This window comes from Nostoc sp. DSM 114167 (assembly GCF_052692655.1).
Genome location: NZ_CP195116.1, coordinates 1,551,714 through 1,609,384, shown reverse-complemented (window position 1 = coordinate 1,609,384; position 57,671 = coordinate 1,551,714). Strand labels below are relative to the sequence as shown.

Genomic DNA, 57,671 nt, shown 5'->3' with positions numbered 1-57,671 from the left:
TGGTCGGAATTGGCAAGGGTGTTTCTGTGGGAAGTGGCAAAGGTGTCTCTGTGGGAAGTGGCAAAGGTGTTTCTGTGGGAATTGGCAAAGGTGTTTCTGTGGGAATTGGCAAGAGTGTCTCTGTCGGTGTTGGTTTGACTGGTTTTTCTAATGCAACATTGAGATTGTAATTGCTTTCGGCAACTCCTGAAAGCAGAGTTAACTCAATAGTATATCTACCAGTAACCAATAATGTGCCTTGATAAAATGTGACTTGTTGGGCAGTACTATCAACTGGTTGTCCATTGGGGCTTAAGACTGTTAGCAGAATGTTGCTTTCTGGGTCAATAAACGTGTTTAATTTAGTACCTTCTCGCCCAAAAAAGCTGTACTGGATGATTTGATTTGCTTTGAGAGTACCTTCAACCTTGATTGGGTTAGATGCTGTAAGGTTGAGGCGCTTAGTAGATACAACAGGTGGCTCGTTAGTAGGTGTGGGTGTCGGTATCGGTGTCGGTGTTAGTGTCAGTGTCGGTGTCGGTGTGAATGTAGTACCACCAGAAATTACTGGTGAAGGGAAATTTTGTGGAAGCGTCTCGTCTGATGTTTTTGACTGACTGCGGATGGAACTGACTAGTGCCCAAGAACCAAATCCTGCTACGATCGTGACAACAATGGCAATTGCGGCGATCGCTAATGGATTATCCAAAATTGAGTTTGTGGGACTTGGTGGAATTACAGGAGCGGGTTTCTTGGGCGAAGTTACTGGTGCTACTAAGTCAGGACGGCGACTAACTGCCATTGTCTGCAAGTTAGATACATTTACATTCGGAGGACTGACTTCGTGTAAAGGTTGTAGTGCTTGAGATACACTAGTAGCACTTTGATAGCGATCGCTCGGTATATGATTCAACATTCGATTCAACACCATAGCAAATCGCGGGTTCACTTTTACCCACCGCTGCCAATTCCAAGTTAGTTGGTTTTGATCGAATAGATCCTTTGGTTCTTTACCAGTCAGCAAAACAATCGCGCTTACCGCTAATGCATATAAATCACTACTAGGATAGGCTCCTCCTGTTTGCATTTGTTCGCTGGGAGAGTAGCCTAATTTTCCTACGGTGGTTTTTGGCAGGGGATTATTTGGCGATTGTAAACGCGTTGCCAGTTCTTTCACCACCCCAAAGTCAATTAACACGGGTTTCGCATCACTATCTCGCAAAATAATGTTTTCTGGCGAGATATCCCGGTGAATAATTCCTCGACTGTGAATATGCTCTAAAACGGGTAACAACAACTCTATCAGCTGCAATACTTCAGCCTCTGTGAAAGTTTTACCCACAGCTTGACGTTCAGCCAGCAGAGTGCGGTACGTCTGACCTGCAACGTAGTCCTCCACCAAAAATAAGCGTTGGTCTTGCTCAAATCTTTCCCGAAATTTCGGCACTTGTGGGTGTTCGATTTGATATAAAATGGCAGCTTCTCGGTGAAAAAGCTCTTGTGCCCTCTCCCAATCCAAAGCCGACCTTGCTGTTGAATTCAATTCTTTGATCGCGCAAAGTTCGTTAAAGCGCCTCTGGTCTTCTGCCAGATAGGTTCTACCAAATCCTCCTTGTCCGAGAATTTGAATTATGCGGTAACGGTTTTGCAAGACAGTGCCAACTGTAATCGGTGGTTGCATGATCGGTTGATTGAGTGTAGTAGCAACTGAGGAGGAAGTCACCCACAAAGATTAAGTCCAAGAGGCGACGGACAGTTACCTGCGGCAATATTCTACTATACTCAACAAGTAGACTCTACCAGAGGAAGGTTGTTTCCTACTGTATAACTCCTCAATTCAATTTCTCTGCCTGGGAAAACGATAAATTTTGAAATATTCAAAATTAACTTGAGAATCGAAGTTATACAAATCACTCATCTCTTTTTCAATCAATCCTGTAGAAAAAGAAAAAATTGCAATCGGCTAACTGTGCTAGTGTCAGCCAAGCTTCTGCACAATAAAATAGGTAGCAAGCGTCTTTATAAAGAATAGTGTTATCTCACTCAATAATGATTTCTTTAGCACTACAAATCTTGATTTTGTCAATTATTATTTGAGCTATAAGACTCGTATTTGATTGCGTGAAAACAACTCAGTACACATTTATTCCTTCTTCCCTATTCCCTATTCCCTGTTCCCTATGAATCGCAGGGCAGAGGCAGTTCTCGCTGCACCTAAGTAGAGCGATCGCAACCACTCAAAAATCAGGTATACCCTCAAGTAGAATTTTTCCTCAGCAATAATACGGTCACTCACTAGTTCAGATGTGATTGGTAGTTTCTACTTGACAGAATGTTCGCAGACAAATTCAATAGACTTCTTGGCATTTGTAGGGAAAAGGGTAAGGGGGAAAGGGAAAAGGAATAAAAAAACCTTTCCCCTTTGACCTTTCCCCTTTGACCGCAAGAGTGCAAAAGTTACTTTGGCAAGAGGTCTAATATCGATATTGAACAATTTTTCTATATTCAACTACCAACTTTTAAGTAAAAATATTTACAATAACCTATTTAAGTAATATTACTATCATTAAGTAATATTAAGTATCAAAAAAATATCTTTATTTAATCTTTATCTAAAAACTTGCTAGTGCGTGGATAAATTTTGTCCACTGCCAGCTTTTTCTAGGCTTTACAATAATTGTCACTTTTGTCAATGCGTAGATTATAGAGTAATAAGCTACTCTTTGACTACTTAGTGACAAGTGCTATACTGTGTGAGAACAAACTTTTTAATATCACTAAAGTTGTCAATGCTTTACTGTCAGCTATCAATGAGGTAATTATAAAAACTTAGCACACCAATAATGTTTAAGCAATTAGGCTTATTTACCTCAACTAAAAAATTGAACTATAGAGCTAGTGCATGGACTTGATGTCAGTTAAGCTATGAATAGCTTGTTTGCCAAGAAGACTAGATAAGTAGCGAATAATAATTTTATGCAAAAATGTTTAAATTTTGTATGGAAGCTTCAACAAAACTTACAGATGTTTTTTTAGGCTATTTCTTGGTTAAATCTATTAAATCCCTAATGATAATATTACTATGAATGCACATAGAGGATCTGCTGTGCTCAGTTCTGCAACTTTCAAAGTGCAACCATCTGCAACAGGACTGAACGATAATCATCGCCTGCGGCTGTTTTCTGGCTCTGCCAATTTACAACTGTCTCAAGAAGTCGCTCGTTATCTGGGCATGGACTTGGGACCAATGATTCGCAAAAGATTTGCGGATGGAGAACTTTACGTTCAAATCCAAGAATCCATTCGGGGTTGTGATGTCTATTTAATCCAGCCATGTTGTCAACCTGTAAACGATAATTTGATGGAATTATTGATTATGGTTGATGCTTGTCGTCGAGCTTCTGCGCGACAGGTAACGGCAGTAATTCCCTACTATGGTTATGCTCGTGCCGATCGCAAAACGGCAGGACGAGAGTCAATAACCGCCAAACTGGTTGCTAACTTGATCGTGGAAGCAGGTGCCAACCGCGTTCTCGCAATGGATTTACACTCGGCTCAGATTCAAGGCTATTTTGACATCCCCTTTGACCATGTTTACGGTTCACCAGTATTGCTAGATTATCTAGCCAGCAAACAACTCCCCGATCTGGTGGTTGTTTCTCCCGATGTTGGTGGTGTAGCACGAGCTAGGGCATTTGCAAAAAAACTGGATGATGCTCCACTGGCGATTATTGACAAACGTCGTCAGGCACATAATGTCGCAGAAGTGTTAAATGTTATCGGTGATGTTAAAGGCAAAACGGCAGTGTTAGTGGATGACATGATCGACACTGGGGGAACGATCGCAGAAGGAGCGCGATTACTGCGTGAAGAAGGAGCGCGTCAGGTATATGCCTGTGCAACTCATGCAGTATTCTCTCCACCAGCGATGGAGCGGTTGTCTAGTGGCTTGTTTGAGGAAGTTATTGTTACCAATACCATTCCCATACCAGAAAACAATCGTTTTCCACAACTAGTGGTGCTGTCAGTAGCTAATCTGTTGGGAGAAACTATCTGGCGAATTCATGAGGATACTTCAGTTAGTAGTATGTTCCGCTAACTGCATTCCTGTTACAGGGATAAATTACCCACATTGACTCCTTGATTGGGTGCAGTGTGGGTTTTTGCTTTTAATTATTATGCCAACACTAATAGATGGATTCACACCAAATCAGACACATCAAGGCAATTCCCAATCCAAAATCGTTCGACTCAGCGCAGCCGAAGTCTAAAATCCAAAACTTGTACTGAGCGAAGTCGAAGTATCTAAAATCCAAAATGGTATAACGTCCCTTGTGGGCTAAACCCCTAATCGCTGCACAAGAGCTGTAACGGGGATTGGCTCTGCATGGGAACGAGAGACTCCCTACTCTCTACTTGCTTACCGATACAGCCAAACCCTCAGCAGTGAAAGCAGTTGCTCGGTATCTACAGGTTTGGTGATATAGTCAGAGGCTCCAGCTTCGATGCATTTTTCTTTGTCACCTGGCATGGCTTTGGCAGTTAAAGCAATGATTGGTAGTGAGCGAAACTGTTGTTGTTGGCGGATGGCACGGGTGGTTTCGTAACCATCCATTTCCGGCATCATGATATCCATCAATACTATATTAATCTCAGGATTAGCTTGCAGTCTTTCTATGCCATCTCTGCCATTTTCGGCAAATAGCACTTGCATTTGATAGCTTTCTAAAAAGCTGGTCAGGGCAAAAATATTTCTGAGATCATCATCTACAATCAAAATTTTCCGATTAGCCAGCACCGGGTCAGTTTGATGTAGTTGCTCTAGTATTTGCCGCTTTGGTGTGGGCAAATTTGCTTGCACCCGATGCAAAAACAGGGCAGTTTCGTCTAACAACCGCTCTGGCGATCGCACATTTTTAATAATAATTGTTTCTGCTAGTCCCCGCAGCTGGGTTTCTTCTTGTCGGCTGAGTTCTTTACCTGTGTAAACAATTATCGGCAGTTTCAAAAGCTTGGGTTCAAGTTTTATCTGCTCAATTAAGGCAAACCCGCTCATATCGGGCAGACCAAGATCGAGTACCATACAATCAAAGTGATGCGATCGCAAAATCGCGAGAGCTTCTGCTCCTGTACCTACTGCTGTACTCTGGACATCGCCGTTACCAATCAGTTCGATAATACTTTGGGCTTGTACGGGGTCATCTTCTACAATTAAGAGATTTTTTACCTGACGCTCAATAAAGCCTTTAATCTCAGTCAATACCTGAGTTAGCGCTTCTGGAGACACGGGTTTTTGCAGATAAGTAATTGCTCCTAGCTGTAATCCCCGTTGTTGTCTTTCATCAACAGAAAGTATGTGTACTGGTATATGTCTGGTATCTGGTTTATGTTTCAGACGATCCAGCACCGTCCAACCATCCATCTCTGGCATGTGGATATCTAGCATAATTGCATTGGGTTTAAACTGTTCTGCTAGTGCTAGACCTTGTTTGCTTTGCAAAGCAACAATAGTTTTAAAACCCTGCTGACGTGCCATATCTAGTAAGATGCGGGCGAATTTATCGTCATCTTCGATAATTAGCAAAATGCGATCGCCTGGTTGAATTATTTCTCGGTCATCTGGAATATCGTGGGGTAAGCTGGGAAGTACTTTCACTGATGGAGAGATGTCTACAGTGGGTCTGTTTTCCACCATTGGCAGTTCTTTTATGGTCGATGCTGTGAGCATCGGGGTGGTTGGCTCAAGGGGTGGTGTGGTGATATTTTGACTATTCTTTTTCTGTTGTTTGGGCAAGTAAAGGGTGAAGGTGCTTCCCTGTCCTGGCTGGCTGAGTAGTTCAATTCTCCCTCCCAACAGTTGAGCTAATTCACGGCTAATGGACAAGCCCAAGCCAGTTCCGCCGTACTTGCGGCTAGTTGTGCCATCTGCTTGCTGAAATGCCTCGAAAATAATCTTCTGCTTTTCGGGTGGAATGCCTATGCCCGTGTCGCTGACGGCAAAAGCGATCGTGGAATTATCTACTTGGAATATTTGTAACTTTACGCTTCCCTGTTCTGTAAATTTAAAGGCGTTAGCTAAGAGATTTTTCAGCACTTGTTGCAGACGTTTGGAGTCGTTATAAATTGTCGGGGGTAACTTCTCATCCCGTTCAATAGTAAAACTGAGTTCTTTATTGTGGGCAACTTGCCGGAAAGTCTGCTCTAAAGATGTTTCCAAATCTGCAAGAGCAATTTGCTCAATATCGAGCGACATAGTACCCGACTCAATTTTGGCCAAATCGAGGATGTCATTGATTAATTCCAGCAAGTCAGTTCCAGCCGAGTAAATAGTCCGGCTGTACTCTATTTGTTTGTCGGTCAAATTGTTAAGCGAGTTATCTGCCAGTAGCCTTGCTAAAATTAATAAGCTATTTAATGGTGTCCGCAATTCGTGGGACATATTCGCCAGAAATTCTGACTTATATTTGGAAGATAAGGCCAGTTGTGCAGCTTTTTCTTCCAAAGACTTCCTCGCTCGCTCAACTTCCTGGTTCTTGCGGGCCACTTCCCGATTTTGAACTTCTAACAATTCTGCTTTTTCTTCTAGCTCCTCATTTAGTTGTTGCAATTCTTCGTTAGATTGCTTGACAAGAAATTGTGATTCTTCTAACTCATGCGCCTGTTGTTCTAGGCGTTGATTGCTTTGCTGTAGTTCTTCTTGCTGGGTTTGCAGTTCTTCTGTTAAAGCAACAGACTCTTCAAGTAGTTGCTGTGTTTGCAATTGTGAGGCGATGTTATTTAAAAATACACCTAGATTTTCACTCAATTGCTCTAAAAATGTTAGGTGCAACTGGTTAAAAGGCCCAAAAGAGGCAAGTTCAATTACAGCATTTACCTGCCCTTCAAATAGTATGGGCAAGACAATAATATTTAGTGGTGGTGCTTCTCCCAAGCCGGAAGTGATGCGGATATAATCACTGGGAACTTCTGTGAGCAGGATTCTTTGTTTTTCTAGGGCGCATTGTCCCACTAATCCCTCACCCAAACGAAACTGATTTGCTAGGTTTTTTCGCTCTTTATAAGCATAACCACTCAGCAACTTCAGTATAGGCTGGTCGTTTATGGAGTCCATCACATAAAAAACGCCCTGTGATGCCCCAACTAGCGGTGCTAAATTCGACAATATCAGACTAGACACGCTTTCGGGATTTCGCTGCCCTTGGAGCATCTGAGTAAATTCAGCTAAGTTAGATTTGAGCCAGTTTTGCTCCTCATTTTTTTGAGTGGTGTTTCGCAGATTAACGATCATCTGGTTAAAGGTGCGCGTCAACACGCCAATTTCATCTTGGCGATCGCTATCTGGTAAACTTACCGATAAATCCCCATCTGCCATTTTTTCTGCCAAATCAGAAACTTGCTTCAGGGGTACTGAAATATGTCTGGTCAAGGTGAAGCCAATCAAAGCTAAGAGCAAAGAAAAGAAGGGAATACTATAGACAATGCTGGCGAGCGTTTGCCGACCGGCTGCTTGTGCCTTCTCAGAACGCTGTTTGAGCAGTGCATTCTCTTCATTTTTCATCGCCTGGATAACTTTCTGGATATTATCCATCAGTTGCTTACCCTGGTCTGTCAGAACAGCTTTTTGAGAAGCTTCTAAGCCTTGGCTTTGCCGTAGCTCTATGACATCTTTCATTACAGCCATTCTTTGGGTTAGTAGTGGCTGCAAAATATCAAGCCGATTTTGTTGGTTGGGATTATCTGCTGTTAACCTTTGAAGTTCCCTAACTTTTTGATTCAGTACTTGAATGGCAGCGTCATAAGGTTCTAAATAGCGCTGTTCTCCAGTAATAATGTAACCGCGTTGCCCAGTCTCAGCATTTGTCAGTTGCAAGTTGAGGTCTTCAAGCTGACTTAACACCTCGTAAGTATGGCTTTCTTTGCGCGAAGTTTCAATTAGCTCATTGGTGCTTTGGTAGGAGATTAAACCAATGGTGGTCAGAGTTGCCAAACTCAAGGCAAAACTTACTCCAATCTTGGGTCCAATCTTCAAACGGTTTAACATTACTCCACGCAGGTATTCAAATTATTTCTGTTTTTGAGACTATTTAATTATGTTTTGGCTATGCAAAATCAATGGGGGATATTTAGTTTCTCTAGGATATACCTAATTTTTTGCACGCCAACTATTATCATTTGTATCCTAATTTTTGACAAATGTAACGGTACTTAAATAATTATATATCTAAATACTATATTTTTATTTAAGATTTTGACAAGAAATCATTCAGTAGCATAACTTCTTTTAAAAGAAGCAACTACTTGATTATGCTTTTGATTGAATATTGCCGGGGATAAGTAAAATTTTTTGCTCAGATTCTAAATTTCACATTAGCTAAAAAATGGTATTTTAAAGTTTATATAATAATGGTTAAATAATTTTTAAATTAACAAAGAGGCTGGATAGTAAAATTAAACAGCCCAATCAGGAAAATTAAATTAATTAAAACATAATTTATCTAGACATTAGATATAGTGCATTTTGCGGTTAGATATAACATCTATGCCATTGTACATCAATCTACCCAACCATAACCTTAGCGATCGCCAGCAGCATTCATTCCCCAGGAAAGTCAAGATTTTAAAAGACAACCTATACCCATAGAAGTAGATAATTTATAGTACAAAAGTATTGTTAGGAATATGCACAATCATGGCGTGTTGAAAAATATGTTGATATTAACTTGACATTTAACTAGAAGTTGTTAATCACTTGGCGATCGCTTCTAGCTGCATCAAGCTCGGATTGACTATAAATACTAAAATGTTGAACCTTGTTACTCTCTAAAATGGCTCTTGCACCTGCTACATAGATATCAGTGCCTTTTAGTACTAATAAGTAATGACCAAGAGTCAGATGATGCTCATAATATTTAGTTAGCTCGTCAGAAATTCCTAAAGTAGTATATTTATCTTGGGAACTGCTGATATTCACCCCAGAAATATCACCCAGATTGCTTGTATTTTTAACAACTATTGAAATTTGACTCATGGGGAAGTCGGCGGTTTTCAATTCAGTAACCGCTGCTTGTGCGTCTTGATGTCGGTAAAAAATACCGAGTGCATATTTGTAGCGATTATTTGGGGTCGAGTATGGCTCAAAGACTCCCCATTGTTGAACATCGCGGCGATTAAAAATCCTCTTGGCAAGACGAAGTTCTATGTCTATACCGGTTACTATTACCAAATAGTAACCTTTACAGACAAGATCGCTATAACCCTGTGCTTGCCTTTCAGAAATTCCTAAACTTAAGAACAAACTAGATAAACCACCTGCTAAAGTGGTAGCGATCGCTGTTACTTCCGCTCCGGCTAAGATGACTGGGCCTATACCAGGAATTACCAAGAGGACTATATCGACTGATAAACCAGCAATATTTCCTAAAGAATCACTAGCAACGGCTCCAGCAGCATCTTTTAAGGATGTATTGCCAGTGTTTTCGATGATTTCAACACCAGCAATATCACTTTCTTCTGTATTCCGTGCAATAACAGAAACTTTGTCCATTGGAAAATTAGAAGCTTTTAGTTCCTGAAGTACCAATTGTGCATCGGAATACCCAGCGAAAACTCCTATAGTTCTTCGCTCTTTCTCTAATGTCATTTTCTCGGTTTATTGCAGTTAGAAGTGATTCCCAAGATTGTTACCTCAATTTGAGGTATTTGAGGTAATTACACAGCGCGACGAGTCAGTAAACCCCAAAGGAAAATTAGTATCATTGCACCAATAACAGCAAATAAAATACTTCCCAGAGATAAAGCTCCTACAGATGCAGCTGCTGCCGAACTACTTCCTAGTAATACTTGACCCAAATAACCACCGAATACGGCCCCAAGGATTCCTAATATAATGGTAGAGATAATACCGCCACCTTGGGTTCCAGGATAAAATAACTTAGCTAACGCACCTGCGATTAAACCCAAAACCAACCAAGCAATAATGTTAGTCATTGAATTTCTCCTTCACTAAAAATCTGCTTTATTTGCATTTGACTATTTCATATTAAAGTTTGCTTCTAAAAATTTCGATCTATCTAAAGAACTAATATCAGAAATCTTTAGATATCATTTGAATATTTGCCAAGTCACCTTTGAGGATGAATATACAAATTCGTCACATTCTGTACATTCAACTATTTGTATAGCAGTCCTATTTAACATCATACAAGATGTAGATCGGGAAGCTAACCGCATTCTAGATGAGACACGAGGTGTAGCTTGCTTCCCTGTATGGGTAAGCGTAGGACTTCTTACAGAAGTGGGTTAAAGGGTAACGGTATGGAATTTTCCCTTACCTTTAACATGCACCCCAACCAAAAAGCAAAAGTTACTTTTCAAGATGTCTGTAGTATTTCGTAGAGAAAGACAGAAAAGGAAAAAAAAACAAAGAAATATAGACATTTCACATCTAGATTTTTGATTTTCAAAAAAGCGATATCAGCCGTTCAAGGTTCAGGACTGGAGACTATAGAAAGAGCTAGTTGATATAGTTGGCGACGGGGAAGGGAAGTAAATTTTGCTAACTGACGGCTAGCTTGCGATCGCGATATCCCTTGACTAATTAACTGTTTCAATTCGGCTTTCAGTTCTGCTTCTGTCAGTTGGGGCTGACTGGCTGGAATTCCCGCTACTACTAATGTATATTCACCTTGGGGTTCTCGTTGAGTGTAGTAAGCGATCGCTTCGGCAATGGTCCCTCGCCAAAATTCCTCATACAATTTAGTTAACTCCCGTCCTAGCACAATTTGGCGATCGCTTCCCCAAACAAGAGCTAAGTCTTGCAAAGTATCTCGCAAACGGTGCGGCGATTCATAGAAAATCAAGGTGCGAGATTCTGTTTGCAGAGATTCTAAATGTTCTTGTCTGTGTTGGGTTTTCGCCGGTAGAAAGCCTTCAAAGACAAACCGATCTGTTGGTAGTCCGGCTGCACTCAAAGCGGTAATTGCTGCACTAGCGCCAGGAATGGGAACTACAGGAATTCCCGCTTCAATACAGGCTTTCACCAGTTCATATCCAGGATCGGAAATACCTGGCATCCCCGCATCACTCACCAGAGCGATCGCTTTGTTATTAACTAAATGCTCTAATAATTCTGGAATACGGCTGGTACGATTGTGTTCGTGGTAACTCATTTGGGGTGTTTTAACTTGAAAATGCTGTAGCAGTTTCCCCGTATGACGCGTGTCTTCCGCAGCAATGATATCCACAGTTTGCAAAATTCGTACCGCCCGAAAGGTGATATCTTCCAGGTTGCCAATTGGTGTACCGACAACGTAAAGTGTTCCTGGTTTTGGATCGGTTTGCATGAGCAAGAGTTAGGAGTTAGGAGTTAGGGGTTACAAGTTAGGAGTTAGGAGGTCAAAATAATAATTTATGTTTAATACGAATTGAGTATTGGTAACACTCCATACTCAAATTTTGGTTTTTTTGACCCGATGAGAGTTTCTAATTCATCAATTTCAGTGATTTCAGGTATCTATGGTTTTTTAAGACGCGATAAATCGCGTCTCTACTGGGTTTTGTTGCTTATCTTGCGGGCTATCTTATTTCAATAATCTTAGTCCACTGAGGGTAACTAATACTGTGGAACCTTCATGGCCAATGACGCCGATGGGTAGGTTAATATTTCCTAGAAAGTTGCCGACTAAAAGCAACATAATAAAACTCAACGCTACAACTATGTTTTGTTTTACTATGGCTTGCGATCGCCTACCCAAATGCATCGCTACAGCAATTTTTTCTAACCTGTCTGCCATTAGTACGATATCTGCGGTTTCTAATGCCACATCGCTACCAGATACTCCCATCGCTATACCTACAGATGCTTGCGCTAAAGCTGGTGCATCATTAATGCCATCGCCTACCATTGCCACAGTTTGATATTGTTGCTGTAAACGGCGGATAACATTCAGCTTATCCTCTGGTAAAAGTTGGGCATACACCCGATCGATTCCGACTGCTTTGGCGACACTGCGAGCAGTTTCTTCATTATCCCCGGTTAACATGACAATTTGTTCAACTCCCAGTTTCTTTAATCGGGTAATGGTTGCGGCTGCTTCGACTCTTACCCGATCTGCGATCGCAATTACACCCATCACCTCTGCCCCTCTGCTCCCCTGCGCCCCTGCTCCCCTTCCTTCCTGTGCTACCCAAACCACAGTTTTACCTTCTTGCTCCCAAGATTGAACGATTTCTCGCAATTCTTCAGGTAAATTTGTCACATATCTCTGTACAAAAACGGCATTACCCACAATCACTTGTTGTTCTTGAGCAATTCCGACAATTCCCTGTCCCGGTATAGCTTGTACTTGGATTGCAGCAACCCAATCTAAATCGCCAGCCGCCTGTACAATTGCCTTACCGATGGGATGTTCGGAAGAGGATTCTACACTAGCGGCAGTTTTTAATACATCTGCTTGAGTGTATTTACTAACTGAAATTACTTGAAATATCTGCAACTGCCCTGTTGTGAGAGTACCAGTTTTATCAAATGCGATCGCTCGGACTTTGCCAATTTTCTCCAACTGCGCCCCATTTTTAAACAAAATCCCTTGTCTTGCACCATTGGCGATTCCCGAAAGCAGCGTAGGCATAATTGCAGCCATCAACGCACAGGGAGAAGCCACTACAAGGAAAGTAAGAGCGCGATAAATTGTTGTTTCCCAATCCCAACCCCAAAGAAATGGGGGTAAAGTTGCCAGTAATATCCCAGCTACTACAATGACTTTGGCATATCCTTTCTCAAAGCGATCGATAAACTCTTGGGAAGGTGGTGCTTGTGTTTGCGCTTGTTCTACCAAACGAATCACCCGCTGAATCAAGCTGCTTTGGGCTGGTTTGTGTACTTTAATCTGCAATGCACCATAGCCGTTGAGCGTACCAGCAAATACTTCTGCGCCCACTGTTTTCTCTACAGGTAAAGACTCGCCTGTAATTGCAGCTTGATTGAGGGTGCTGTAACCAGATAAAATTATCCCATCAGTCGGAATTAGCTCTCCAGGTTTGACAACAATTTCATCACCCACTTTTAACTGACCGATCGGAATTTCCTCTTCTCTTCCCTGAAGCAAAACCCTTGCTGTATCTGGTGTCAAACTCATCAAACTCCTGATACTGCGCTCAGTTCGCTGCATGGCATAGCCTTCTAATGCGCCACTGATGGCAAAAATCAGAATCAAAATTGCCCCATCAATAATTAGATGATATTCTCTTCGCCATAAGCCAAGACTAGCAGCACCAATGGCGGCGACAATCATCAGCAAATCTACATCGAGTTCTTTTTCTTTAAAAAGGGTAGTCAATCCTTCCCGCGCACTTTCATAACCGCCAATTATATAAGCAGCGGGTAGCAACAGGAATGCCAATCCTAGCCAACCGAGATGCAAGGCGAACCATCCGAGAAATAATAGGAATCCACACAAAAGGGCGGCTACGGTATCTGTGTGTTCTCTGGTGAATTGGCTAAAACGTTGGGGGTAGAGCATGAGAGGTGAATTAACAGGGACTCCCTCAGGCTAAACCTTGACATTAATGTTAATGTCAAGGTTTATAATGATTTTGAAACGCAAAGGGGCGCTGAGGGAAGCGCAAAGGTACGCAGAGTAAATCTTTATCTGTGTTTTTTGAGTGTTTTTCAAAAGCGGAAAGAAGGTAAATGCGACGATTTAACTGTTACGTTTAAAATTGCATTTAGGTTATTGGTTTGAGCGTCAAAGTAATGCACCTATACGAGTGAAAAAAATTAGTAATGAAGTTGCTGAAAATACTGGATTACCCATTTCAGAACTGATTGCACGGGGTTGGCTTTATGAATTGGCGTAGAGTAGAGATTGCAAGCCTTATGTAGAAAACTTGGTCAATCAGTGTTACCAAGGTTTAGATGAAAATGCGCCGCTGTCTCTTCAGGCGGCTTGTGGAGAATTACAAAGAATTTTGCCGTTATTAGAGTAAATTTATGAATGCTGGTTGCTTAACTATTAAAGAACTCACTGATGCAGTCGGTGGAGGTTTAACTCCGCGGATGGTGCGCCATTATCATCAATTGGGGCTGCTACCGCAACCAGTGCGATCGCGCAGCAATTACCGTCTCTACACCCAAAAAGATGTCCTCCGGTTGCAACGGATTGTCGCACTCAAACAGCAAGGGTTTCAGCTAAACCATATCCGCAATATTTTGGAGGTGGAACCAGAAGCCGATACAACGGTTAATCTGATGGGACAACTCCAGCAGCAATATCGCGCGGTGATGCAACAAATCTCCCAACTGCGACAAACTGCATCAGCATTAGAAGGATTATTGGGACGCGATCGCCATTGTCAAATTATCCAAGCGGAAGTTTTGGCGCAACTGAAGTTACTTGATGTTGAAACTCAAGCGGGATTGGGAGGATTGGAACATCTTTGGAGTGGTTTGGATGCCGAAATTCATAGCCACTCGGAAGCTTTTACCGAATCGCTACAACGCTTACTACCCGATTTGTCTCATCGTTCGGAAATTGAACAGCACTTAATTTCTCAGTTGGTTTTGACTTGTGGCGATGTCAGTTTGGTGTCCTTTGTGAAATTGAGTCGAGATGCGATCGCAGCTAGTCGAAAAGCTTTATCTGCAAGTTGTCAAATTGTTGTCGATACTCAAACGGTTGCTGCTACTTTAGATCAAACCCGATTGCTTCACTTAGGATGCCGCACCGAAACCTTGATTGATAACCCCCATATTACCACCGCTACAGAAGCAGAAGTTGCTTTTTGGCAACATCGAGAATGGCGAGAAAAATTGCAGCAAGTAAGTAATGGTTGTGTGCTGGTAGTTGGTTATGCTCCCTCAGTACTTCTCGAAACTTGTAAAGCGATTGCTAACCAAAAAATTCAGCCTGCATTAGTAATTGGAATGCCCATTGGCTTTAGCCATGCTCCCGCAGCCAAGCGACAACTGATGCAACAAGGGATACCTTATATTACAGTTGAAGGGACTTTGGGAGGTGGCGCATTAGCTGCAACTGCCCTAAATGCTTTGGTTGAGTCACTAATAGATAAGCCAGATTGTCATTGTTATCTCAAATGAGTGCTGAACAATAAGTATTCATTTAAGACAGTCTCTGTGAAACGAGTTTCAAATGCCTTGCATGAAAATGTTCTAGGAACTAGGATTTTTACTCAACACTCAACACTCATAACTTATAACTCAGCACTCATAACTCATAACTCAGCACTCAGACTCCGCACTCAGACTCCGCACTACTGAAAATAATATTGTTAAATAATATTGAATTTGCTACACTTTACCAGTTTTAGTAATTCAATAATTCATAATCGCGGTCATCAACTACCAACTTGCTATAAGTTGCAATATAACTTAGAAGAATTTATAGTAAACAGACTTTGACAATTAGAGTATAAATTATTATGCTATCCAAGCTAGAGCGAAGTATAAATCAGCATAAGTGCTTTGAAGTAATTAGAACTAAAGATAACTCAGATGTATAATTAGCCCGTCTCCTCCATTATCTTTATAAAGATCGCGATTTAGGACTGGCAGGCTTTCTATTTTTTACTTTAATTAAGGGGCTTATGTGGCAACAAGAAAAAAAAGATACTTCGATAGTCAGGCTGTTATTATGGGTTGCCTTAGCTACAACCCCGATGGCAGCATCTCTGGTGGTATCAGCACCGATGCTGGCACAATCCACACCTGAAGCTACCTCTTCGCCACTGCCACAAACAGTGCAGAATGAACCGATAGTGCGGATTGACGGTTCCAGTAGCTTAAGTGCAATCAACCAAAGCCTGAAAGAAAGTTTTGAAAAACAGTTTATCGGTAAAAAGGTTGAAGTTGCTGCTAACGGCACTGAGAAAGCGCTGAAAGATTTGCTAGATGGCAAAATCGATATAGTCGCAATGGGGCGCGGGTTGACGCCAGCAGAAAAAGCTCAAGGACTAGAGCAAGTTCGTTTGCAGCGTGAGAAGATTGCGATCGTGGTTGGTGCAGAAAATCCTTTCAAAGGAAGCTTGACTAGTAAGCAATTTGCCCGGATTTTTCGGGGACAAATTACAAATTGGTCACAACTGGGAGGGCCTTCAGCCAAGATTCGATTCATCGATCGCCCGAACACCAGTGAAACTCGCAATACTTTTCGTACTTATCCAGCCTTCAAAACTGCTGAATTTGCTACAGGGGCTAATGCTACCCAAGTAAGTGACGATAATACCGCAGAAATCATCAAACAACTGGGCAAAGACGGCATCAGCTATGTATTAGCTAATCAGGTGTCGAAGTTGAAAGATGTGCGAGTTCTGCAATTACATCAAGCCTTGCCATCTGATGCGAGATATCCCTTCTCGCAACCTTTAGTTTACGTTTACAAAAAAGATCAGAGTTTAACCGCAGTAGATTTTCTTGGCTTTACCCTAGCACCCGCAGGACAGCAAGCTATAGAAAAAGGTAGAGCTGCCGAAGCCGAGGCGATCGCAGCCAGCGTCTTACAACCTGCTGTTGCAGCTTCTCCAGGTGTCCAAACAACACCAGCGCCTACGCCTTCCCCTAGTGCCACTAGTTCTGCATTTGGCGAACAGCCCTTTGTGGCTGCACCTACACAAAGCGCTCCAATTGTAAATAAAGAAACACCATTGTGGTTGCTGCTACCTGTCTTTTTTATAACTGTAGCTGCATCTCTACTAGTGTGGATTCTAAAAAAACGCCCATCGCCCACCGAGGAAACAGATAATTTACCAGAATCAAATCCTCATCCACCTAATGGAGAAACGGCGGCGCTCAATGCCAGCACAGTTTCCTCCCTGAATGGAACGACGCTGGAGGAGCAGGCAGTACCGCACTTTCAAGAGCAAGAAACCCCCGATCGCACTCCTTTCAACATTTACGCTCAAACACAATCCGATCTGAACCAAAATGTTACTCAGGAGACAGCAAATTTAGTCCAAGAGACAAGTAATGGTACTTCTAACCTCTATGAAGGCGCGACATCGAGCGTAGCGAATGGCTCAGAAAATAACAATTTGGGAGCCGCAGCTTTAGGTGGTGCAGCTATAGCCACAGGTATCGGGACGGCTACTTGGTCTACCTTTAATAACAAAGAAACAGAAACAGACGCCATTGATGAGACTGTCAATCACAGTAATTATACGGAGACATACACTCCTGAGTCTGATGAAATTGCATGGGATATAGAAGCTCCGGCGGCTGTAGTAAATACTTCATATCCTTATCCAGGTAACATTCCAGAAGAGTTGTCTGATGTGGAACTGCCTTCATCAGAGGTGACAGCCCCACTCCCAGAATTACCAGATGTGCCACAAGCATCATCTGATTTTGGCTACTGGGACACAGCAATTAGTGAAGATCGGGCAGAAGAGGAACTTCAGGCAGAATTGAACTGGCTAGAAAGTATCACCTCAACTGAAGATACAGCCTCAGTCGATGAATTGCCCTTAGTGGAATCTGACGAAACGACAGTTGATGTGGAAGCATCAGAGACAGATACATCTTCACTGCTCGATTTACCGGAATTTCCAGAAGATGTATTGAGTCAAGATGCATTGAATGTGGTAGCGGACGCAGCCGAACCTACTTTAAGTTTGCCAGAGTCAGAACTTCCTGCCGAGCCGACTATTGGGGAAGCTAACTCCACAGATTTGGCCGCAGCCGCAGCTTTAGCAGCAGGCGCGGGCGTTGGCGCTTGGGCTAGCACTTTCGGAGCGGATGCTCCAAATGAGACGATTGCAGTTGATGCTGATGAAGAAAGTAGTATTGTGCTCACACCGCATACTTATACATCGGCTCATGTCTCTTGGGAGATTTCCCCAGCCAAGAAAGCAGAACTGTGGCAACAAGGCGGTACTCAATTGGCAGTGCGGCTGTATGATGTGACTGGCATTGATTTGAGTTATCAAACTCCGCAGCTGGTGAAGCAGTATGAATGTGCAGAGACAGCAGACGATCGCGTTGTAGAAATTCCCCAGACCGATCGCGATTACATTGCTGAAATTGGCTATATCGCTTATGGCGAACACTGGTTATTCATCGCCCGTTCTGCAATCGTTCGTATCTTCAGCCCTGTGAATCCAGATCCGATAGTTGATGATGTGGCAATCGCAGGCGAAACAGCTAATGGTTTGGTAGATACTCAAGAAGAAAGCAGTATTGTCCTCACACCAGATACAGATGGATCGGCTCATGTCGCTTGGAAGATTCCCGAAGCCAAAAAAGCAGCACTGCGGCAACAAGGCGGCTCTCAATTGATCGTGCGGCTGTATGATGTAACTGGCATTGACTTGAGTTATCAAACTCCGCAGCTGGTAAAGCTGTATGAATCTGAGGAAACAGAAAGCGAAGGATTGGTGGACATTCCCCTGAACGATCGCGACTACATAGCTGAAATTGGCTATCTCGCTGATGGCGAACGCTGGTTATTCATCGCCCGTTCTGCAATTGTTCGTGTCTTCGGCCCTGTGAATCCAGATCCCGTAGTTGATGATGTCGCAATTGCGGAGCAAGCGGAGCGAACAGATGTTGATTTGGTAGATGTCCAACAAGAGAGCAGTATTGTCCTCACACCCCGCACTTTCCAATGGGCTGAAGTCTCTTGGGAGATTTCCGAAGCTAAAAAAGCAGCACTGAGACAACAGGGCGGCTCTCAATTGGTAGTGCGACTGTATGATGTAACTGGCATTGATTTGAGTTATCAAACTCCGCAGTTTGCCCAGCAGTATGAATGTGAAGAGACAGCACACGATCGCTTTGTGGAAATTCCCATCAGCGATCGCGATTACATAGCAGAAATTGGCTATGTCGCTGATGGCGATCGCTGGTTATTCATTGCCCGTTCTGCGATCGTTCGTGTCTTTAGTCCAGTGCCTACAGAGCCGACAACAGATTCCACTGTTGAAAATGTACCATTAGTCAGCGAAACCGCTGTTGGCTTGGCAAATGTAGAAGCAGAAACAGCCCCAGAAGAGAGCAGTATTGTCCTCACACCCCGCACTCCCAAATGGGCTTATGTCTCTTGGCACATCTCCAAAGCTCAGTCTGAAGCACTACGCCAACAGGGCGGTTCCCAATTAGCAGTGCGGCTCTATGATGTGACTGGCATTGACTTGAGTTATCAAAGTCCTCAACTTGTCCAGCAGTATGAATCTGAAGAAGTAGCACGCGATCGCTTTGTGGCAATTCCGGTGAGCGATCGCGATTACATGGTTGAAATTGGCTATATTGCTGATGGCGATCGTTGGTTACTCATCGCGCGTTCCGCTAACGTCCGGGTATTCAGTCGTCCCCACGGAGATTTTTGGTTTGTGGCTGATGCTGAGTTAATTATTCACGGAGCAACTCAACCAAATACCAACGTAAACATTGGCGGTCATGCCATCAAAATTAAATCCGATGGTACTTTCCACCTACGTCTCCCCTTTTCAGATGGTCTAATGGACTATCTGATCACGGTAGCTGCTGATGGGGAATCCACCAGAACTATCCATAAGAAGTTCTCTCAGGAAACTTCCGAAAGCTAACATTACCTTGAGTTATCCCCTCTAACCCGAATGGCACTAACAAAAGCCCTAAGGCTTGTGTCGTCTTGTTCCCAGCCTAGAGGCTGGGAATGTATCTAAAGTGGGCTTCTGCCTCTTGTCAAGCTACTGGAGGCGGAGCCTCACAGAATGGGTTAAGAGCCTCTAGGCTCTTAACCAGTTAGAACCAGTTAGAGCAAGGGCTGTATCTTTTGTTAGTGCCATTCCTCTCTAGCCCAATTCTCCCTTTTTAGGGAGTGTAGGAAGGGGGGATTTTATTATGCCAACTTTTGTTTTTATCCCTGTTAGCAGAAGAGATTACAATGCGATTCAATTAAGGTTTTTTGATGAAAATTATAGATCGCAAAAATGTGATAAATCATCACAAAGACACGATTCATCGCGTATTGTAGAGACGGCGATTCATCGCGTCTGTATTGTCAAAACGGCGTCATCGCGTCTGTATGTCAAAACGGCGATTCATCGCGTCTTTTGCTCTGGAAAAATTTCTTGAGCTAGACATTTCCTAAATGCTAACGTCTACAAGGTGACACAGGATTTGGAGCGGTTTTTTTAACTATGAAACATAGACATAAAGTAGCTTTTAGCTTAACATCGCTGATCGGTCTTAATTTAATCTCTAGCTTAGTTGTATTTGATGAGGCGAACGCCGCACCACCGAGAACCCCAGATAAAAGTGTAAATTGCGAGATTTTAGTTGTGGGTGGTGGACTTTCTGGTGTAGCCACAGCTTATGAGGGGTTACTAGCAGGGCGAACAGTTTGTCTGACAGAAATTACAGACTGGCTGGGAGGACAAATTTCTGCTCAAGGGACATCTGCATTAGATGAACGCCCAACTCAACGAGCTTTAAAATTCTATTCTCGCGGTTATCTGGAATTGCGAAACCGCATTGGACGTAAATACGGTAAACTTAACCCCGGTGACTGCTGGGTAAGTGAATCGTGTTTTCTTCCCCGCGATGCTCACGCCATTTTGACCCAGATGCTTAAAGATGCCGAAAAGCAGGGTAAAGGGAAGTTGCAATGGTTTCCCAACACAGTAATTAAGGATTTGGAAATCGCTGCTGATGGCAAAATAATTAATAGTGCGATCGCAATTCAACATCAACCAGCAAAAGGCGCGCCACCTCTCAATACTTTTACGTTATCTCAAAGCATTGAAGATGCTTATCGCTACGAAGACTCGTCTCGGTTTACTAAAACGATTGTTCGTTTTATCCCCAAGCCAGTGAAAGAAGATGCTCCTAAATGGTATGTCGTAGACGCTAGCGAAACCGGAGAAATTATCGCCCTTGCTGATGTTCCTTACCGATTAGGTATTGATGCCCGTTCTTACCTAGAACCTTCTGCTTCCAGTGCTAATAATGACCCCTATTGTCCTCAAGGCTTTACCTACACCTTTGCAATGGAGGCCACCAAGGAACCGCAACCGCAGACAATGCCTGCATTTTATCCAGAATATGCGCCATATTTCAGCTATGAATTAACGCGACTGGCTAACTTTGATTTAGTTTTTACCTATCGTCGCATCTGGAGTCCAAATAAAGGGAAACCAGCAAAATTCGGTGGTGTCAGTTTTGATGCTCCTACACCAGGGGATATCTCCATGCAAAACTGGACTTGGGGTAACGACTACCGCCCCGGAACAGCCCAAGATAACTTAATTTATACCCGCCAACAATTACAAGCTACTGGACAGTTAGAACCAGGGGGTTGGATGGGAGGACTGCGGACAGAAACCCTCCGCAAGGCTGAGGAAAACGCTTTATCTTTTTATTACTGGTTGGTAGCAGGGACTACAGATTCTCAACTAGGGGACGGTGTCAAGCAGCCACAACCTAATAACCGCTTTGTTTCCGGTTTAAATTCCCCAATGGGGACAGCGCATGGTTTATCAAAATATCCTTATATGCGAGAAGGACGGCGCATCATCGGCCGCCCCAGTTGGGGACAAGCTGAAGGCTTTAGTATTGGGGAAATTGATATTTCCCGCCGAGATTATAATGATGAGTATTACTCAAAGACTCTGCCAGCAGATATGTATCGTCGGCTACGAGCAGCAGTTGCAGGTTTAGAAGCAATATCAGTAATTGACGGTAAAGTTCCACCAGAAAAAGCAATGCGACGGACTCGTTCTACCATTTTCCCCGATGCTGTGGGTATTGGTCACTACGCCATAGATTTCCATCCTTGCATGGTGAATAGTCCCCCAGAAGCCCCTGGAAACACAGAACGTCCCGGCGAAAGACGTGGTGCAGGTCAAGCTTATCCCTTCCAAATTGCTTTGAGGGCAATGATTCCCCAAAAAATTGATAATTTGCTCGTAGGTGGCAAAAGTATTGCCACTAGTCATATTGCCGCTGCTGCCTATCGCGTACACTCATTTGAATGGTCGGCTGGCGCAGCTGCGGGAACTATTGCTAGTTTTGCACTCAAAAATGCGATCGCACCTTACCAACTAGTTGATGATTTGCCTAAACAAGAGCCACAACTAGAAGCACTCAAACGGCTTTTGCAACAAAATGGCAACCCTACCGCCTTCCCAGATACATCTATTTTTAACGAAAACTGGGATAATTGGAAATAGATTGTCATTTGTCATTGGTCACTTGTACTGAGTTTCGACTGCGCGGTAATCGAGCGAAGTCGAGATTCAACTACCGCGTAGTCGAAGTATTGGTCATTGGTCATATCAAGTCCGGTTAATCACTTATGATTACCGAATCTGTGCAAAATCCCAAAAACCTCTTCCCCCAGCAAGAACTGCGGTATAAATGATAAGTCCTTAGCCGGACACAATATCATTGGTCATTGATTAAAGACAAATGACAAATGACAACCGACAAAGGACAAAGGACAAATGACAGATGACAAATGACAACAGACTACTAAACAATGAACTAAACTAATTACTTGTAGTGTAGTTTTGTAAAATTATCTTGACCAATTGTTTTATGGTTATGACACTTTCAGCAGATGTTTACGGGATGTCCACAGCACCAACTATAGCTCCTGAACGGTCTAATCAAGTTATCCGTAAGACTTATCCAAATTACAAAGTGATTGTATTAAACGATGATTTTAATACATTCCAACATGTGTCTGAATGTTTGATGAAATATATTCCGGGAATGACTGGCGATCGCGCGTGGGATCTGACTAATCAGGTACACTATGAAGGTCAAGCGATCGTCTGGGTCGGGCCCCAAGAACCTGCAGAACTCTATCACCAGCAGCTGCGCCGAGCAGGTTTGACAATGGCACCTCTAGAAGCAGCTTAATTATTATGGGCAAACCCTCTGTAGATCCCCTCCGCACGGCTTCTCTACGAGACGCTACGCGAACACAAAAAGCCGCCAGACTGGTTTGGAATCACTCAACACACCTTTCTGGTCTTATCCCCATTTTAGAACGTCTTTGTCAGCAGGATGGTATCCAAACTGTGACGCCGGGTGTGATTGGACGATCGAAAGGTCACAGTCCAAAAATGCAACTACGCGTCTCAGTACCGATTCGCGGCGGCTATAAAGTCATTGCGCGACAGGGGAAAACGGTACAAGAGGTGTTTATTTTAACAACTTTGTCCCAAGATCAACTAGAAGCTGCATTAGCGATCGCGATGAAATGTTAATCATACTCAATGCCCCATGCCTTGTTTGGCCCATACCCAATAACTATTCCTCAACCCGATGTACTGCAAATTTATGTAGCGGCAGACTAACAATACAAGAAAAAGTTAAGAAATATGACAAAGCTGTAGTTATTTTCAAAGTCATGACTACAGATTCCCAGCCAGGTAAAACTATTTTTTCGATGCCAAAAGCTACACAGTAAACTAGCCAGTAACTAAAGCTCATTCTAAACAGAATTCGCTCTGTTTCTTCCATCTCATTTGTTTGCTGCTTACCATCCCACAGTAACAACAGTCCAATAATGCAAGCGACAAAGGAAACAGCAACTACAGATTCGTGACAAAATATATTTAACGAATGCATTTGTGTTTATTCCCACATTTTTTCAGTTGAAACTCAGTCTAAAGGAATATTCCTTGCAGATATACAAATTATTTACAAACCTCAATAGAATAAAAACTGCTGACTGAAAAATCTCACTTGCAACTCAGCACTCGTAACTCCATTAACCTGCAAGACAAGACTAGTTGCCAAAATTGAAGCATTTGCAACAATTGTTCTTTCATGTATAAGAAAGGTTTAAGTATTTCCAAAAAACATATAAGCATTTGCTGGAAAGGCTTAATACTTTGCAACAATTGTTCTTTCATGTATAAGAAAGGTTTAAGTCTTTCCCAGAAATATATAAGCAAGTGCTGGAAAGGCTTAATACTTTGCAACAATTGTTCTGTCATGTATAAGAAAGGTTTAAATGATTGCAGCAATTGTTGTAATTAACTTATGAGTTAATCTTACTTAAAAAATCAAAATCTTTTAGGTAAGATTAACTGCCCTCATCCCCCAACCCTTCTCCCAAATTGGGCTATACTCCAGTGATTAAGGCTACCGTGTATACACAAGTCTCAAGTAGTTGATAAATCTTGGTTTTACCCCACCCTAACCCTCCCCCCTTCGACAAGCTCAGGGCATCGCTTATAAAGGGGAGGGCACAACATTTCCTCGTTCCCAGTCGGAGACTGGGAATGCATTCATTGAGTCTCTGACTCAATGCTAGATTAGAGGCAGAGCCTCAACGAGGAGCATTCCCATGCAGAGCATGGGAACGAGATAAACGAGAAAACAATGGAAAATCAAACTTTTTTTGACTTGTGTATACACCGTAGTCGCGTAAAAGGAGAGAGGCTTTGAGGCTTACTCCCCAACGCTAGCAGGGAAGGGGCTGGGGGTTAGGTCTGTATTTCACGCAATTGAAAACCGCTATATAAAAGAGATTTAGGGTAAGGGCTTTTGATAAACATAATTTTGCGCCACTTTCCAATAGCGCGAGAACCGTTTCAAGTCAATATAGCCGTCATAGCTAAAAAATGGTTCTACCTCTAACACTTCCACTGCTATAGAACGCTCCATTTGATTACAAATATCATCAAATCGGGGACTGGGACTATTGGCTGTGACAACTAAATTAGCATCATGTTCTTGAGCAAAAGCTAAAATTTCTTGTGCCACATCGCCACGGCGAATAACAACAGGTAACTCTAGCAAACATTCGTAGATAAAAGTCAGACGTTTAAGACTCAATTGCCATTCCTCTATCAAAGCCTCGTCCCAAACCCAGATAGCTGGGGCATCAGGGTATTTTTGCAATGTGGGATTATTTGGACTGAGGCAATCTCCATGTACCCAAACAATTGGTTTAGTCATTTGTCATTTGTCATTTGTCATAGGTCATTTGTCATTGGTCATTTGTCATTTGTCATTTGGCATTTGTCAAGAGTTATTATTCTCTTCCTTGTCCCCCTTGTCCCCCTTGTCCCCCTTGTCCCCCTTGTCCCCCTTGTCCTCCTTGTCCTCCCCTACTCCCCCTGCTCCCCTTTCCTTTCTTTCCACGCTGCCAACTTTGGCTATTAGGTTGTTTGCTAAATTCGCCTTTGGGAAAAAGTCGCTGTTCTAATTCTTCATAACTGCCTTCAAAATCACAATGACCATAAAGGGGACATTTCTGGCAATAAATGCCTTTGGTGTAGCGTTCTAAGTTTTCACGGTTGAAAAAATACGGTTTCTGACTAAAAGTGCTAGCAACCCACTGCCATGACATATTATTGCTAGCAGGATCGCCATCTAAAAGGTGTTCGAGAAACCATTTGGCTCCAGCTTGCCAACGAATACGCCGCCAATGGACAATATAAGCCGCTAGCCACATTCGGGCATGGTTATGTAAATAGCCAGTTTCTCTCAAATCACGACTGAAACTGTCAATGCAAACTCTGCCTGTAGTTCCTTCTCTGATATCTTGCGGCAATTCGGATGCATATTCGCCCATAGTATAACCAGTTTTGTACTCTTCCTGGTCTTTCCAGATTTCATCCCCCAACTTTATATACAACCGTTGCCAGTAATCGCGCCAACCTAATTCGTTAATTAGTTTCGTAGCATCCTCTTGTTGTTGTACTTGGTTGAGAACATAATCTCGAATTTCTCGCAAACTCAAAACCCCATAGCGGATGTAAGGCGAAAGACGCGTGACTGCACCTGCGAAGAAATTACGTGTTTGGGCGTAGCGAACGGGGTCAATTTTTTGTAGCGCTGTTTCTGCCGCTTTGCGTCCCCCCACAGTTTCGCTGATGTGGCGATCGCGTTCGGCTGCGCCTGGGAATTGTTCGCGGAGGTAGGCTACCAACTCATCGCGGTTGGTAAATTCGCGTTGCATATCTTTAGGCATGTGAACTTTGAAGTGTAAGAATAAATAAATAAAAATACTTGTAGGCTAAGTCATTATTATCGCGAATAAATACAAGCGATCGCTCTCAACCTTATGAAAGAGTTTTTTCAGAAGCAAATATAAATGGGTGCGTAGGTATAGCTTGCTGCAAGCATCGCTTTGATGCCGATTTTCTCCAGCTTATCAGTAAGTAAAGCTAAAATATCAGATAAATCTGTCACTTTTCAAGACGATGAGCCTGTGCATCAATCCTAACTGCCAAAATACTGACAACCCTGATAATCTACTGCGTTGTCAAAGCTGTGGTTCTGAATTACTACTAGAAGGGCGATATCGCGTAACCCGTTTACTGAGTGATAAAGGCGGCTACGGTGACATTTATGAAATTCGAGATCGCAGTGGTATCCCCAAAGTTTTAAAAGTCCTTAAAGAAGAGAAGAAAAATGATGCTAAGGCTGTAGAACAATTCCAGCGAGAAGCTGAAGTTTTAAGTAAGCTTAATCATCCAGGCATTCCACAAGGAGAAGAATACTTCACATTTTCTCCTATAAATAATCAACAGTTAGTGCATTGCTTAGTAATGGAGAAAATTGAGGGAGAGAATTTACATGAGTGGCTAGAAAAAAGAGTCAATCGCCCCATTAGTGAAAAGCTAGCAGTTGATTGGTTAATCCAACTGGTAAATACATTGCATGAAGTACATCAACAGCAGCTGATTCATCGAGATATTAAGCCGTCTAACATAATGCTTAAGCCGAATGGACAATTGGCGTTAATCGACTTTGGTATCGCAAGGGGAATCAGCGAAACATACGAACAAAAAAAAATGGCTGGACAGGGCACAAGAGTAGTTAGTGATGGTTACTCGCCTTTAGAGCAAGCTACTGGAAGTGCCATTCAGCAGTCAGATTTCTTTGCCTTAGGCCGTACTTTTGTCCACCTTATAACAGGAATACATCCTTTTGACCTGTGCGATCAATATAACCATGATATATACACAGATGAGTTAGAGGATTGGCGACAGAAAGCCCCTAAAATTTCTGCATTGCTAGCAGATTTGATAGATAAACTAATGGCACGTCCATTTAACAAGCGCCCAGCCAATACTCAGGTAATTTTACAAAAGTTAGCAGAAATTTCTGAGAGTTTATATTCTCCCAAATTATATCAGTCGAAGTCGTATAGCCAAATATTTACAGTCAATAACCCAATAATTTCTCTAGAATACACTCTTGGAAGTTGGTACTCTGGTCACTCTAGCTGGATTAATTCAATAGCCATTAGTCCAGATGGACAGACTTTAATTAGTGCAGGTAATGACATGAAAATTAAAGTATGGAACCTTAAGAGCAAAGAAGAAATTTTTACAATCACTCTAGATCCAGACATAGTTAAATGTCTGATAATTAGTCCAGATGGACATACTTTATTTAGTGGTAGTACCAAAGGGCTAATACAAGCATGGAATATAACTACAGGCGAAGAAATTCATACTTTTACTGAACATTCGTACCAAGTTTTTGCTCTAGTTATTAGTCCGGATGGCCAAACCTTGTTCAGTGGCAGTAGTGATATCAAAATATGGAATCTAAATAATAACGAGCTAGTTCGCACTCTTAACATACATTCACGTCCAGTATTAACTATAGCAATTAGTCCAGATGGGAAAACCCTTGTTAGCGGCAGTGAAGACAAAAGTATCAAGATATGGTCAATTTGTACTCTAACTGGGCATTTAGCTGATATCAATTCTGTAGTAATTAGTCCAGATGGAAATACTGTGATTAGTGGCAGCAAAGACAAAACTATTAAGGTATGGAATATGAACTCAAAAGAAGAAATTTATACTCTGCGTGGGCATTTAGGTGCTGTCCATTCTGTAGCAATAAGTCAAGATGGACAGACCTTGGCTAGTGGCAGTAGTGACGAAAAGATTAAACTTTGGAATTTAAGCACTGGTGAAGAAATTTATACTCTCACTGGGCATTCAGATGCTGTTACATCTTTGGTATTTAGCCCAGACGGACAAACCCTAGTTAGCGGTAGTCAAGACTCTACAATCAAAGTGTGGCAAATACAATAACTTCAAACTAAGAACACAGACCTATTCACGCCAATCTGAACACTGCCGATAAATTCATCACATAAGTAGATCATATTACTCGTTCAATCTATGTAAAATTCTAAAGCGATCGCTACTGATGAATAAAATGCGATCGCTCAATCTATGTACAATTCTAAAGCGATATCTAAGGGCGGCCTACGCCTACACAATTTCTCACACCTTCATCATGAGCAACATTCCCCAAGTCGGACAACCAGCACCAAATTTCTCCACTCCTGACCAAAATGGCAATTTAGTCACTCTTGACGACCTCAGCAGTCAGTGGGTTGTCCTCTACTTCTACCCCAAAGATGACACACCCGGTTGTACCACTGAAGCGAAAGATTTCAGCGAGTTGTATCAAGACTTCAGCGCACTAGGAGCGAAAATTTTAGGTGTAAGTCCAGATTTGGGTAAATCCCATTGTAAATTTATCAGCAAACATAACTTGGCGATCGCCCTTTTAAGCGACCCAGAACATCTTTTAATCGAAGCCTACGGCGCTTGGCGATTGAAAAAATTTATGGGTAAAGAATATATGGGTGTTGCTCGGTCAACCTTTTTAATTTCACCTGATAGAATTATTGTCTATACTTGGCCCAACGTCAAAACCAAAGGTCATGCTCAAGCAGTTTTAACTAAATTACGGGAATTAGCAGTCACGTAACGCGATCGGATGCTAGAAACTGCTAGGGTGATAATTAAAGTCAGAAACAAACATGATTCAAGTCATCCAAGCCCAAAATGTTACTCTTGCGTACTTAAAGAAAAAATTTGCTCTCTATAAATCTGAAGATGAGCAATTTTTTACAGAGTGGTTTGACTATATCCCGGAAATTCCCGAATTAGAGAAGCAATATTTAGACAGAGTTAAAAATAACTATCTTAACGTACTTGAAAATGCTCCTCTTTTAGAAGAAGCAGTAAAATTGGTAGTATTATCTCCATTATTAGATTTAGCTGGTTTTTATCGTCCTCCTTTTTATATTGCTACTGAAGAAAGTGTAGAAATTAGTGAAACTTTTATCATTGATAATGAAGTAACTACCGAAGATACTAAAGAAATTATTAAAGGAAAAATTGATGTCTTAGTTCTCCAAGATCGACTATGGTTACTGATAATTGAATCTAAAATGTCTAGTTTTTCCTTGGCAAAAGCAATTCCACAAGCACTAACTTATATGCTGGCAAATCCTCAGCCTGAGCATCCTGCATATTCCTTAGTAATGAATGGAGAAGATTTCCAATTTATTAAGCTAATAAAACAAGATAAACTAATGTATGCTTTATCTGATAGATTCACTTTATATAGACGTGAGAATGAATTATATAAAATTTTGAATATATTAAAAAAAATAGGTCAAGTTTTAAATTAATTATCTTTGCTTTTTATATATAGTCGTATGTCAAATTTAAATTGATATATAAGCAAGTTCTTATTTACTAAGCACTAAAATGCTTACTACAAACTCTCAAAACTATCTGGAACCATTAGGTTAATACTGTAATAATGTCATAATAGTTATATTGCACCTTTAAAATGAATTATGGTTCAATTTATCCAAGCACAAAATGTCGGGCTTGCCTACTTGGAAGAAAGATTTAGCCTACAGCTAGCGGAAGATGAGGCATTTTTCACAGAATGGTTTGAAAATTTACCAGAAATTACAGATTTAGAAAAGCAAGATTTAGACAAAATAAAACTTCATTTTCTCCGTTTAGTCAAGCGTCCTCCTTTGTCAGAAGAAACGGTTAAATTAGTAGTTTTATCTCCTTTACTCAATTTAGCTGGATTTTATGATGAGCCTTTTTATATGAGAGGTGAGGAATCAATCGAAATTTCCGCAGAAGATGAAGGAGAAATAATTAGAGGTAGAATTGATGTTTTAGTTATTCAAGAACAATTCTGGTTATTAGTAATTGAATCTAAAAGGTCTAGCTTTTCTCTTTTAGAAGCCGTACCTCAAGCACTTGTTTATATGTTGGCTAATCCTAATCAAGATAAACCTACTTTTGGATTAGTAACAAATGGTAGTCATTTCATTTTTATAAAACTGACTCAACAAAATATACCAAAGTATGCATTGTCTGATGAATTTACGCTGTTGAGGAGAAAAAATGAACTGTATCAAGTTCTAAGTGTATTAAAAAATTTGAGTCAAAGTTTGAGTTAATAATTATGTATATTCGTCCTATATACCTTGATTCTCACGCTACTACACCTGTAGATGAACGAGTACTAGCAGCAATGCTTCCCTACTTCACAGAAAAATTTGGCAACCCAGCAAGTATCGGTCATGTTTATGGTTGGGAAGCAGAAGCTGCTGTCAAACAAACGCGAGAAATTTTAGCAGCAGCAATCAACGCCACACCAGAAGAAATTGTGTTTACGAGTGGTGCAACAGAAGCCAATAATTTAGCGATAAAAGGTGTTGCTGAAACTTATTTTAAAAAAGGTCAGCATATTATTACTGTTGCCACTGAACATAGTGCAGTAATCGATCCTTGTAATTATTTAAAAAGTCTCGGTTTTGAAATTACTATTCTCCCTGTCCAAAAAGATGGATTGATTGATTTAACTGAGTTAAAAAAAGCTTTCCGTCCTGAAACGATTTTAGTCTCGGTGATGGCTGCAAATAACGAAATTGGCGTGTTACAGCCTTTGGCAGAAATTGGGGAAATGTGCCATGAACACGATATCATTTTTCACTCCGATGCTGCCCAAGCTATTGGTAAAATTCCCTTGGATGTGCAAGCGATGAAAATTGATTTGATGTCGCTAACAGCACATAAAGTATATGGCCCCAAAGGTATTGGAGCGCTGTACGTCCGCAGACGCAACCCCAGAGTAAAACTGGCTCCCCAGCAGCACGGCGGCGGACATGAGCGGGGGATGCGTTCTGGTACATTGTATACACCGCAAATTGTCGGCTTTGGCAAAGCTGTAGAAATCGCTTTGGCTGAACAAGCAACAGAAACCCAACGTCTCACCCAATTAAGACAAAGATTATGGGAACAGCTATCGCAAGTCGAAGGAATTCATTTCAACGGAAATCTTCAACAGCGATTGGCGGGAAACTTGAGTATCAGTGTTGAGAAAGTGGATGGAGCCGCGCTTTTGCTAGGATTGCAGCCAGTAATGGCAGTTTCTTCTGGTTCAGCTTGTTCGTCAGCAAATACTGCTCCTTCCCATGTTCTCACAGCCTTGGGACACCCCCAACAGCTAGCTTATGCCTCGATCAGGTTTGGCATTGGCAGGTTTAATACAGAAGAGGAGATTGATATTGTAGCGAAACATGCGATCGCTACCATTCAAAGTTTACAAAATAAACGGTAAGCATGAAAGCCAGCAGAGCCTCTTTTTTGGACAATTGTATATTTAAGAAGAGATATTATCTGTGCGATTCCCCATATCAAAAACATGAAATTCAATCCCTTCTAACTTCAGCCTCAAAGCCTCTAATAAGAGGTTTACCCTTTCTTCAATAAAAATACTTAGGGCGTTTTCTGGAAGTGCATCGGCTCTTGACCATTCAAGAATCATCGTTGGTATCAGATGAGAACGTAGCACTGTTTCTAAATCAGGCTCGTCATATTCTTTGAGATAATCTAATGGATTTTTATCGCTAATTTTCAAATTAGTGATTTGAGACAAATAGGCAATATTCATCAAGCTGTCACATTCTATTTGACTAGCAATACCACTTTGTTTAATAAAGTTAACTGGAAATATATGGTGTAAGTTAGGCTTATCTGTTAGCAAATAATAAACATTAGACAAAACATCTCTATGAGGTTTTGCCCAATCTTGCGGCTTGTGGTTTGCATAAAATGATAGTATTGCTCTCGATAAGCGACCTCTATAACTGTAGAAAGATTTTCTCAGTGAATTTTTATCAATATCAAATTGATTGAATGAGTAAGTACTATTAACCTTTTGTTGATTAATAAAGTATATATGTTCCCAGAGGTGAGTAGTGTTTGTTAGTAAATCTGCATTATGAAAACTATAATACCAAAAATACTTATTTAAAAAACTATAATCTGGTTTCTCATTTCGATAAAAGTATGCTGTAATAGTCAGGTAAAAATATCGGTAAGGGATTAATCTTCCACCTTTAATATGTAAAATATTATCAAAACAATCAAAAGTTTTTGCAACGGCTATTTTAAAATTAGACCATACAGCTTCAATATGTTCTGTTTTTAGCTTATTAAGATACATATCAGTAATATTTTGTATCCCAGCTTCGGGAAATTCAAGTTTTACCACTACAGCTAGTATTTGGAGCAATGTCCAATTATCAATATTGGCATATTGACTGCTAGAAATAGTTTGTTTAAATTTATCAAATAATTCACGCAGATAAAATCCAGAGATATTATTTGTCTGATTTTCAGAACGAAAGGTCTTAGCAACCACAATATCAAAGATATCCAAGGGTTTACCCGCTTGATTAATCCGCTCAAATATTTGACACACTTCTGCAACTTCAATACCTCTTAACTCAATAAAGGAAATTTTGTAATTAGCAAAAACCTCCTGAATTCTCCTCAATTGTTGTATGTAAGGATGATCGTATTCTCCATTAACACTTGTATAAAGATGTTTTTCTATTTCTCTATAGTTTTTTATAATATCTATTAAACTTACAATCAGTTTATCTTGATAACGTTTTTTTCTCCCAATATTTGCTCTTAGTTGACCATCTTTATCATCGATTTCGTCCCAAAATAAGAATCTTTTTGCATAGCTTGTATCATCAGTTGCATCAGTAAGTTCAATAGTTAAATCTATATATAGTGTTGGATCAAAATTTTCGTTATTAGCAATCTTACCCCCATAGATTGATGTTAAAAGAGAAGTTGTTCTTTGTTGTCCATCTAAAATGTATTGGTACTCATTAGAGTAAAAATTATCAGCAAATTTTATGCCACCTATTTCTCTATGACTTTCTAGCTTTGTATTAGTTTTCCAAATTAGAATACTTCCTAAAGGATAAAACTTATAAATACTATCCCAAAGTTTTTTAACATTCTCTTTTTCCCAGACAACATCTCGTTGAAAGGTTGGAATTTGATACTTATGTGATAAAAGACTTTCCAAATAGAGAACAATACTCTGAGCATCCGGCTTTATGCGTTCAGTAGATGTAAACATTGAATTAACCTTACCTAACGTTGAGTAAATATCAAGATTGATGTGTGAATTTCACTTGTTTCAGTAAAATTCCATACAAAGGTAACTGATATTTAATTAAGTGGCAACTCAGATTTTAGAAAACCTCTGCAACTTTTCTTCCATACCCACATTGCCCTGTAAGCCGCCTGTGTGTACCAGCAACAAGGAGTCGCCTCTACAAAAAAATCCCTGCTGTAGTAAATCCATTACTCCGTAAAACATTTTGGCGGTATATACGTAATCGAGAGGTACGCCATGTTCCTGTGTAAACTGTTGACTGAACAGTAGTAACTCGTCGTTCACCTTTGCATAGCCGCCAAAGTGGTAATCACATATTAATTCCCAAGAAGCGGGAGAACTATATGGCGAGGGTAAATCAGAGGCGAGGTAATTTGTCAACAAACTTTCGATTTCTTGTGCAAGAAATGCGCCATTCTTCAATACGGGAAAAGCGATCGCTCTTTGTCTTTCATGCAACGAAAGCGCAATCCCCGCTAGCGTGGTGCCTGTACCGCAGGCTACGCATATATGATTAAATGCGGCAGGATCAATTATCTCTGTACAGCCGCGCACACCATTTAAATTACTCCCACCTTCGGGAATGATAAATACCTCGCCGAAACTTTGTCGCAGATATTCCTCTAACGCTGGTGTGTTGCGCTGTCGATACATTTCGCGGTTCAGATACACAAGCTGCATACCTTGTTGGACAGCAAAACTCAGCGTCAGGTTTAATGGTAGCCTCTCCTCTCCACGAATTACGCCGATGGTACGAAAACCGAAAAGATTACCAGCTGCCGCAGTTGCATAGATGTGATTAGAATAAGCGCCGCCAAAGGTTAGCAGCGTTGTGAAATTTTTCTCCTTGGCTTCCAAAAGATTGTATTTCAGCTTAAACCATTTATTGCCGTTAACCCACGGGTGCATAAGATCCAGGCGCAGTACATATAGTTCAACACCAGCTTGGCGAGCGATTTCGCTGTTGATTTGTTGTAGAGGAGGAGTAATAAAGGTTAACGACATCTGTCAAGATTCTAACTTAGAATTTGCATTTTCTCACGTTCATTATCGAATATAAAAGTAATGATAAACATTGAGTAATTCAATGGTAAGTCAAGCTAAATGATGAATAAATCTTTCTAATGATTAGCTTTAGAAATTGGCATTTTACTAATTGAGTGTTTCAGGTAAATATAAGAAACATAACACTCGCTCCAGATAATATTCTTTTGGAGAAAAGAAATGGTTGCACTCACACAGCTTACTCAAGTTATTTCCAATCCTGGACGTTTGACGATTGAAACTGTTGAAATTGCTCCTGAAACGACTGCTATACGTTGTCTTGACTGGGATAGAGAACGTTTTGATATCGAGTTTGGTTTACGAAATGGTACAACCTATAATTCTTTCTTAATTCAAGGAGAAAAAGTTGCCTTAGTTGACACATCTCACCGCAAGTTTGAGCAATTATATCTTGAGGTAGTGACGGGATTAATCGATCCAACTAAGATAGATTACTTGATTATTAGCCATACAGAACCAGACCACAGTGGCTTAGTGAAAGATATTTTGGAATTAGCTCCTTCCATTACTGTTGTTGGTGCAAAGGTAGCTATTCAATTTTTAGAAAATATGGTTCACCAGCCTTTTAAATCAATACAGGTGAAAAGTGGAGAGCGCTTAGATTTAGGCAACGGACACGAATTAGAATTTATCTCTGCACCTAACTTACACTGGCCTGATACAATCTTTACTTATGACCACGAAACTAGCACTCTCTACACCTGTGATGTGTTTGGGATGCATTACTGTGATGACCACACTTATGATGAAAATATCACCTTACTTGAGGAAGATTTTAAATATTACTATGATTGTCTCATGGGGCCTAATGCCCGGTCTGTCTTGGCAGCTCTAAAGCGGATTGAAAAGTTAGAAATAGCAACTGTTGCTACAGGACATGGCCCTTTATTACAAAACTATATCTCCGAATGGCTGGGACGATATCAAAACTGGAGTTTAGAACAAGCAAAAACAGAGACTTTAGTAGCTCTATTTTATGTTGAAGATTATGGGCATAGCGAACATTTAGTCCGTAACATTGCACATGGATGCGTGAAAACAGGCGCGGCGATAGAATTAGTTCCTCTCAATAGTGCCGAGCCTCAAGAAGTTCGAGAATTAGTGGCACAATCTTCTGGTTTAGTAATTGCAATGCCACCTCAATCTTCAGTAATCGTTCAAGCTGCATTAAGCACTATTTTAGCTGCTGTTCACAAGAAACAGGCAATTGGTTTATTAGAGTCGGGAGGTGGAGAAGATGAACCAATTTACCCGTTACGCAATAAGTTTCAAGAATTGGGATTAACTGAAGCTTTTCCACCTATTTTAGTTAAGGAAATTCCTACCCAAGCAACGGAACAACTTTGTGATGAAGCGGGGACAGATATGGGTCAATGGTTAACCCGCGATCGCACCATAAAACAAATCAAATCTATCAATACCGAGCTAGAAAAAGCTCTAGGGCGGATTAGCACAGGATTGTACATTATCACCGCCAAAAAAGGAGAAATTCAGAGTGCGATGTTGGCTTCGTGGGTGACACAAGCCAGTCTTGAGCCATTGGGAGTTGCGATCGCAGTATCCAAAGATCGGGCAATTGAATCCTTGATGCACGTTGGCGATCGCTTTGTTTTAAATGTTTTAGAAGAAGGCAAATATCAAGGATTAATGAAACATTTCCTCAAGCGTTTTGCTCCTGGTGCAGATAGATTTGCGGGAGTGAAAACATATCCAGCTAAAAATGAATCGCCAGTTTTAGCTGAAGCTCTAGCTTACATGGAATGTGAAATTACTAGCCGCATGGATTGTGGAGATCATTGGGTAATTTATAGCACAGTCCAAACTGGAAGAGTTGCCAACTTACATGCACTTACTGCTGCCCATCACCGCAAAATTGGCAATCATTACTAATTAGTCATTGGTCATTTGTCATTCGTCATTCTCTTTGTCCCTTTGCCTCCCTTATTTGCCTGCTTACCACAGACGCGATGAATCGCGTCTCTACCCACTCTTGTACAGACGCGATGAATCGCGTCTCCCAAAAAACTATGTATAAATCTGTTGAAAACACCCCGATTACCATGTACGAAATCAATCGTGGGCGCGTTGTCCGAAGCTTGGAATTTATCCAAGATGTAATTGTAATTTCTTTGTGTATCGGTTTATTTAGCTTCATGGTGCTTCAGGTGAGAGATATGTTTCTCTCGTTACTTCCACCTTTAGATTTTCATGCTGTTACTGCCGATATTCTCTTTTTACTTATCTTAGTTGAGCTGTTCCGATTGCTGATTATTTATCTGCAAGAACATCGAGTATCTATTGGAGTAGCTGTTGAAGTTTCCATCGTTTCCGCCTTGCGGGAAGTCATTGTTAAAGGTGTTCTAGAAACAAGTTGGAGTCAAGTTTTAGCAACTTGTGCTTTTTTATTAGTCCTGGGAGTACTACTATTTCTCCGAGTTTGGCTACCCCCTACTTTTGAAGGTATTGACCCGGAACAAGAAGTCTCTAAACGCTATAGAAGCCGAGCAAAGTCCGAATTAATACAAAACAATGGTCATTAAAAATAGGCAGTAGGGAGTGGGTAGAGATGCGATTAATCGTGTCTGTAGAGAAGATAATCTTCTGCCATGTCCAATGCCCAATGCCTAATATTTCTCTACGAGACGCTGTGCGTTAGCGGAGCTTTGGCTTTAGCGACTTCCAGAAAATAAATTATCCAATTTACTCAGATCGTATTTTTCTTTCTCCCCCTGCCTACACCAAGATCGGATATTTTTTTAGTTGGAAGTCCCTTAGCGATACGCTCAGTACAAGTGCCCAATTCCCCATTATTAACAGAGGTTATTATGTCTGCTGCCACATTAATGCCCAACCATAGCAGAGATGTACAAGTTGCTGAAATTGGTAAAAATACTCTGATTTTACGGTCGCGGACTTGGGACAGATTAAAATTTGAGGTTGAATATTCCCGCCAACGGGGAACTACAGCGAATTCTTATCTGATTCAAGCTGATAAAAAGGCTTTAATTGACCCTCCCGGCGAATCTTTTACCGAAATTTACCTTGAGCAACTAGCACAACATCTAGATTTCATCTCCCTCGATTACATTGTTCTCAGTCATGTCAATCCGAACCGCAGAGCAACCTTGCAAGTATTACTCTCTCTGGTTCCTCAAGCCACTCTCATTTGTTCTCGTCCCGCCGCCAATGCTCTTAGAACTGCCTTTCCCGAATTGGAATCACCTATTCAAGCGATGCGATCGCAAGATACTCTAAATTTAGGACAAGGACATCTTCTATCATTTATTACTGTACCAACTCCTCGGTGGGCGGATGGACTTTGTACCTACGATGCCGCGACAAAAATACTCTACACAGATAAACTTTTCGGCGCTCATATTTGCGAAGATACTTTGTTTGATGAAGATTGGAAGGGTTTAGATGCGGAACGTCGTTACTATTTTGAATGTCTCCATGCACCCCAAGCCAAACAAGTCGAAGTAGCCTTAGATAAAATATCGGTTTTGGGAGCCAGATGTTATGCCCCAGCACACGGGCCAGTTGTTCGTTACAGCCTGAGTCGTTTTACTTATGATTACCGTCAATGGTGTCAAGGACAAAAATCTCAAGAATTGAGTGTCGCTTTACTTTATGCTTCTGCTTATGGAAATACAGCAATTCTGGCGAATGCGATCGCTCAAGGTTTGATCCAAAATGGAGTTAATGTAGAATCAATCAACTGCGAACTAGCCGATTCTGCGGAGATTAACCGCATTGTAGAAAGTTGCGATGGCTTGATTATTGGCTCACCCACTTTAGGCGGCCATGCACCGACTCAAATTCAAACTGCTTTAGGAATAGTTCTCTCGGTGGCAGCCAAAACTAAGTTGGCAGGGGTGTTTGGTTCTTATGGCTGGAGTGGCGAGGCAATAGATTTAATCGAAAGCAAGCTCAAAGATGCTAATTATCAACTAGGATTTGAAACAATTCGGGTGCGTTTCAGTCCGACTCCTGAAATTCTTCAGCAATGTCAAGAAGCTGGTGCTTTTTTTGCCCAAAACTTGAAGAAAACTAAAAAACTGCGGACTTCCCGCCATATTGTGACAGAAACCCATGTAGATCGTACCGAACAAGCGGTGGGGCGGATCGTTGGTTCTCTGTGTGTTGTGACAACTCGTGATGAAGAAACTCACAAAGGGGTTTTAACTTCTTGGGTATCTCAGGCAACTTTTAACCCGCCAGGAATTATGATTGCGATCGCTAACGAGCAAAATGCAGAGTTAATGCATCATCCTGGCGATAAATTTGTGCTGAATATCCTTAAAGAAGGAAGAAATGTCCGCCGCTATTTTTCTCGTCACAGCACTTTAGGGGATAATCCTTTTGCAAATCTTGACACAAAAACTGCTCTTAACGGTTGTTTGATTCTGAATGAGGCATTAGCCTATTTAGAATGTACAGTGCAAAATCAGCTGGAATGTGGCGATCGATGGTTAATTTATGCCGTCATCGATCGCGGTGAAGTGTTGGAAAATGATGGTGTTACTGCTTTAGAGTATCGTAAATCTGGCAGCTATTATTAATCTGACTGTTCACTAGACTTCTTGGCATTGTGGGGAAAAGGGGAAGGGTTAAAGGGTAAAGGTATGGAATTTTCCCAAATCCAGTAACCTTTAACATGCACCCCAACATCTTGGCATTTGTTATTTATCAACGTTTGTTTTATAACTATCGGGTAAGGTGGGGAAAGGTAGTACATAAGAACTAGCAAAGTGATGTGGAGCGATCGCTCTGGTAGGTAGGGGTCAGCAATCGGACATTAATGGTAAAGTCATTGTAAAAGGAGAATCAAGCCAAAAAAAGCGTGAAGCCAAAGCCTAAAATCACCATTGCTACTTTCACTCATAAGTTGGCATTTACAGCGCTAAATTCTAATGTCTTCGTAGTCCTCGAAGTACCTCGGCTTGGGTTATATCGCAAAGGACTATGGTATGGCTGCCTAACGGGCCGACGTTCAGCGGCCGGTTAGCCGCAGCAAGTCACGCCACCCGATAGAACTCCTGCGCCTGTCGGAGGGTGCGCCCGACCGAGAAGTCGGCGAAGTCGCAGTCACATTGAGCGATGTACTCCAACGCATCCTGTGCCGGGTCACTGCCGTGGGCGCGGAGGAACTCCTTGGTCTGCTTCAAACCCGCTCCACATAGGAACTGGACATCAATCCCGCAGTGTGTATCGAAGTTGCACGACTTCGCCTTCCAAACTAACAGGCAGTCTTCGACCACACCCAGCGAGAAAAGCTGGGCGCACAGGAGGCGCATCAGGAACTGGTCGTCGACCTCATTGGTTTCAAGTCGGATCTGCTCACGCAGTGCTGCGACAATCGCCGGGCGGTCGGCGTGCTTCGCCGGTAGTCCAAAGCGCCTCAGCGCCTCGTCGACACCTTCCCAACCGTCATCCATCACGCTGCTTAACTATTACTATTTATTATGCGGAAACTGTCTATATAACATTCATATTCGGGTATTATAGGGAATTTTTCCGTATAACTACCTTAAGAGGGTGTTTGAAAAATTATGTGGAGTGTAAAAAAGCTTTCTAGGTTATAAGCTGTGAATGGATAATAATTGTTCGATGAGCTTGGTTAAAGCCGTCCGTCAACGTCACCGACGAACGGCTGCTCGCTCTCTTGACATCTGGGCTGATGCCTTAACTTGACACCAACGGCAGAATGCCTACCCTAATACTCTAACTTGCTACTGCTTCAGCAGGAGCTGCCTCAGCAGCAGTTGTAGGTAAATAAACACTAACTTTTTTACGAGTTTTGCCCTTTCTCTCAAAGGTTACAACACCGTCGATTAAGGCAAACAAAGTGTCATCGCTACCAATACCGACGTTGTTACCAGGGTGGAATTTGGTGCCGCGTTGACGCACGAGAATGTTGCCTGCGCGTACAACTTGACCGCCATAACGTTTGACACCCAGACGTTGGGCATTAGAGTCACGACCGTTGCGTGTACTACCTGTTCCTTTCTTATGAGCCATGATTTCCTCTTGTGTATCTACTTCTTTTATTATTCAGCAGCGGTTTCAACTTCTTCAGCAGCAGTGTTATCTATAACGGGGGTTTCCTTCTCCGGTTCTCCTTGGGCAGCAAACACTGCACCGTTGAGGGTGATAGAATCAATCATAAGTCTGGTAATTTCCTGACGATGCCCCCGTTTTTTGCGGGTTTTCTTTTTCGGCTTCATTTTGTATACCAGGACTTTACGACCTCTGTAATGTCGCAGTACAGTCCCTTCTACAGTCGCACCTGTTACTAATGGCTGTCCAATGGTGACTTCGCCATCGTGCTGCACGAGTAATACGGAATCTATTGTAACTTTTTCATCTGGTTCGACCGCCAGCAGTTCAATGTCGTAAAACCGCCCTGGCTCTACTCGTATTTGTTTGCCGCCAGTTTCAATAATCGCGTAGGTCATGGAATTGTCCTTGAGGTTGCCGTACAGGTAGCTGGTTTTTATCTCTTGTAGAGATGCTTTTGCCAGCCTTTGTAATATGTCTACCTGATCCGAGCAGGAATTAGACAGACAATCTAACATTGTATTTTATTAATAGGCGTCAGGTCAAGCTGTAATAGGATTTTTTGCGTTTGGCATTGCTATTTGGTCAGCCTGAAGATGAAAAATCAGTTAATTACTCTGTGCGATCGCTCATTTTCCAAGGGTGGGGAGAAATTAGCCAACTGTCGTCATCAGTATAGGCGTAGTCCATTGTAGACATTACCCACTCACACTAATGTCAATTGTATTTACAAGAAGTCAAAAATAATACTTTTTCGCAAAAATTGCTACTATCTAAGGACTGAATCTATCAAAAATTAACATTAGTTAGTATTAGTTTAAAAGTTATATTTTGTTATCAAAATCAACACATTTTTCTTCTTTGTTTTAAGATGAAATATACGGTTTCTCATCTAGAAATTATTCACAAAAGTTAGTGAATCTTCAAAAGTTAAACTATTACATTCAAACCTGATATTTCAAACAGGAGATTGATTGTCATGACACAGCAAAATGCTGCCCGACTTTTTCAAGCTGTAAAACAAGATCAAGCGTTACAGGAAAGACTTAAAGCAACAGCCGATCCAGAAGCCTTCATCAAAATTGCTCAAGAGCGTGGCTATGATTTCAACGCTAAAGAACTGGATAGTGAAATCAGCAAATTATCTGAAGAAGATTTAGCCGCCATCGTTAATCCAGGATGGGGGAATAGACGCCACATTAATCCTAGATAATTTCTGTTCTAGGAAACCGAAAGTATAGAAACAACTGATTGACAAGTTTTGCTCCTCAAGGGGATACTGTTGCATCATCTCCTTTAGAGGTATTCCTGTTAAACACAAGGCTCAAATCCCTGATTTCCTAGAGAAGTCGGGGATCTTATTGTTTGCAAATCATTAAATGGAACTGTTATATAGCAATTGTCAGCTTTATTTATGCTGTGACAGTATCTATACAATATCTGAAGAGAGTTAAAAACCCTTTCTCTACTATCCATCTCGCCACCTGCTTAACTCATGAGTTAGGATGACTATATTTTAATCAGGTGATATGAAAAGAATAGAAGTTGAGCAAAGAACTATTTTAATTGGTTTGGCTGGAAGCCACGGCTATGGTTTAAATCGTCCTGATTCCGACTTTGATTATCGGGGAGTATTTATCGCACCCAAAAGGTACTATTTGGGATTCGATCGGATAGAACAAAAAGATACTGGTTGGGATGAACCAGGAATATTTCCATTCGTTGATGGTAACAAAGACACAGTTATATATGAATTAAGAAAAATCCTCCAGTTATTAGCAGGTGCAAATCCCAATGTTTTAGAATTGCTTTGGTTGAATAACTATCCTTTTTTAAGCGCAGTTGGACAGCATTTAATAGATCGTAAACAGTTATTTTTGAGTAAAAAGGTAAAACATACTTACACTGGTTATGCCTTTGCCCAAATCAAAAAGATGGAAACTCATCGGAAGTGGTTGTTAAAGCCACCGCAAAAAAAACCGATACCATCTGACTTCGCTATAGAAGACGAAGCACCTCTGAGCAAAGATGAGCTAAATGCTTTTCTGGAGTATCTTTATAACTTAATCAGAGGACGAATTGAGTTTTTAGAAGAAGCAGAACAATTATATCAATTGCTGACAGCAGATATTGATTTTAAAGGAGTATTAAAACAATATGCTTTACCTGATGAAACTTTGGAATATACTCAAAAGTTAACCAATAGCCGTAAAGATTTTATCCGTCTGCTTCAGAAAAGTCAAAGCTATCAAATAGCATTAAGAGAATGGAAGGCTTACTTATCTTGGCAGGAGAATAGAAATCCGGCTAGAGCAGAAATGGAAAGAAAGTCGGGTTTTGACCTCAAACATGGAATGCACTGCATTAGATTGTTACGCAGTGGAGTAGAAATATTGCGGCGAGGTGAAGTGATTGTAGATAGGAGAATAGCTGGTGATGTTGAAGATTTAAAAGCTATTTTAAAAGGTGAGTATTCTTATGAACAGGTGATGAAAATAGCAGAAGATTTGGTCGCCGAAATGGAAGTTGTTTGCGAACAATCTGCTCTACCTCATAAACCTGATTTAGAGCAAATTAATGAGTTGTGTATGGAATTGGTGGAAATGCAAAAATGGAGTCATTAGTCATTGGTCATTGGTCATTAGTCATTAGTTATTGGTGCTTAAAAAAAACAAATAACAAAGGACAAAGGACAAATGACTAATGACAAAGGACAAATGGCAAATTTTAAAGAGTGTAGATTAAATCAGCAAAGCCATAGAGGCTGATGATGAGTAATAGGGATGCTGTTAGTTGGGTAATTCGTGTTTGGGGTGAGGGTGCGATCGCTTCTCGCACTAAGATGGAAATAGATGCCCCAACTACTAAGCTCAAGCCTAAGATTAAATAGGGTATGTCAGGTAAAATACTGGCAATTGCCAGCATTGCGATCGCTAATAAGAGCATCAATAATTCTACAAACCTGGGCGGGTTGTATTGGCTAGATAAAACAAAGCTGTTGAACCAAAAAGACCAAAATCTCATATTTCAGTACTAAGTTAAGAGTTAGGAGTTAAGAGTTAGGAGTTATATATAGTCAGTGCTGATTGAGGAATTAAAGTTGTGAGATATGAAGCAGCTTTCCATTCAAAACTCTTAACTATTAATTCTTCACCGGAGGCGGAGCGTTTCCGGCTCCGCTCCTAACTTTTAACCCCTAGCTCCTAATTTTTGACCTGTGCCGTTCTTTTGTGCAGTATCACTTTCTGGTAGTTCGACGCCAAAGACGCGGCTAAAAACTTTGGCAACTTTGTAACCAGAATCAATCGATTCTAAAGGGTCTTTCCGTAGTCTGTGACGCAAGCATAGCGTAATTACACGATGGATATCATCAACTGTAACTTCAGTGCGTCCTTCATAAGCTGTTAAGGCTTTGGCAGCGCGGTTACTAACAATGTCACCCCGCAAACCATCTACATCTAGTTCTGAACAGACTTCAGAAATTTTCACCCGCAGATCGTAGTCAATTTTCACTTCTGGCAAAAGCTGTTGAGCATTGACAATTTGCTGTTGTAATGCTTCTTGCTGGGCTTTATAGTTTTCGAGAAATACTGGCGGGTTTTGATCGAAATCCGCCCGTTGTTCTACGATTTGCACCCGCAAAGCTGGTTCTTTGACTGTGTGAATTTCTGCGTGCATCCCAAAGCGATCGAGTAATTGGGGGCGTAGTTCGCCTTCTTCTGGGTTTCCAGAACCCACAAGCACGAAACGCGCTGGGTGACGGATAGAAATACCTTCTCGTTCTACAGTATTCCATCCACTAGCAGCAGAGTCGAGTAACACGTCTACAAGGTGGTCATCTAGTAAGTTGACTTCATCCACATAGAGAATGCCCCGGTTAGCCTTTGCCAGAAGTCCCGGTTCAAAAGCTTTGACACCTTCAGATAAAGCTTTCTCGATGTCGATTGTGCCACAAACTCGGTCTTCTGTAGCTCCTAGCGGCAGGTCTACCATTTGGACTTTTTTGTGAACTACGGGAATTTCCGCCCCTTGTTCTAACAGTTGGCGGACTTCATCGCTCATCAAGTCGGGGTCGCTAGGATCGCTACTGAAGGGGTCATTAGCAACCACAGAAATTTCTGGTAGCAGATCCGCCAGCGCCCGGATAGTTGTGGATTTCCCGGTGCCGCGATCGCCCATAATCATTACACCCCCAATTTTGGGGTCAATCACGTTCAATAGCAGCGCCAGTTTCATTTCTTCCTGGCCCACAATTGCCGTAAAAGGAAATACTACGCGACGCGCACTTGCCGTGGATTGAGCAGTTGGACTCACTAAATTACCTTAACAATATTTTTCTTATTACAGTTCTTTATTGTGACACAGGTAGGGCATGGGGGAATGTGAAGATCGGGAGTAGGGGAGCAGGGGGAGATGAGGGGGACAAGGGGGACAAGGGGGACAAGGGGGACAAGGGGGACAAGGGGGACAAGGGGGACAAGGGGGACAAGGGGGACAAGGGGGACAAGGGGGACAAGGGAGAATTATTGAACCAGTTTCTTCCTTGTCTCCCCCCTCTTCCTTGTCTTCCTTGTCTTTTCCCAATGCCCCATTCCCAATATCAATATCTATTGGGCACAAATACTTATTAGCTGCGTCAACTATCTTAATTTGTCTGTTTTAGTTTTTTGGTGCAAATGTTCCATAAGTAGAGAACGAACAACTACCAACTCATCAATTCTGTACTAAGCATAAATACTTGTAGACTATATGGTTAGTAGATTCAATCGTAAAAGTGAGCAATGGCGTGTGTGGGTAGTTAATGCATCATTCAAATTTATGAAATCATCTTTTATTGTCCAAAGTTGGCGGCGACTACTGAAGTCTTTTTTTCCGATTCTTATTTTAATATCCTTTTTTAGTGTATTGTTGGCGGACAGTTTCACCCCTGCGATCGCACAGATACCTCGTCAGGAAATTCGCGGAGTTTGGATGACCACTAATGATTTTGACACCCTCAAAAATCGAGACAAGGTGCAGGATGCAGTGAGTCAACTGCGGCGGATGAACTTCAACACAATTTATCCTGTGGTGTGGAATTCTGGCTATGTGATGTATCCTAGTGCCTTAGCACAACGTGCAGGTATTCAACCTTTTGTCTACAAAGGTTCAGATGGACATGATATTTTGGCAGACCTGATTAACCAAGCCCATCGCCAAGGATTGCTAGTGATTCCCTGGTTTGAGTTTGGTTTCATGGCTCCCCCAACCTCAGAACTAGCAATGAATTACCCGGATTGGTTCACACAAAAGCAAGATGGTAGCCAAACTTCAAACAGTGCGGCTGGTGAAGTGATGTGGCTCAATCCGTTCCATCCAAAAGTGCAACAGTTCATCACCGATTTAGTGCTAGAAACTGTTACTCAATATGATGCCGATGGCATTCAGTTTGACGATCACATGAGTTTGCCTCACGAGTTTGGCTACGACCAATATACAGTTGCTTTGTACACCAAAGAAACCAAGAATCGTCCCCCAAAAAATTCCCAAGATGCGGCATGGGTAAAGTGGCGGGCAGATAAGATTACGGCATTCATGGGAAAACTTAATCAAGCGGTGAAACAGAGAAAACCCCAGGCGATTTTCTCTGTTTCTCCTAATTACTATGATTTTGCTTACAAGTTTCACTTGCAAGATTGGCTAGGTTGGATGCGACAAAATCTTGTGGACGAGTTAATTGTGCAAATTTATCGTCCGGATCTAAAAAGTTTTGTGGCAAATATTTCCCGCGCAGAAATTCAAGAAGCGCAACAAAGAATTCCAACTGGAGTTGGAATTATGACAGGGTTACGAAATAATCCTGTTCCCATACAGCAAATCAAGTCTCAGGTGCGGGCTGCCCAAGAACGGGGTCTAGGCGTAACCTTCTTTTATTATGAAAGTCTTTGGAACAACAATCTAGAATCTTTAGCTGAACGACAAGCTGGATTTGCAAATCTTTTTCCATCTCCGGCACTCCGCGCCAGAGCTGAATAAATTTTCTGTTTAAGATATGTTAATAAGTTCGTAGTAAGGACTTTTGTCCTTATTTTATAAGCACTAAAGTGCTTACTACAAACTCTTCATTACTAGCTTGATACAACTTCTTGCTTCCCACTACCTACTGCTAACTCAGCATGACAATCTTCTACCGAAGTACGTTGTCGCATAGCATTAACTAAAGTCTCATAGCTAGACCAATTTTCTTGCAGTAGAGTTTTTGCCTGGAGAGCATGAAACCGCATTTTCTGCTGATAAACTGATTCAGAAAAGCCTAACATTGTCAAGACTCCGATCAGCTTACTTTTATCATCAGTTCCACCCTCAGCATTATCAAAAACCAGGGTTTCAGCAGCAATACCCGCCATCCAAACAGTGCAGTAGCGGTCTAGCATTTGGGCGCTGATTTTACCTAGTTCTAATTGAGATGCTAATTCGCCATCATCAAAGCTGACACCGCCTTGGCCGGGTTGCCCCTGTTTCCACGCTTCCCAAGCGCTGAGTGTGTAGCCAGTAACGGGAATGCCCAACAAGTAAGCAACTAAGAAATGTCCTGCTTCGTGGTGGACGATGCGATCGCGGTGTTCTTTTGAAAAACCAGCAATCCAATCTAAAAAGATAGTACCACCCTTGCCTTGCAAGCTGAAACTATCTAATGTTGCGATGCCTAAAATGGTGAAGGTAGCAAGTGCTGGGACTGCCGGAGATAAGTTGAAGAATGGCCCCACCAATACCGATAGGGTCATGAGAAAGATAGATATTGCAACTAAATTTAGGCTAGTTTGGCTCATTGAAAGTTTTCTGAATGCAACTTAATATTTCTTCATTATGTGGGAATTAATGTATATTATAGAGAGACTTCGACATCGTTTTGCTTTGTTTATTGGTATATCTGGGTTTAAACCATTTTTGGCCTTTGGTCTATTTACCTTACTCTGCATGGGTTTGAGGCTTATTTTTTCCTCAAAAATCTTTAAGTCCCGTTAATAAATCACAACTCTCCCTGAATGGCACGGGCAATGCTACTGATATGAGAAAGAATACGGCTCATTGCATTAACCATCTCCAAGAGAATGGAACTGGCATTAAGACTGACAGGATCTCCTGAACTCAGATGCTGGAGATGTCGTAGATAAATTTCCCGCTTAAATTGATTGAGGCACTGCCGTTGAGACAATACTTCATCTGCAATAGTTGAGTCTTGTGCAGCTAGCCCTGTTAGTGTTCGTTGTAGCAGTCCTAGTACCTCGCCGTGGTAAGCAACAATGTCGTTCCACTCTAGCTCAGAGAAAGCAATTTGTTTGCGCCGTTTGCGTCGGGCTAATCGCATAAGTTGTCGGTCGATGATGTCGCCAATTGCCTCTAACTCCGTACTGATAGAAAGTAATGTTAACTCCCGTTGCGACTGTTCTGCCGTTAGCAGTTGATCGTTTATTTGAATCAGATAATGCTTAATAGCAGTTTCCATGTCGTCAAGCTGGTTATCGAGTGCCCCAATCTGTTTAGGTAAATCTTTCACTCCGTCTTCAAACGCTTGAATACTAAGCTGTAACATCTCTGCGGACAAATCTGCCATCCGCATAACCTCACGCATTGCTTGACCGAGTGCAACGGCAGGCAACGTCAATGCATTGGGATCGAGGTAGCGTGCACTTAGTTTCTTTTCTGTCTCAGGCTCTGGTAGAAGTCTGGTCGCTAAGTCTGCAAGTAGACCTGCTAGTGGCACAAAAGCGATCGCCAATATTAAGTTAAATCCCAGGTGTGCTAATGCTACTTGTGTTGAAGGATTGGGGAGTAGACGAGTCAATAACACTGTCAAGGGATTGAGCAATGCCAGCACCAATACTCCCCCAACAAGCCTAGTGCCAACATAGATAAATCCTAGTCGGCGTCCAACAACGCTGCCTCTGTTCAATGCAGTGAGTAAGGGCATGAGTGTTGTGCCAATATTGGCACCTAGCATTACTGCCAAAGCCGCTTCTAGTGGGAGGGCACCTCCTCCAGCCAAAGCCATAACAATTCCGATTGCGGCGATGCTAGAGACAAATGCTGCTGCCAGCAAGATACCCAGTAATATCAGTACTAAAGGAGACTGGGAGAGTGCCTGCATAATTTCATTCGTAATCGGATTATCGGCAATAGGAGCGCTACTCGCGTCAATCATTGCTAAACCCTGCAATACCAATCCAAAACTGAATACACCACGACCAACATCCCGCAGTGCCTTGGGTTGAGTCAACAGCGCAAACGCTGCCGCTAAACCCAGGAACTCTTGTGCATATTCAGTAATGTGGAACGCCAACAGTTGTACGACCAATGTAGAGCCTACAGCAGCTCCCAGTAGCATGATTACTGCTGCTGCTAAGGGTACTAACTGAGCGCTAACCAGTCCCACCATCACCGAGGCAGTTGCTGTGGAGCTTTGGGTCAGCATAGTTACGATAATCCCTGATATAAAAGCTGCCAGAGGATGCCTCGCCAGCCTCATCATCACCAGCCGCAGACGTGAACCTAATGCCCGCTCCATTGCATCAGTAACTAGTCTCACTCCGTACAGAAGTAGCGTTGAACCTCCAATTAACAGTATCAACACTTGTGTGGGATCTTGAGTCTTCAGCATCAGCACACCTTACTTTGCTAACTGACAAAAAATACAGTAAGTTGGTATACATACTGTATTTAAGGATAAGTTAACTTTTGGTTAAATAAATATGGTACAGGTTAATCTTGAGTGCTAAATATGCCGAAGTTCAAGAAAAACAATATTCTTTGAAAAAGATTCAAACTAATACAAGGATCTCCCAGAAAATCTGCGCTCTCTAAATCACAGAGCTTTACGACAGCCGCCTATGTCGAGACTGCGGCGGGCTTGGGGGCGGCTATTGGCTGTGGTTTATGGCAAAAGCGCGCCGGCTGCTGTAGCTTCTGCTGTGTTGTCCACCGCCAGACCTGCCCAAAGTCCAAAAGCACGATCGCTCATGCCGAAGGTATGTCCAATCAGTGGGTAAACAAACAGCCCAAACGCACCTAATGCTAAAATTGCCGCGATCGCAAACGCTGCATCATCGTCTTCAGCTTCGATTGCTCCTTTACCTATATCAAGCCATGTTGCGCTTGATTAGCACTTAACTCTCAAATTGTGTACTAATTATACGGTAAATCTATCTAATTTATGTGTTTTTTTGGAATCCTAGAATGAGTTAAAGCTAGAGGTACGATTTGGTATTAGTTTTCAATGCGATAACGTATTAACTGCTTTATTGCTGTTATTGGTAATCCTAAAGCTTGAGCGATCGCGGCATCAACTTGAGCAAATTCAGTCACAGGAAACTCAAATTCCATTTCCTTTAAAAGCGAATCAGCAGTGTAAACTTTAACTTCAGTTAACTTTTCTTTGCGTTGAATTACAGCTTCAATAGACATGACAGCTAGTGAAACAGAAAACTGAATTTGATGTTTTGAGTCGGAGTGGATTTGGGCAGTTGTGTCATAGGTATAACTCAATACTTGATGCGTTAGCAAACCCGTACTCAACCAAAAAAACAGTCCGATTAAGGGTAGTGGCAGCCAAAACTCTAGTCCTAAGTTAATGAGAAATTGCAACCAACGAGGTCGAGCCATAATACAGAAAAAGTTTGATGATTAATTCATCATAGGAAAGAGAAAAAAGTACAGCGACATGATGAATGAGAATTTTACTTGTAGAGGATGATGTTACTCAGTTACAACCACTACAGGGGGCGCTATCGAAAGTCGGACATATTGTAGACGGTGCTGAAGATGGTGAAACAGCCCAGTGGTTAATACAACAGAGAGACTACGACCTGTTAATTTTAGATTGGATGTTGCCCAAGGTGAGTGGTGTTAGTCTGTGTCAACAGTATCGTCAAGCAGGAAAAACGGCTCCAGTGCTGATTCTCACAGCTAAAGATGCAATTTTGGATAAAGTATCTGCTTTAGATGTTGGTGCAGATGACTATTTGGTTAAACCCTTTAGTTTGCTCGAACTATTGGCACGAGTACGAGCATTGGGACGCAGAGTGCCACTCTGGCAAGGCGACACGCTAGAGTTAGCCGACTTACAACTTCATCTCAACACTCTAACGTTACAACGCCAGGAAGTTACAGTCCAGTTGTCGGGTCGAGAGTTTCAATTGTTGGAATATTTCTTTCGACATCCCAGTCAGGTACTCACTCATGACCAAATCGAACAAGCACTTTGGGAGTGGAATATACACCCAGATAGTAAAGCAATAACGATGTTAGTGCATCGACTGCGGCAACGCTTACAGATAGTCAAAGCAGAAGATTGGCTACAGACTGTTTACGGAATAGGATACCGATTAGTTGCTCCTGAATCATGCGATCGCTAATCCCTAACATGTTCAACCGCAGTCGGCGTAACCTAGCTCGCTGGTTTACGCTCTCTATGGGAAGTATTCTGGCGATCTTTGCAGCAATACTTTACTTTTTAGAAGCAAAAGAGCAATTGCGGGCATTTGACCAAGAACTTTACAAGACAACTCAGTTGATGGCGGCTGGCGTTGAAGATGGACTTTACCAAGAACAGCAACGCATTAGTCTCGAAGATGTCCCTATCTTAGGTGGTGAAGCTTTGCCCTTTGACAATAAAATTATTTATGCCCGTTGGTACACTCCCAAAAAGCAACTACTAGAGTTTTTTGGTGTCACTCCATCAGAGCAATTAAATAATCAATTAGGATTTCAAACAATTGAGTTAAGCAATACTCCAGAGGAGCCGCCCCAAGGGGGTGATTGCAATAAACAGCTGCGTCAATTAACAGTTCCTGTTTTTCAGAATAAACAATTAATTGGCTATCTAGAAATAGCTGCTTCTTTAGCACCTGTTGAAGAAACTTTATGGTCGTTGAGACTGTTTTTAATAGTAGGTGTACCCATTGCTTTAAGCGTAATTGGTTTGACGGGTTGGTTTCTGGGTGGAATGGCCATGCAGCCAATTCGTCAATCCTACGAGCAATTACAGCGCTTCACAGCTGATGCCTCTCACGAGCTAAGGACACCCCTTCAGGCAATTCGGAATCATGCTCAGTTTAGTTTGCTCGAACCAATTGACCCTAATCAACAGCAAAGTTCCCTGGAAAATATTGACCAGATTGCTGAATCAATGGGAATGCTGATTAGTGATTTATTATTCTTAGCTCGAAATGAAGGACAGTTAAAGCCAGAGGCACTTAACCTCGTCAATTTGGTTAGCTGGCTGGGAGCATTAGTAGAGGAATACACTCACTCAGCAAAGATAAAAAACTTAGAATTCACCAGCGAATTTCCTGAACAATTGGTAATGTTGAGAATAAATCCAGATTTAATGCGGCAAGCACTAACAAATCTTCTCAGTAATGCCTGCCGCTACACGCCGTCTGGAGGTAGAGTTTGCTTACGAGTCTTCTTAGAGTCTCGTTGGGTGGTAATTGAAGTACAGGATAGCGGTATTGGGATTCCAGAGGCAGATTTACCCTATATCTTTGAGCGGTTTTATCGAGTAGATAGTGTGCGATCGCGCCATACAGGAGGCTTCGGGTTAGGATTAGCGATCGCACAACAAATTGTCCAAGTACATGGAGGACAAATTATCGCAATCAGCTGTTTGGGTAAAGGCTCTACATTTCAAATCAAGCTACCCTTCGTGCCTAAACCCTTACCATAACAAGCAATTAATATTAGGTAAGCAAAGATTTTAATTGTTAGTGAAGGAATTTCTTGGCTTAAGACCGTGCTGTTACTTTCTAGTTACTTTTATCCGGCAATCTGAAAATAAGCGTGAGTTACACATCAGATTGGAGGACTTAACAAATGAATTTCAATCCTATACCCAGCATCGTCCTAACTGGCTTGTTTGCGTTGCTAATTTCTTTTGAGGTGGGAGCGCAGAAAGCACCAAACCAAATTGAGAATTTGTCAAATGCTCGTGTTACTACTATCTCCGGTCAAGTTAGTAAGCTTTTAGATGACGAGTTCATTCTCAACGATGGTAAGGCACAAATCATCGTTGAGGCAGAACCTCAGTTAGGACAACCCATTAACCTGTCTGTAGGAGAACAAGTCACCGTAGTTGGCAACTATGACGACAATGAGTTCAAAGCAGTTAGTATTACTCGTGCCAACGGTGAAACTATTCAAATTCATGACGATTAAATTCCGATACTTCAGGTTGTTCCCATGAATCTAATTTTGATTGCTGAAGACTAACCGGCGTTGCTGAATCAAGGAATGATTCTTGTAGGGTGGGCGACACGAGCGCCGCGAAATACAAGGGACGGGCAAGATGCCATACGTGTCTAGCTAGAAATGGCTTCACTGTTGGCTTCATCACCCGCCTAGAACTAAAGTTCCAGGCTAACAGCTCAAGTCATCTAAAGAGACTAAAGATTTTCCGGAATATTTAGTCATCTTTTAGATGACTTTTGCTATGAGCAAGGAACTGAAGTTCCTTGCAGGACATCGGTTTTACGTTAAGTTGACACCAATGGCTTTTCGGCCCATCCCACAAAACTAGCAAAATCATCCCGCTTTCTCTGCAACGCTGACTAATCTTGTTTGCTGTTTTTTTCTCTATCACCAGAATGATGGCTGCTTTTCCAGTCGCAGACATAATGTGAATTTAGTAGGTATAAAACATCAAATAGGGGATGAATGTGGCTGAAGAATTTAAAAAAGGCGATCGCGTTGAATGGAACACTTCACAAGGTAAGACAACTGGCAAAGTTGTAAAGAAGCTCACTTCACCTACAGATATTAAAGAACACCATGTTACTGCAAGTGAAGATAATCCCGAATATTTAGTTGAAAGCGATAAGACAGGAAAACAAGCTGCTCACAAGCCTGATGCTCTGAAGAAAGTAGAGGAGTAATGCTGAGTCATGAGTAAAGATGTTAAAGGGGTGATTGACGAGTTTCATCAAGTTGTCAATATGACACCTAAAGAACTAGAGTCTTGGCTAGATACGGATGAGTCACAAACTGTCGGGCAAAAAGATGGCGACGATGAGTCAATCGGTCATAAATCTGGACGGCGTATCATCGAGCTATTGCAGAAAAAGGATGATTACACCAACGACGATCTTTCGCACATGAAGAAAGTTATTAGTTACGTCCATCGTCATCTTGCACAGCAGCCATCGGGTGATTTGGAAGACACACGCTGGTGCTATTCTTTGAAGAATTGGGGACACGATCCAATTAAGTAAAGTACCTCATAGCCCGCCATTGAGGTGGGCAAATTCCTGCGATCGCCCTAAATACAGTTTTGCGTAAAAGCATAGCATTTTTAATGTAGGGGGATGCATTGGCATTGCAAAGGGATACATTGGCATTGCAGAAGGATGCATTGGCATTGCAGAGAGATGCATTGGCATTGCAAAGGGATGCATTGGCATTGCAAAAGGATACATTGGCATTGCAGAGAGATGCATTGGCATCGCAAAGGGATACATTGGCATCGCAAAGGGACGCATTGGCATTGCAAAGGGATACATTGGCATTGCAACGTATTGCCAAATTTGATTAGCTACGAATTTCAAATGTTGTACTAACCCAAGTTGCGGGTTATAAATCCTTCGGCGCATTGCTAAAGCAACGTGAGTTCGATAAGGGACTTCCAGAGAATAAATTAATCAATTTATTTAAATGATATTCTTCTTTCTCCCCCCTGCTCCCTGCTACGCCACTTGCTCCACTTGGGGAGACCCCAAGACCGCAGTGGCTCCCCTGCTCCCCTGCTTACACAGTGATTGCTTATTTTTTTAATTGGAAGTCCCTAAACCTCTCCCTCCCAACCTCCCTCTCCCACGGGGAAAGGGAGGAGCAACAAGAAATTAGGGTTTTGGCTCCCCTCTCCGACACGGAGAGGGGTTGGGGGAGAGGTCAAAAAAAGCTTGTCGAACTCACGTTAAAGCAGCCGATCGTCCCTCGAAAATAGTCGCTGCGATCGCAGACTCACAAAAAATCAAGAGATTAACACCCGCGTGGTGCGCAAAACGAAGCACCAGCGTGAAAAGAAAATTATTCTTGCAGACGAGCAATTACACAGTGCATAATTTTAATTTCATTCACAATTCGATCCAGTTCTGTAGAAAGTGGAGTTTGTTCTCGAACGGCTTGTAATGTGGGAGTTAAAGTGTTGGAATTGGTAGCAATTTCTGATAACCGAGCAGTATGTAGCTGTTGGATTTGGTTGTGAATTGCTTCGAGATCGCTATCTAGCGCTGGTAATGGTTGGGGTGAGTGTCCCTGTCCAAGGGCATCTGCTAAGTTTTCCAAAACTTGGACAATGGTATCGGCAAGTCGCTTGAGTTCAGTAAATTGGTACTCGCCGCTAAATTCCCGCAGATGTTCTGCCAAAGTTGTTACCGAACTGAAAAAGCCGCGAATGTATGCCATCAGCGTCATTACAGGTTCGATTTCTCCCTGAATGTGACGAGGTTCGCTGAACAATCGTTGAGCTGCGGCGTTAGCGTTGACGTTCTCTAGTGCAGCTTGGTGGCGTAGCATGTTGATAGAATCAGCGATCGCATTATGTTCTGGATGAAGATAGTTAGCTATTACTTGCTGAAAGTAAGCAAGATTAGCTCGAATTGTCTTTTCTAGTTGTGCAGGAAGTTGCTGTCGTTCCCAAGTAGGGAAAAGCAAATAACTACCAAGTAGTGCTAAGACACCCCCAGCAAAGCTATCGAAGATCCGCAATACTCCAACCTCCCAGCCACCTGCACTAATCATGTTGAGTAGCAAGATGATGGCGGGAGTGAGCAGTATGATGAATATGCTGTAGCTTAACGATCGCACCGACATCGCCACAAATACTAGCAGCAGGAAACAAACTGCGATCGCCAATTGATTCTTAACTACTAAAATCAGAGCAATGCCAATAATTCCACCCAAAATAGTACCGATGACTCTTTGGACTGTTGTCTGTGACGTTCCGCCAAAGTTGGGTTTGAGTGCAACTAAAGCTGTGAGCGTGATCCAGTAGCCTCTAGGTAGTTGGAATAGCGATGCAATTAATTCAGCAAAAGTTACGATCAGTGCGAGGCGCAACGCATGACGAAAGAGGACTGAATCAAAAGTGAAGTTATTTCGCAGCGTATCAATGATTGTAGAACGTTCTGGTTGGGCTGGAGGGGAAATATCTCGCTGGGCAATGCTGTTACGCAGTTTTCCTTGGCTTAAATCTGTAACAATCTCTGCATCAGTATGAATTTGCTCTACTAGCTTTGTCAAACTGGCTGTAATTTTCCCAAGGTTGAGGAGATCGGAATAATCATCTGTTTGAGCAGTGATGGTTTGATTGAGGACTTGCGATCGCAGAACTTGTCTTTGGTGTTCTAGTGCTTCAAGACTCCGATCGAGATCCCCTAAGTGAGGTGAGTTTTTTCCTTTGGCGATCGCTTCTGATAACATTTGCAGAGCAATTGCTGACTGTTGTATAACTTGTTGAATTTCTGGCTGTAACCGAGAAAATAATTGATGTTCGGATGCGATCGCTAATAGTTCGTTCAGTGCGACAACAGAATTAACAATTTGATTTACATCCTCGATTAATACGAGTAACTGATTTCCTCGTAGGTTAGCTCCTCTTTGCCTAGTCCAGATCGTTGTCCAGACGCTACGGGCAGATATCAAGTTTTGAATAATTGTATCCTGAGCTTGCAAAAATCGCTGTTCCCACTCCTGACGATCCTTTGGATTTAATGCTCTGTGGCCTACCAAGTCCACAAAATTGCTTAATGAGAAATAACAGTTAGCAACTATCTGCATTGCAGGTACATAAGGACGCACCACCCACAGTCCTAATGACAAGATAGTTGTCCATGTTCCACCAGCTAGACATAGCCCACAGTGTTGAATAAGAGTAGGCAAATTAGAAAATGCAGCGAATCTAGCCAGCGCAATCACAAACATGATCGAAGTAATCAAGCTGACAGATGCAGCCACGTTGCCATAGAGATTCGCTAAACCTGCGATAAATATTACCAAGAATGTAGCCGGGACAGCTAACCAGAGATGACTGCTAACCAGACTTGCGATTAAAAACATCACAGTTACCCCAATCGTAGCTGCAATCATCGCAATTGCTCGCTGACGGTAAGCTCCGTCAACATTTACCATCCCAACAAACCAAGCTGCCATAGTGGCGATCGCACTTTCAGCAGTATGACCTGTAATGATGCCAATTCCAATCGGGACACCCAGTACAAAAAGGCTACGCAATCCAGTGGAAAGGGCGGGCTTACCTGGCTGGAGTTGAAACTGCTGCAACAACCAACTAAGAGGACGTTTATCTGTAAATGACATTATCAGACTGGCGATTATAACAAAGCGCGATCGCTTCTTAAAGCATTTTAGCCAGATATAACAGCGTGGCGGATGTCTGTAATATGTCTTTTGAGGTGATTGAGTTGCTTAATTTTTACTATGACTAGTTTAAAACATTAGAGATAATGACTTAAACCATCTAGTAAACCTTCGGCAGTATACTGCAATCCGGTTGAATGGGGTGAATGAGAATTATTCAATGCCCATGCCAATTTACTTTCTATAAAAGCTGTAGGATTTATTTCAGAAACAATGTTTCTTTTTTCTTCATTAGATAATCCATAATTATTCCAGAACAATATCCTCTCTAAAGAAACTAAAGCTTGATAGGACTCATTTGGATTAAATTCAGAAGAGGAATTTTGAATAATATCTAGTAGTGCTAAAAGTCCGGTTCTTGATGAAGATTTACCTATAGTAAATAATAAACTACTCTTCGATCTATTTGAATCAATAATCTCTCTTTTTAGGAATTCTACAATTTCTGCCTCTTCGCTCTCAGTTAAATTTATAGTTATTAACTCCTTTTTGATTAAACTATCATATCTACTCAGTCTTTCATCTAGTGGTAACTGCCAAGAATTAATTTCTAGGATGAATGATATATCAGTAATTGCATTACTGCGTACACGTTCGTCGTCTGATTTTATATTTACAAAAAGTTCGTTAATTAAATGATTCATAGCTTTAAGCTGATTAATCCCAATTTTTCCCATTCCCGCTTCAGGAAGGGGGTTAGGGGGTTAGGTCTATTAACCGATAAAAAACCAGTCAAACTAAATTAACCCTTGAAGAGTGAAAGTAAAATAAAATTATCCTCCACTTAAACCCCATCATGGCTATCCCAGAACTCGAACAACAACTCCTTCAGCTTTCCCCCAACGATAAACTGTATATTATCCAATTCCTTGCCCAAAACCTGATCGCACATAATACCCACCCAGACCAACCCACCAAACTTCCACGA

At 41.8% G+C, this 57,671-nt stretch carries 48 protein-coding genes (2 of these 48 cut by a window edge); 24 read left to right on the top strand and 24 right to left on the bottom strand.

Going from position 1 to position 57,671, the window contains the following annotated elements; translation table 11 throughout:
• Nucleotides 1-1,660 carry the 5' portion of a protein kinase domain-containing protein gene (locus NSTC731_RS06795; RefSeq protein ID WP_445632037.1) on the bottom strand. 65 nt of this gene lie to the left of the window's left edge, so 1,660 of the gene's 1,725 nt are visible here — the first part of the coding sequence; its start codon is at nt 1,658-1,660; the stop codon falls past the left edge of the window.
• A gap of 1,401 nt (nt 1,661-3,061) precedes the next feature.
• Here NSTC731_RS06795 and NSTC731_RS06790 point away from each other — a divergent pair.
• The gene (locus NSTC731_RS06790) at nt 3,062-4,078 is read left to right on the top strand and encodes a ribose-phosphate pyrophosphokinase (protein WP_445630140.1); all 1,017 of its coding nucleotides are present in this window, start codon (nt 3,062-3,064) and stop codon (nt 4,076-4,078) included.
• A 321-nt stretch (nt 4,079-4,399) separates the two neighbouring features.
• Here NSTC731_RS06790 and NSTC731_RS06785 read toward each other — a convergent pair whose 3' ends face one another.
• From NSTC731_RS06785 to NSTC731_RS06765, 5 genes are all read right to left on the bottom strand, one after another.
• Complete coding sequence (locus NSTC731_RS06785; protein WP_445630139.1) at nt 4,400-8,020, bottom strand: response regulator; 3,621 nt, start codon at nt 8,018-8,020, stop codon at nt 4,400-4,402.
• A gap of 690 nt (nt 8,021-8,710) precedes the next feature.
• A complete protein-coding gene (locus NSTC731_RS06780) occupies nt 8,711-9,619 on the bottom strand; it encodes a hypothetical protein (protein ID WP_445630138.1) in 909 nt (302 codons plus the stop codon).
• Nucleotides 9,620-9,687: 68 nt separating this feature from the next.
• Nucleotides 9,688-9,966, bottom strand: a complete 279-nt coding sequence (locus tag NSTC731_RS06775) for a GlsB/YeaQ/YmgE family stress response membrane protein (protein ID WP_289796500.1) — start codon at nt 9,964-9,966, stop codon at nt 9,688-9,690.
• A 494-nt stretch (nt 9,967-10,460) separates the two neighbouring features.
• Nucleotides 10,461-11,321, bottom strand: a complete 861-nt coding sequence (rsmI, locus tag NSTC731_RS06770; protein WP_445630137.1) for a 16S rRNA (cytidine(1402)-2'-O)-methyltransferase — start codon at nt 11,319-11,321, stop codon at nt 10,461-10,463.
• 237 nt (nt 11,322-11,558) lie between these two features.
• A complete protein-coding gene (locus NSTC731_RS06765; RefSeq protein ID WP_445630136.1) occupies nt 11,559-13,499 on the bottom strand; it encodes a heavy metal translocating P-type ATPase in 1,941 nt (646 codons plus the stop codon).
• 470 nt (nt 13,500-13,969) lie between these two features.
• On the opposite strand from NSTC731_RS06765, the gene NSTC731_RS06760 reads away from it, so the two are divergent.
• The 6 genes from NSTC731_RS06760 to NSTC731_RS06735 all read left to right on the top strand — a co-directional run bounded on the left by NSTC731_RS06760 (nt 13,970) and on the right by NSTC731_RS06735 (nt 23,187).
• Entirely contained in the window at nt 13,970-15,076 is a 1,107-nt protein-coding gene (locus tag NSTC731_RS06760) for a precorrin-8X methylmutase (RefSeq protein ID WP_445630135.1), read from the top strand.
• 506 nt (nt 15,077-15,582) lie between these two features.
• Nucleotides 15,583-19,536 (top strand): DUF4912 domain-containing protein, encoded by a 3,954-nt coding sequence (locus NSTC731_RS06755; protein ID WP_445630134.1) that lies wholly within the window; start codon nt 15,583-15,585, stop codon nt 19,534-19,536.
• A gap of 277 nt (nt 19,537-19,813) precedes the next feature.
• On the top strand, nt 19,814-20,047 hold the full coding sequence (locus NSTC731_RS06750) for a hypothetical protein (RefSeq protein ID WP_445630133.1): 234 nt from the start codon (nt 19,814-19,816) through the stop codon (nt 20,045-20,047).
• Nucleotides 20,048-20,112: 65 nt separating this feature from the next.
• Nucleotides 20,113-22,143 (top strand): FAD-dependent oxidoreductase, encoded by a 2,031-nt coding sequence (locus tag NSTC731_RS06745; protein WP_445630132.1) that lies wholly within the window; start codon nt 20,113-20,115, stop codon nt 22,141-22,143.
• A gap of 367 nt (nt 22,144-22,510) precedes the next feature.
• Nucleotides 22,511-22,837: an ATP-dependent Clp protease adapter ClpS gene (clpS, locus tag NSTC731_RS06740; protein WP_322673636.1), complete on the top strand. Its 327-nt coding sequence runs from the start codon at nt 22,511-22,513 to the stop codon at nt 22,835-22,837.
• A 5-nt stretch (nt 22,838-22,842) separates the two neighbouring features.
• Entirely contained in the window at nt 22,843-23,187 is a 345-nt protein-coding gene (locus NSTC731_RS06735; RefSeq protein WP_445630131.1) for a DUF2103 domain-containing protein, read from the top strand.
• A gap of 43 nt (nt 23,188-23,230) precedes the next feature.
• On the opposite strand, the gene NSTC731_RS06730 is transcribed toward NSTC731_RS06735, so the two are convergent.
• The 3 genes from NSTC731_RS06730 to NSTC731_RS06720 form a co-directional block, all read right to left on the bottom strand.
• Nucleotides 23,231-23,551 (bottom strand): hypothetical protein, encoded by a 321-nt coding sequence (locus tag NSTC731_RS06730; protein ID WP_322673634.1) that lies wholly within the window; start codon nt 23,549-23,551, stop codon nt 23,231-23,233.
• A gap of 909 nt (nt 23,552-24,460) precedes the next feature.
• Entirely contained in the window at nt 24,461-24,889 is a 429-nt protein-coding gene (locus NSTC731_RS06725) for a hypothetical protein (protein WP_445630130.1), read from the bottom strand.
• A gap of 76 nt (nt 24,890-24,965) precedes the next feature.
• Entirely contained in the window at nt 24,966-25,907 is a 942-nt protein-coding gene (locus tag NSTC731_RS06720; RefSeq protein ID WP_445630129.1) for an FAD-binding domain-containing protein, read from the bottom strand.
• Between the two features lie 232 nt (nt 25,908-26,139).
• Between NSTC731_RS06720 and NSTC731_RS06715 the strand changes: the two genes are divergently transcribed.
• The 5 genes from NSTC731_RS06715 to NSTC731_RS06695 all read left to right on the top strand — a co-directional run bounded on the left by NSTC731_RS06715 (nt 26,140) and on the right by NSTC731_RS06695 (nt 31,348).
• Nucleotides 26,140-27,990, top strand: coding sequence for a protein kinase domain-containing protein (locus tag NSTC731_RS06715; RefSeq protein WP_445630128.1), 1,851 nt, complete (start codon nt 26,140-26,142; stop codon nt 27,988-27,990).
• A 208-nt stretch (nt 27,991-28,198) separates the two neighbouring features.
• Nucleotides 28,199-28,678: a thioredoxin-dependent thiol peroxidase gene (bcp, locus tag NSTC731_RS06710; RefSeq protein WP_445630127.1), complete on the top strand. Its 480-nt coding sequence runs from the start codon at nt 28,199-28,201 to the stop codon at nt 28,676-28,678.
• A 52-nt stretch (nt 28,679-28,730) separates the two neighbouring features.
• Entirely contained in the window at nt 28,731-29,387 is a 657-nt protein-coding gene (locus NSTC731_RS06705) for a type I restriction endonuclease (protein ID WP_445630126.1), read from the top strand.
• 171 nt (nt 29,388-29,558) lie between these two features.
• On the top strand, nt 29,559-30,185 hold the full coding sequence (locus tag NSTC731_RS06700; protein ID WP_445630125.1) for a restriction endonuclease subunit R: 627 nt from the start codon (nt 29,559-29,561) through the stop codon (nt 30,183-30,185).
• A gap of 5 nt (nt 30,186-30,190) precedes the next feature.
• A complete protein-coding gene (locus tag NSTC731_RS06695; RefSeq protein WP_445630124.1) occupies nt 30,191-31,348 on the top strand; it encodes a cysteine desulfurase family protein in 1,158 nt (385 codons plus the stop codon).
• 42 nt (nt 31,349-31,390) lie between these two features.
• Here NSTC731_RS06695 and NSTC731_RS06690 read toward each other — a convergent pair whose 3' ends face one another.
• Together NSTC731_RS06690 and NSTC731_RS06685 are read right to left on the bottom strand one after the other, a co-directional pair.
• On the bottom strand, nt 31,391-33,172 hold the full coding sequence (locus NSTC731_RS06690) for a GmrSD restriction endonuclease domain-containing protein (RefSeq protein WP_445630123.1): 1,782 nt from the start codon (nt 33,170-33,172) through the stop codon (nt 31,391-31,393).
• 108 nt (nt 33,173-33,280) lie between these two features.
• A complete protein-coding gene (locus tag NSTC731_RS06685) occupies nt 33,281-34,216 on the bottom strand; it encodes a 1-aminocyclopropane-1-carboxylate deaminase/D-cysteine desulfhydrase (RefSeq protein WP_445630122.1) in 936 nt (311 codons plus the stop codon).
• A 219-nt stretch (nt 34,217-34,435) separates the two neighbouring features.
• Here NSTC731_RS06685 and NSTC731_RS06680 point away from each other — a divergent pair, with 219 nt between their 5' ends.
• From NSTC731_RS06680 to NSTC731_RS06670, 3 genes are all read left to right on the top strand, one after another.
• Nucleotides 34,436-36,166, top strand: coding sequence for a diflavin flavoprotein (locus NSTC731_RS06680; RefSeq protein WP_445630121.1), 1,731 nt, complete (start codon nt 34,436-34,438; stop codon nt 36,164-36,166).
• 137 nt (nt 36,167-36,303) lie between these two features.
• A complete protein-coding gene (locus NSTC731_RS06675; protein WP_012407378.1) occupies nt 36,304-36,816 on the top strand; it encodes a phosphate-starvation-inducible PsiE family protein in 513 nt (170 codons plus the stop codon).
• A gap of 285 nt (nt 36,817-37,101) precedes the next feature.
• Nucleotides 37,102-38,838: a diflavin flavoprotein gene (locus NSTC731_RS06670; protein WP_445630120.1), complete on the top strand. Its 1,737-nt coding sequence runs from the start codon at nt 37,102-37,104 to the stop codon at nt 38,836-38,838.
• A 456-nt stretch (nt 38,839-39,294) separates the two neighbouring features.
• Here the strand turns inward: NSTC731_RS06670 and NSTC731_RS06665 are convergent, their stop codons facing one another.
• The 3 genes from NSTC731_RS06665 to rplU form a co-directional block, all read right to left on the bottom strand.
• On the bottom strand, nt 39,295-39,714 hold the full coding sequence (locus tag NSTC731_RS06665; RefSeq protein ID WP_445630119.1) for a hypothetical protein: 420 nt from the start codon (nt 39,712-39,714) through the stop codon (nt 39,295-39,297).
• 286 nt (nt 39,715-40,000) lie between these two features.
• Complete coding sequence (gene rpmA, locus NSTC731_RS06660; protein ID WP_375480351.1) at nt 40,001-40,297, bottom strand: 50S ribosomal protein L27; 297 nt, start codon at nt 40,295-40,297, stop codon at nt 40,001-40,003.
• A 29-nt stretch (nt 40,298-40,326) separates the two neighbouring features.
• On the bottom strand, nt 40,327-40,734 hold the full coding sequence (gene rplU / locus NSTC731_RS06655; RefSeq protein ID WP_445632036.1) for a 50S ribosomal protein L21: 408 nt from the start codon (nt 40,732-40,734) through the stop codon (nt 40,327-40,329).
• A 581-nt stretch (nt 40,735-41,315) separates the two neighbouring features.
• Between rplU and NSTC731_RS06650 the strand changes: the two genes are divergently transcribed.
• Both NSTC731_RS06650 and NSTC731_RS06645 read left to right on the top strand, forming a co-directional pair.
• Complete coding sequence (locus NSTC731_RS06650; RefSeq protein WP_445630118.1) at nt 41,316-41,549, top strand: Nif11-like leader peptide family natural product precursor; 234 nt, start codon at nt 41,316-41,318, stop codon at nt 41,547-41,549.
• Nucleotides 41,550-41,865: 316 nt separating this feature from the next.
• Nucleotides 41,866-42,960: a nucleotidyltransferase domain-containing protein gene (locus tag NSTC731_RS06645; RefSeq protein WP_445630117.1), complete on the top strand. Its 1,095-nt coding sequence runs from the start codon at nt 41,866-41,868 to the stop codon at nt 42,958-42,960.
• Nucleotides 42,961-43,063: 103 nt separating this feature from the next.
• On the opposite strand, the gene NSTC731_RS06640 is transcribed toward NSTC731_RS06645, so the two are convergent.
• A complete protein-coding gene (locus NSTC731_RS06640) occupies nt 43,064-43,360 on the bottom strand; it encodes a hypothetical protein (RefSeq protein ID WP_445630116.1) in 297 nt (98 codons plus the stop codon).
• Between the two features lie 165 nt (nt 43,361-43,525).
• On the bottom strand, nt 43,526-44,650 hold the full coding sequence (gene bchI / locus NSTC731_RS06635; protein ID WP_322696696.1) for a magnesium chelatase ATPase subunit I: 1,125 nt from the start codon (nt 44,648-44,650) through the stop codon (nt 43,526-43,528).
• A 435-nt stretch (nt 44,651-45,085) separates the two neighbouring features.
• Between bchI and NSTC731_RS06630 the strand changes: the two genes are divergently transcribed.
• Nucleotides 45,086-46,351 (top strand): glycoside hydrolase family 10 protein, encoded by a 1,266-nt coding sequence (locus tag NSTC731_RS06630; protein ID WP_445630115.1) that lies wholly within the window; start codon nt 45,086-45,088, stop codon nt 46,349-46,351.
• A 92-nt stretch (nt 46,352-46,443) separates the two neighbouring features.
• Here the strand turns inward: NSTC731_RS06630 and NSTC731_RS06625 are convergent, their stop codons facing one another.
• From NSTC731_RS06625 to NSTC731_RS06610, 4 genes are all read right to left on the bottom strand, one after another.
• Nucleotides 46,444-47,145 (bottom strand): ATP-dependent Zn protease, encoded by a 702-nt coding sequence (locus tag NSTC731_RS06625; RefSeq protein WP_445630114.1) that lies wholly within the window; start codon nt 47,143-47,145, stop codon nt 46,444-46,446.
• 200 nt (nt 47,146-47,345) lie between these two features.
• Nucleotides 47,346-48,974 carry a Na/Pi cotransporter family protein gene (locus tag NSTC731_RS06620; protein ID WP_445630113.1) on the bottom strand — a complete coding sequence of 543 codons (1,629 nt, stop codon included), beginning with the start codon at nt 48,972-48,974 and terminating at the stop codon, nt 47,346-47,348.
• 273 nt (nt 48,975-49,247) lie between these two features.
• Nucleotides 49,248-49,394 carry a putative sulfate exporter family transporter gene (locus tag NSTC731_RS06615; protein ID WP_445632035.1) on the bottom strand — a complete coding sequence of 49 codons (147 nt, stop codon included), beginning with the start codon at nt 49,392-49,394 and terminating at the stop codon, nt 49,248-49,250.
• 185 nt (nt 49,395-49,579) lie between these two features.
• Nucleotides 49,580-49,975 carry a hypothetical protein gene (locus NSTC731_RS06610; RefSeq protein ID WP_445630112.1) on the bottom strand — a complete coding sequence of 132 codons (396 nt, stop codon included), beginning with the start codon at nt 49,973-49,975 and terminating at the stop codon, nt 49,580-49,582.
• A gap of 65 nt (nt 49,976-50,040) precedes the next feature.
• On the opposite strand from NSTC731_RS06610, the gene NSTC731_RS06605 reads away from it, so the two are divergent.
• The 3 genes from NSTC731_RS06605 (at nt 50,041) to NSTC731_RS06595 (ending at nt 52,528) form a co-directional block, all read left to right on the top strand.
• Nucleotides 50,041-50,727, top strand: coding sequence for a response regulator transcription factor (locus NSTC731_RS06605; protein ID WP_445630111.1), 687 nt, complete (start codon nt 50,041-50,043; stop codon nt 50,725-50,727).
• A gap of 8 nt (nt 50,728-50,735) precedes the next feature.
• Nucleotides 50,736-52,040: a sensor histidine kinase gene (locus NSTC731_RS06600; protein WP_445630110.1), complete on the top strand. Its 1,305-nt coding sequence runs from the start codon at nt 50,736-50,738 to the stop codon at nt 52,038-52,040.
• Between the two features lie 146 nt (nt 52,041-52,186).
• Entirely contained in the window at nt 52,187-52,528 is a 342-nt protein-coding gene (locus tag NSTC731_RS06595) for a hypothetical protein (protein WP_445630109.1), read from the top strand.
• A gap of 247 nt (nt 52,529-52,775) precedes the next feature.
• On the opposite strand, the gene NSTC731_RS06590 is transcribed toward NSTC731_RS06595, so the two are convergent.
• Complete coding sequence (locus NSTC731_RS06590; RefSeq protein ID WP_445630108.1) at nt 52,776-52,985, bottom strand: hypothetical protein; 210 nt, start codon at nt 52,983-52,985, stop codon at nt 52,776-52,778.
• 43 nt (nt 52,986-53,028) lie between these two features.
• On the opposite strand from NSTC731_RS06590, the gene NSTC731_RS06585 reads away from it, so the two are divergent.
• Both NSTC731_RS06585 and NSTC731_RS06580 read left to right on the top strand, forming a co-directional pair.
• A complete protein-coding gene (locus tag NSTC731_RS06585; RefSeq protein WP_445632034.1) occupies nt 53,029-53,244 on the top strand; it encodes a hypervirulence associated TUDOR domain-containing protein in 216 nt (71 codons plus the stop codon).
• Nucleotides 53,245-53,253: 9 nt separating this feature from the next.
• Nucleotides 53,254-53,580 carry a DUF3140 domain-containing protein gene (locus NSTC731_RS06580; RefSeq protein ID WP_445630107.1) on the top strand — a complete coding sequence of 109 codons (327 nt, stop codon included), beginning with the start codon at nt 53,254-53,256 and terminating at the stop codon, nt 53,578-53,580.
• A gap of 6 nt (nt 53,581-53,586) precedes the next feature.
• Here the strand turns inward: NSTC731_RS06580 and NSTC731_RS06575 are convergent, their stop codons facing one another.
• The 3 genes from NSTC731_RS06575 to NSTC731_RS06565 form a co-directional block, all read right to left on the bottom strand.
• On the bottom strand, nt 53,587-53,958 hold the full coding sequence (locus NSTC731_RS06575; protein WP_445630106.1) for a hypothetical protein: 372 nt from the start codon (nt 53,956-53,958) through the stop codon (nt 53,587-53,589).
• A gap of 436 nt (nt 53,959-54,394) precedes the next feature.
• A complete protein-coding gene (locus tag NSTC731_RS06570; protein ID WP_445630105.1) occupies nt 54,395-56,683 on the bottom strand; it encodes an FUSC family protein in 2,289 nt (762 codons plus the stop codon).
• 137 nt (nt 56,684-56,820) lie between these two features.
• Nucleotides 56,821-57,420 (bottom strand): hypothetical protein, encoded by a 600-nt coding sequence (locus NSTC731_RS06565; protein ID WP_445630104.1) that lies wholly within the window; start codon nt 57,418-57,420, stop codon nt 56,821-56,823.
• Between the two features lie 119 nt (nt 57,421-57,539).
• On the opposite strand from NSTC731_RS06565, the gene NSTC731_RS06560 reads away from it, so the two are divergent.
• Nucleotides 57,540-57,671 carry the start of a hypothetical protein gene (locus NSTC731_RS06560; RefSeq protein ID WP_445630103.1) on the top strand. The gene runs 210 nt beyond the window's last position, so only the first 132 of its 342 coding nucleotides appear in the window; it begins with the start codon at nt 57,540-57,542; its stop codon lies beyond the right edge, outside the window.

Coding starts and splice junctions, on each gene's coding strand:
- NSTC731_RS06760 (WP_445630135.1), top strand. CDS start 13,970: ATGAATGCTGGTTGCTTAACTATTAAAGAACTCACTGATGCAGTCGGT.
- NSTC731_RS06605 (WP_445630111.1), top strand. CDS start 50,041: ATGAGAATTTTACTTGTAGAGGATGATGTTACTCAGTTACAACCACTA.
- NSTC731_RS06570 (WP_445630105.1), bottom strand. CDS start 56,683: ATGTCATTTACAGATAAACGTCCTCTTAGTTGGTTGTTGCAGCAGTTT.
- NSTC731_RS06670 (WP_445630120.1), top strand. CDS start 37,102: ATGTCTGCTGCCACATTAATGCCCAACCATAGCAGAGATGTACAAGTT.
- NSTC731_RS06725 (WP_445630130.1), bottom strand. CDS start 24,889: ATGACTAAACCAATTGTTTGGGTACATGGAGATTGCCTCAGTCCAAAT.
- NSTC731_RS06700 (WP_445630125.1), top strand. CDS start 29,559: ATGGTTCAATTTATCCAAGCACAAAATGTCGGGCTTGCCTACTTGGAA.
- NSTC731_RS06765 (WP_445630136.1), bottom strand. CDS start 13,499: ATGCTCTACCCCCAACGTTTTAGCCAATTCACCAGAGAACACACAGAT.
- NSTC731_RS06580 (WP_445630107.1), top strand. CDS start 53,254: ATGAGTAAAGATGTTAAAGGGGTGATTGACGAGTTTCATCAAGTTGTC.
- NSTC731_RS06690 (WP_445630123.1), bottom strand. CDS start 33,172: ATGTTTACATCTACTGAACGCATAAAGCCGGATGCTCAGAGTATTGTT.
- rsmI (WP_445630137.1), bottom strand. CDS start 11,321: ATGCAAACCGATCCAAAACCAGGAACACTTTACGTTGTCGGTACACCA.
- NSTC731_RS06790 (WP_445630140.1), top strand. CDS start 3,062: ATGAATGCACATAGAGGATCTGCTGTGCTCAGTTCTGCAACTTTCAAA.
- NSTC731_RS06640 (WP_445630116.1), bottom strand. CDS start 43,360: ATGAGATTTTGGTCTTTTTGGTTCAACAGCTTTGTTTTATCTAGCCAA.
- NSTC731_RS06665 (WP_445630119.1), bottom strand. CDS start 39,714: ATGGATGACGGTTGGGAAGGTGTCGACGAGGCGCTGAGGCGCTTTGGA.
- bcp (WP_445630127.1), top strand. CDS start 28,199: ATGAGCAACATTCCCCAAGTCGGACAACCAGCACCAAATTTCTCCACT.
- rpmA (WP_375480351.1), bottom strand. CDS start 40,297: ATGGCTCATAAGAAAGGAACAGGTAGTACACGCAACGGTCGTGACTCT.
- NSTC731_RS06630 (WP_445630115.1), top strand. CDS start 45,086: ATGGTTAGTAGATTCAATCGTAAAAGTGAGCAATGGCGTGTGTGGGTA.
- NSTC731_RS06595 (WP_445630109.1), top strand. CDS start 52,187: ATGAATTTCAATCCTATACCCAGCATCGTCCTAACTGGCTTGTTTGCG.
- NSTC731_RS06565 (WP_445630104.1), bottom strand. CDS start 57,420: ATGGGAAAAATTGGGATTAATCAGCTTAAAGCTATGAATCATTTAATT.
- NSTC731_RS06685 (WP_445630122.1), bottom strand. CDS start 34,216: ATGTCGTTAACCTTTATTACTCCTCCTCTACAACAAATCAACAGCGAA.
- NSTC731_RS06735 (WP_445630131.1), top strand. CDS start 22,843: ATGGGCAAACCCTCTGTAGATCCCCTCCGCACGGCTTCTCTACGAGAC.
- NSTC731_RS06575 (WP_445630106.1), bottom strand. CDS start 53,958: ATGCGCCGAAGGATTTATAACCCGCAACTTGGGTTAGTACAACATTTG.
- NSTC731_RS06600 (WP_445630110.1), top strand. CDS start 50,736: ATGTTCAACCGCAGTCGGCGTAACCTAGCTCGCTGGTTTACGCTCTCT.
- NSTC731_RS06775 (WP_289796500.1), bottom strand. CDS start 9,966: ATGACTAACATTATTGCTTGGTTGGTTTTGGGTTTAATCGCAGGTGCG.
- NSTC731_RS06650 (WP_445630118.1), top strand. CDS start 41,316: ATGACACAGCAAAATGCTGCCCGACTTTTTCAAGCTGTAAAACAAGAT.
- NSTC731_RS06745 (WP_445630132.1), top strand. CDS start 20,113: ATGAAACATAGACATAAAGTAGCTTTTAGCTTAACATCGCTGATCGGT.
- clpS (WP_322673636.1), top strand. CDS start 22,511: ATGGTTATGACACTTTCAGCAGATGTTTACGGGATGTCCACAGCACCA.
- rplU (WP_445632036.1), bottom strand. CDS start 40,734: ATGACCTACGCGATTATTGAAACTGGCGGCAAACAAATACGAGTAGAG.
- NSTC731_RS06645 (WP_445630117.1), top strand. CDS start 41,866: ATGAAAAGAATAGAAGTTGAGCAAAGAACTATTTTAATTGGTTTGGCT.
- NSTC731_RS06625 (WP_445630114.1), bottom strand. CDS start 47,145: ATGAGCCAAACTAGCCTAAATTTAGTTGCAATATCTATCTTTCTCATG.
- NSTC731_RS06785 (WP_445630139.1), bottom strand. CDS start 8,020: ATGTTAAACCGTTTGAAGATTGGACCCAAGATTGGAGTAAGTTTTGCC.
- NSTC731_RS06705 (WP_445630126.1), top strand. CDS start 28,731: ATGATTCAAGTCATCCAAGCCCAAAATGTTACTCTTGCGTACTTAAAG.
- NSTC731_RS06750 (WP_445630133.1), top strand. CDS start 19,814: ATGCCAACTTTTGTTTTTATCCCTGTTAGCAGAAGAGATTACAATGCG.
- NSTC731_RS06720 (WP_445630129.1), bottom strand. CDS start 25,907: ATGCCTAAAGATATGCAACGCGAATTTACCAACCGCGATGAGTTGGTA.
- NSTC731_RS06715 (WP_445630128.1), top strand. CDS start 26,140: ATGAGCCTGTGCATCAATCCTAACTGCCAAAATACTGACAACCCTGAT.
- NSTC731_RS06680 (WP_445630121.1), top strand. CDS start 34,436: ATGGTTGCACTCACACAGCTTACTCAAGTTATTTCCAATCCTGGACGT.
- NSTC731_RS06780 (WP_445630138.1), bottom strand. CDS start 9,619: ATGACATTAGAGAAAGAGCGAAGAACTATAGGAGTTTTCGCTGGGTAT.
- NSTC731_RS06610 (WP_445630112.1), bottom strand. CDS start 49,975: ATGGCTCGACCTCGTTGGTTGCAATTTCTCATTAACTTAGGACTAGAG.
- NSTC731_RS06620 (WP_445630113.1), bottom strand. CDS start 48,974: ATGCTGAAGACTCAAGATCCCACACAAGTGTTGATACTGTTAATTGGA.
- NSTC731_RS06590 (WP_445630108.1), bottom strand. CDS start 52,985: ATGTCTGCGACTGGAAAAGCAGCCATCATTCTGGTGATAGAGAAAAAA.
- NSTC731_RS06730 (WP_322673634.1), bottom strand. CDS start 23,551: ATGCATTCGTTAAATATATTTTGTCACGAATCTGTAGTTGCTGTTTCC.
- NSTC731_RS06755 (WP_445630134.1), top strand. CDS start 15,583: ATGTGGCAACAAGAAAAAAAAGATACTTCGATAGTCAGGCTGTTATTA.
- NSTC731_RS06695 (WP_445630124.1), top strand. CDS start 30,191: ATGTATATTCGTCCTATATACCTTGATTCTCACGCTACTACACCTGTA.
- NSTC731_RS06675 (WP_012407378.1), top strand. CDS start 36,304: ATGTATAAATCTGTTGAAAACACCCCGATTACCATGTACGAAATCAAT.